51 protein-coding genes and 2 riboswitches (2 of these 53 cut by a window edge) are annotated in these 57671 nt (G+C 68.1%); of the genes, 24 read left to right on the top strand and 27 right to left on the bottom strand.

All coding sequences use genetic code 11. The features are described from left to right. Positions 1 to 497, top strand: partial view of a protein kinase domain-containing protein gene (locus tag GOAMI_RS03360; RefSeq protein WP_006434980.1) — the 3' end only. Its footprint begins 748 nt before the window's first position; only the last 497 of its 1245 coding nucleotides appear in the window; its start codon lies off the left edge, out of view; its stop codon occupies positions 495 to 497. A 213-nt stretch (positions 498 to 710) separates the two neighbouring features. Here the strand turns inward: GOAMI_RS03360 and GOAMI_RS03355 are convergent, their stop codons facing one another. Then, on the bottom strand, positions 711 to 2114 hold the full coding sequence (locus GOAMI_RS03355; protein ID WP_006434979.1) for a class II 3-deoxy-7-phosphoheptulonate synthase: 1404 nt from the start codon (positions 2112 to 2114) through the stop codon (positions 711 to 713). Between the two features lie 41 nt (positions 2115 to 2155). Beyond that, positions 2156 to 2650 (bottom strand): polyadenylate-specific 3'-exoribonuclease AS, encoded by a 495-nt coding sequence (locus GOAMI_RS03350; protein ID WP_006434978.1) that lies wholly within the window; start codon positions 2648 to 2650, stop codon positions 2156 to 2158. Positions 2651 to 2785: 135 nt separating this feature from the next. Between GOAMI_RS03350 and GOAMI_RS03345 the strand changes: the two genes are divergently transcribed. After that, entirely contained in the window at positions 2786 to 4378 is a 1593-nt protein-coding gene (locus GOAMI_RS03345; RefSeq protein ID WP_040004535.1) for a glycosyltransferase 87 family protein, read from the top strand. Between the two features lie 142 nt (positions 4379 to 4520). On the opposite strand, the gene GOAMI_RS03340 is transcribed toward GOAMI_RS03345, so the two are convergent. The 6 genes from GOAMI_RS03340 to GOAMI_RS03315 form a co-directional block, all read right to left on the bottom strand. Further along, entirely contained in the window at positions 4521 to 5231 is a 711-nt protein-coding gene (locus tag GOAMI_RS03340; RefSeq protein WP_040004541.1) for a lysophospholipid acyltransferase family protein, read from the bottom strand. A 136-nt stretch (positions 5232 to 5367) separates the two neighbouring features. Continuing rightward, positions 5368 to 6357 (bottom strand): ROK family protein, encoded by a 990-nt coding sequence (locus tag GOAMI_RS03335; protein WP_006434975.1) that lies wholly within the window; start codon positions 6355 to 6357, stop codon positions 5368 to 5370. Next, a complete protein-coding gene (locus tag GOAMI_RS03330) occupies positions 6357 to 6791 on the bottom strand; it encodes a hypothetical protein (RefSeq protein ID WP_006434974.1) in 435 nt (144 codons plus the stop codon). The genes GOAMI_RS03335 and GOAMI_RS03330 overlap by 1 nt, the downstream gene beginning before the upstream one ends. Before the next feature lie 169 nt (positions 6792 to 6960). Further along, the gene (locus GOAMI_RS03325) at positions 6961 to 8145 is read right to left on the bottom strand and encodes an ArsA family ATPase (protein ID WP_006434973.1); all 1185 of its coding nucleotides are present in this window, start codon (positions 8143 to 8145) and stop codon (positions 6961 to 6963) included. A gap of 20 nt (positions 8146 to 8165) precedes the next feature. Continuing rightward, complete coding sequence (locus GOAMI_RS03320) at positions 8166 to 8603, bottom strand: SRPBCC family protein (protein ID WP_006434972.1); 438 nt, start codon at positions 8601 to 8603, stop codon at positions 8166 to 8168. Then, complete coding sequence (locus GOAMI_RS03315; protein ID WP_006434971.1) at positions 8603 to 9046, bottom strand: hypothetical protein; 444 nt, start codon at positions 9044 to 9046, stop codon at positions 8603 to 8605. The genes GOAMI_RS03320 and GOAMI_RS03315 overlap by 1 nt, the downstream gene beginning before the upstream one ends. A gap of 108 nt (positions 9047 to 9154) precedes the next feature. Between GOAMI_RS03315 and GOAMI_RS03310 the strand changes: the two genes are divergently transcribed. Then, positions 9155 to 10963: an AMP-dependent synthetase/ligase gene (locus GOAMI_RS03310; protein ID WP_006434970.1), complete on the top strand. Its 1809-nt coding sequence runs from the start codon at positions 9155 to 9157 to the stop codon at positions 10961 to 10963. Between the two features lie 65 nt (positions 10964 to 11028). Continuing rightward, entirely contained in the window at positions 11029 to 11976 is a 948-nt protein-coding gene (locus tag GOAMI_RS03305) for an NADP-dependent oxidoreductase (RefSeq protein ID WP_006434969.1), read from the top strand. Between the two features lie 7 nt (positions 11977 to 11983). Here the strand turns inward: GOAMI_RS03305 and GOAMI_RS03300 are convergent, their stop codons facing one another. The 4 genes from GOAMI_RS03300 to GOAMI_RS03285 all read right to left on the bottom strand — a co-directional run bounded on the left by GOAMI_RS03300 (position 11984) and on the right by GOAMI_RS03285 (position 16418). Beyond that, positions 11984 to 13108, bottom strand: a complete 1125-nt coding sequence (locus GOAMI_RS03300; protein ID WP_006434968.1) for a glycosyltransferase family 4 protein — start codon at positions 13106 to 13108, stop codon at positions 11984 to 11986. After that, positions 13108 to 14511 carry a gluzincin family metallopeptidase gene (locus tag GOAMI_RS03295; RefSeq protein WP_006434967.1) on the bottom strand — a complete coding sequence of 468 codons (1404 nt, stop codon included), beginning with the start codon at positions 14509 to 14511 and terminating at the stop codon, positions 13108 to 13110. Before GOAMI_RS03295 ends, GOAMI_RS03300 begins: the two co-directional genes overlap by 1 nt. A gap of 9 nt (positions 14512 to 14520) precedes the next feature. Then, positions 14521 to 15540 carry a C40 family peptidase gene (locus GOAMI_RS03290; protein WP_051995358.1) on the bottom strand — a complete coding sequence of 340 codons (1020 nt, stop codon included), beginning with the start codon at positions 15538 to 15540 and terminating at the stop codon, positions 14521 to 14523. A gap of 197 nt (positions 15541 to 15737) precedes the next feature. Next, positions 15738 to 16418 carry a C40 family peptidase gene (locus GOAMI_RS03285; protein ID WP_006434965.1) on the bottom strand — a complete coding sequence of 227 codons (681 nt, stop codon included), beginning with the start codon at positions 16416 to 16418 and terminating at the stop codon, positions 15738 to 15740. Between the two features lie 17 nt (positions 16419 to 16435). Next, positions 16436 to 16668: riboswitch (cyclic di-AMP (ydaO/yuaA leader) on the bottom strand. A 681-nt stretch (positions 16669 to 17349) separates the two neighbouring features. Between GOAMI_RS03285 and GOAMI_RS03280 the strand changes: the two genes are divergently transcribed. Both GOAMI_RS03280 and GOAMI_RS03275 read left to right on the top strand, forming a co-directional pair. Further along, entirely contained in the window at positions 17350 to 19206 is a 1857-nt protein-coding gene (locus tag GOAMI_RS03280) for a DEDD exonuclease domain-containing protein (protein WP_174324703.1), read from the top strand. After that, a complete protein-coding gene (locus GOAMI_RS03275; RefSeq protein WP_006434963.1) occupies positions 19203 to 19481 on the top strand; it encodes an Lrp/AsnC family transcriptional regulator in 279 nt (92 codons plus the stop codon). Before GOAMI_RS03280 ends, GOAMI_RS03275 begins: the two co-directional genes overlap by 4 nt. Here GOAMI_RS03275 and trpD read toward each other — a convergent pair. Both trpD and GOAMI_RS03265 read right to left on the bottom strand, forming a co-directional pair. Then, complete coding sequence (gene trpD / locus GOAMI_RS03270; RefSeq protein WP_006434962.1) at positions 19478 to 20554, bottom strand: anthranilate phosphoribosyltransferase; 1077 nt, start codon at positions 20552 to 20554, stop codon at positions 19478 to 19480. The genes GOAMI_RS03275 and trpD overlap by 4 nt on opposite strands. An 11-nt stretch (positions 20555 to 20565) precedes the next feature. Next, positions 20566 to 21063 carry a hypothetical protein gene (locus GOAMI_RS03265; protein WP_040004540.1) on the bottom strand — a complete coding sequence of 166 codons (498 nt, stop codon included), beginning with the start codon at positions 21061 to 21063 and terminating at the stop codon, positions 20566 to 20568. Positions 21064 to 21254: 191 nt separating this feature from the next. Here GOAMI_RS03265 and ctaE point away from each other — a divergent pair, with 191 nt between their 5' ends. From ctaE to GOAMI_RS03240, 5 genes are all read left to right on the top strand, one after another. Continuing rightward, positions 21255 to 21866: an aa3-type cytochrome oxidase subunit III gene (ctaE, locus tag GOAMI_RS03260; protein WP_006434960.1), complete on the top strand. Its 612-nt coding sequence runs from the start codon at positions 21255 to 21257 to the stop codon at positions 21864 to 21866. A gap of 91 nt (positions 21867 to 21957) precedes the next feature. Next, the gene (gene qcrC / locus GOAMI_RS03255; RefSeq protein WP_006434959.1) at positions 21958 to 22809 is read left to right on the top strand and encodes a cytochrome bc1 complex diheme cytochrome c subunit; all 852 of its coding nucleotides are present in this window, start codon (positions 21958 to 21960) and stop codon (positions 22807 to 22809) included. After that, positions 22806 to 23963, top strand: coding sequence for a cytochrome bc1 complex Rieske iron-sulfur subunit (gene qcrA / locus GOAMI_RS03250; protein ID WP_006434958.1), 1158 nt, complete (start codon positions 22806 to 22808; stop codon positions 23961 to 23963). Before qcrC ends, qcrA begins: the two co-directional genes overlap by 4 nt. Continuing rightward, entirely contained in the window at positions 23960 to 25582 is a 1623-nt protein-coding gene (qcrB, locus tag GOAMI_RS03245; protein WP_006434957.1) for a cytochrome bc1 complex cytochrome b subunit, read from the top strand. Before qcrA ends, qcrB begins: the two co-directional genes overlap by 4 nt. Positions 25583 to 25783: 201 nt before the next feature. Then, positions 25784 to 27283, top strand: coding sequence for a bifunctional phosphatase PAP2/diacylglycerol kinase family protein (locus GOAMI_RS03240; RefSeq protein ID WP_374978497.1), 1500 nt, complete (start codon positions 25784 to 25786; stop codon positions 27281 to 27283). An 83-nt stretch (positions 27284 to 27366) separates the two neighbouring features. Here the strand turns inward: GOAMI_RS03240 and GOAMI_RS03235 are convergent, their stop codons facing one another. Together GOAMI_RS03235 and ctaC are read right to left on the bottom strand one after the other, a co-directional pair. Then, positions 27367 to 27783, bottom strand: a complete 417-nt coding sequence (locus GOAMI_RS03235) for a cytochrome c oxidase subunit 4 (RefSeq protein ID WP_006434955.1) — start codon at positions 27781 to 27783, stop codon at positions 27367 to 27369. Positions 27784 to 27785: 2 nt separating this feature from the next. After that, positions 27786 to 28877 (bottom strand): aa3-type cytochrome oxidase subunit II, encoded by a 1092-nt coding sequence (gene ctaC, locus GOAMI_RS03230; protein ID WP_006434954.1) that lies wholly within the window; start codon positions 28875 to 28877, stop codon positions 27786 to 27788. Positions 28878 to 29208: 331 nt separating this feature from the next. On the opposite strand from ctaC, the gene asnB reads away from it, so the two are divergent. Then, entirely contained in the window at positions 29209 to 31134 is a 1926-nt protein-coding gene (asnB, locus tag GOAMI_RS03225; protein WP_006434953.1) for an asparagine synthase (glutamine-hydrolyzing), read from the top strand. Between the two features lie 131 nt (positions 31135 to 31265). Here asnB and GOAMI_RS03220 read toward each other — a convergent pair whose 3' ends face one another. The 4 genes from GOAMI_RS03220 to GOAMI_RS03205 all read right to left on the bottom strand — a co-directional run bounded on the left by GOAMI_RS03220 (position 31266) and on the right by GOAMI_RS03205 (position 34471). Continuing rightward, positions 31266 to 31580 (bottom strand): DMT family transporter, encoded by a 315-nt coding sequence (locus tag GOAMI_RS03220; protein ID WP_006434952.1) that lies wholly within the window; start codon positions 31578 to 31580, stop codon positions 31266 to 31268. Between the two features lie 10 nt (positions 31581 to 31590). Then, a riboswitch (guanidine-III (ykkC-III) riboswitch) is annotated at positions 31591 to 31658 on the bottom strand. A 117-nt stretch (positions 31659 to 31775) separates the two neighbouring features. After that, positions 31776 to 32747, bottom strand: coding sequence for a carbohydrate kinase family protein (locus GOAMI_RS03215; RefSeq protein WP_006434951.1), 972 nt, complete (start codon positions 32745 to 32747; stop codon positions 31776 to 31778). Between the two features lie 121 nt (positions 32748 to 32868). Then, positions 32869 to 33222 (bottom strand): HesB/IscA family protein, encoded by a 354-nt coding sequence (locus GOAMI_RS03210; protein ID WP_006434950.1) that lies wholly within the window; start codon positions 33220 to 33222, stop codon positions 32869 to 32871. A 154-nt stretch (positions 33223 to 33376) separates the two neighbouring features. Then, positions 33377 to 34471 carry a glycerate kinase family protein gene (locus GOAMI_RS03205; protein ID WP_006434949.1) on the bottom strand — a complete coding sequence of 365 codons (1095 nt, stop codon included), beginning with the start codon at positions 34469 to 34471 and terminating at the stop codon, positions 33377 to 33379. A 149-nt stretch (positions 34472 to 34620) separates the two neighbouring features. Here GOAMI_RS03205 and GOAMI_RS03200 point away from each other — a divergent pair, with 149 nt between their 5' ends. From GOAMI_RS03200 to GOAMI_RS03190, 3 genes are read left to right on the top strand one after another with little or no spacing between them, the layout of a single operon-like run. Beyond that, positions 34621 to 35307, top strand: coding sequence for a DUF3043 domain-containing protein (locus GOAMI_RS03200; RefSeq protein WP_006434948.1), 687 nt, complete (start codon positions 34621 to 34623; stop codon positions 35305 to 35307). A 3-nt stretch (positions 35308 to 35310) separates the two neighbouring features. Continuing rightward, positions 35311 to 37089 (top strand): nicotinate-nucleotide--dimethylbenzimidazole phosphoribosyltransferase, encoded by a 1779-nt coding sequence (gene cobT / locus GOAMI_RS03195; protein ID WP_006434947.1) that lies wholly within the window; start codon positions 35311 to 35313, stop codon positions 37087 to 37089. Between the two features lie 48 nt (positions 37090 to 37137). Beyond that, entirely contained in the window at positions 37138 to 37935 is a 798-nt protein-coding gene (locus GOAMI_RS03190) for an adenosylcobinamide-GDP ribazoletransferase (RefSeq protein WP_006434946.1), read from the top strand. Between the two features lie 79 nt (positions 37936 to 38014). On the opposite strand, the gene GOAMI_RS03185 is transcribed toward GOAMI_RS03190, so the two are convergent. After that, positions 38015 to 39121: a branched-chain amino acid aminotransferase gene (locus GOAMI_RS03185; protein ID WP_024500421.1), complete on the bottom strand. Its 1107-nt coding sequence runs from the start codon at positions 39119 to 39121 to the stop codon at positions 38015 to 38017. A gap of 90 nt (positions 39122 to 39211) precedes the next feature. Beyond that, positions 39212 to 40315 (bottom strand): glycine cleavage system aminomethyltransferase GcvT, encoded by a 1104-nt coding sequence (gene gcvT / locus GOAMI_RS03180; protein WP_006434944.1) that lies wholly within the window; start codon positions 40313 to 40315, stop codon positions 39212 to 39214. Positions 40316 to 40403: 88 nt separating this feature from the next. Here gcvT and GOAMI_RS03175 point away from each other — a divergent pair, with 88 nt between their 5' ends. The 6 genes from GOAMI_RS03175 (at position 40404) to GOAMI_RS03150 (ending at position 47497) form a co-directional block, all read left to right on the top strand. Next, positions 40404 to 41957 (top strand): leucyl aminopeptidase, encoded by a 1554-nt coding sequence (locus GOAMI_RS03175; protein WP_006434943.1) that lies wholly within the window; start codon positions 40404 to 40406, stop codon positions 41955 to 41957. A 217-nt stretch (positions 41958 to 42174) separates the two neighbouring features. Continuing rightward, on the top strand, positions 42175 to 43953 hold the full coding sequence (gene sucB / locus GOAMI_RS03170) for a 2-oxoglutarate dehydrogenase, E2 component, dihydrolipoamide succinyltransferase (protein ID WP_006434942.1): 1779 nt from the start codon (positions 42175 to 42177) through the stop codon (positions 43951 to 43953). Between the two features lie 30 nt (positions 43954 to 43983). Then, the gene (locus tag GOAMI_RS03165) at positions 43984 to 44880 is read left to right on the top strand and encodes a TIGR01777 family oxidoreductase (protein ID WP_006434941.1); all 897 of its coding nucleotides are present in this window, start codon (positions 43984 to 43986) and stop codon (positions 44878 to 44880) included. Continuing rightward, the gene (gene lipB / locus GOAMI_RS03160) at positions 44877 to 45593 is read left to right on the top strand and encodes a lipoyl(octanoyl) transferase LipB (RefSeq protein WP_006434940.1); all 717 of its coding nucleotides are present in this window, start codon (positions 44877 to 44879) and stop codon (positions 45591 to 45593) included. Before GOAMI_RS03165 ends, lipB begins: the two co-directional genes overlap by 4 nt. Next, complete coding sequence (gene lipA / locus GOAMI_RS03155; RefSeq protein ID WP_006434939.1) at positions 45590 to 46687, top strand: lipoyl synthase; 1098 nt, start codon at positions 45590 to 45592, stop codon at positions 46685 to 46687. The genes lipB and lipA overlap by 4 nt, the downstream gene beginning before the upstream one ends. Before the next feature lie 66 nt (positions 46688 to 46753). Beyond that, a complete protein-coding gene (locus GOAMI_RS03150) occupies positions 46754 to 47497 on the top strand; it encodes a DUF4191 domain-containing protein (protein WP_006434938.1) in 744 nt (247 codons plus the stop codon). Positions 47498 to 47587: 90 nt separating this feature from the next. On the opposite strand, the gene GOAMI_RS03145 is transcribed toward GOAMI_RS03150, so the two are convergent. Further along, complete coding sequence (locus GOAMI_RS03145) at positions 47588 to 48091, bottom strand: RDD family protein (RefSeq protein ID WP_006434937.1); 504 nt, start codon at positions 48089 to 48091, stop codon at positions 47588 to 47590. Between the two features lie 325 nt (positions 48092 to 48416). Between GOAMI_RS03145 and glnA (GOAMI_RS03140) the strand changes: the two genes are divergently transcribed. Further along, positions 48417 to 49850, top strand: a complete 1434-nt coding sequence (gene glnA, locus GOAMI_RS03140; RefSeq protein WP_006434936.1) for a type I glutamate--ammonia ligase — start codon at positions 48417 to 48419, stop codon at positions 49848 to 49850. 424 nt (positions 49851 to 50274) lie between these two features. Continuing rightward, positions 50275 to 50460 (top strand): hypothetical protein, encoded by a 186-nt coding sequence (locus GOAMI_RS03135; RefSeq protein WP_006434935.1) that lies wholly within the window; start codon positions 50275 to 50277, stop codon positions 50458 to 50460. Between the two features lie 27 nt (positions 50461 to 50487). On the opposite strand, the gene GOAMI_RS03130 is transcribed toward GOAMI_RS03135, so the two are convergent. The 4 genes from GOAMI_RS03130 to glnA (GOAMI_RS03115) all read right to left on the bottom strand — a co-directional run bounded on the left by GOAMI_RS03130 (position 50488) and on the right by glnA (GOAMI_RS03115) (position 56540). Next, positions 50488 to 51147 carry a biliverdin-producing heme oxygenase gene (locus GOAMI_RS03130; RefSeq protein ID WP_006434934.1) on the bottom strand — a complete coding sequence of 220 codons (660 nt, stop codon included), beginning with the start codon at positions 51145 to 51147 and terminating at the stop codon, positions 50488 to 50490. Continuing rightward, positions 51144 to 52094, bottom strand: coding sequence for an endonuclease/exonuclease/phosphatase family protein (locus GOAMI_RS03125; protein ID WP_040004532.1), 951 nt, complete (start codon positions 52092 to 52094; stop codon positions 51144 to 51146). Before GOAMI_RS03125 ends, GOAMI_RS03130 begins: the two co-directional genes overlap by 4 nt. Positions 52095 to 52120: 26 nt before the next feature. Next, positions 52121 to 55132 carry a bifunctional [glutamine synthetase] adenylyltransferase/[glutamine synthetase]-adenylyl-L-tyrosine phosphorylase gene (locus GOAMI_RS03120; protein WP_006434932.1) on the bottom strand — a complete coding sequence of 1004 codons (3012 nt, stop codon included), beginning with the start codon at positions 55130 to 55132 and terminating at the stop codon, positions 52121 to 52123. Positions 55133 to 55199: 67 nt separating this feature from the next. Then, on the bottom strand, positions 55200 to 56540 hold the full coding sequence (glnA, locus tag GOAMI_RS03115; RefSeq protein ID WP_040004539.1) for a type I glutamate--ammonia ligase: 1341 nt from the start codon (positions 56538 to 56540) through the stop codon (positions 55200 to 55202). A gap of 328 nt (positions 56541 to 56868) precedes the next feature. On the opposite strand from glnA (GOAMI_RS03115), the gene panB reads away from it, so the two are divergent. Continuing rightward, positions 56869 to 57671, top strand: the 5' portion of a protein-coding gene (panB, locus tag GOAMI_RS03110; RefSeq protein ID WP_006434930.1) for a 3-methyl-2-oxobutanoate hydroxymethyltransferase. Its footprint extends 52 nt past the window's final position; only the first 803 of its 855 coding nucleotides appear in the window; its start codon is at positions 56869 to 56871; its stop codon lies beyond the right edge, outside the window.

Here is a 57671-nt window from a genome sequence, read left to right as displayed (position 1 = left end):
TCGTGCTGCGGGCGACCGAGCGCAACCCCGCCGACCGGTACGCCGACGGTTTCGAGATGCAGCGCGCCCTGCTCACGGTCGCCGACGACCTCGATCTGCCGCCGTTCACCGTGCCCGCGCCGAAGCGGTCGCGCGAGCGCGAGATGAAATCGCGCTATCGCGCGGCCGGACCGGGCGGTCACGGAACCCGGATCCAGTCGGCACCAGGCCCGTATGAACCGGGCGCCTCGTCGCCGGAAGCCCCCGCGGCACCGGTCCGACCGGTCGCCGAACCCGCCGACGATCGGCCCGTCACACCTGCCCGTGAGCGGAACGACCGACCGGGATCGCGCGGGCGGGACGCCGCCGACACGCGCGACCAGGCCCCGCTCGAACCCGAACTCGTCGGGGGCGGACGCCTGGGCGCGCTGCTGTGGATTCTCCTGGTGCTGGCGATCGCCGTCGGTCTGGGTGCTGCCGGGTTCTGGGTCGGCAGCACCTATCTCACGATCGGCTGACCTCGATACGGTCCTCGGCCGGCGCCTCGGACCTACTCGGCCGGCGGAGAGCGTCGCCGGTTGAGTAGCCGAGAAGCCTGCGACGAGGCACACCCCCACCGCCGGTTGAGTAGCCGAGGAGCCTGCGACGAGGCACACCCCCACCGCCGGTTGAGTAGCCGAGGAGCCTGCGACGAGGCGTATCGAAACCACCCGCCCCGTCGCCGGGAAGTGTCAGCCGCGCAGCATCTCCGCGACGAGGAACGCCAGCTCGAGCGACTGCTGGGTGTTGAGGCGCGGGTCGCAGGCGGTCTCGTAGCGGCCGGCGAGGTCGAGGTCCGAGATCTCCTGTGCGCCACCGAGACACTCGGTGACGTTCTCACCGGTCAGCTCGACGTGCACGCCGCCCGGATGGCTGCCGAGCGCGCGGTGGACCTCGAAGAAGCCCTGCACCTCGTCGACGATGCGGTCGAAGTGCCGCGTCTTGAAGCCGGTCGAGGCCTCATGGGTGTTGCCGTGCATGGGGTCGCACTGCCAGATGACCTTGTGACCGGTCGCCTCGACGGCGGCGACGATCGCCGGGAGCACCTCGCGCACCTTTCCGTTGCCCATCCGGGCGACGAGGGTCAGGCGGCCCGGAACGTTGTGCGGGTCGAGTCGTTCGACGTACTCGACGGCCTGCTCGGGCGTCGTCGTCGGTCCGATCTTCACGCCGATCGGGTTGTTGATCAGCTCGGCGAACGCGATGTGCGCGCCGTCGAGCTGACGGGTGCGCTCACCGATCCACAGGAAGTGCGCCGAGAGGTCGTAGAGGACCTTGTCCCCGCTCTTCGCGTCGGCCGCGGGGTCGTCGGCCAGTCGCAGCATGGCGCGTTCGTAGTCGAGGACGAGCGCTTCGTGCGAGGCGAAGATCGACGCCGAGTGGAGGCTCGAATCGGTGACGCCGCAGGCGTCCATGAACCGCAGACCGCGGTCGATCTCGGCTGCGAGGGCCTCGTACCGGGCGCCGGCGGGCGACGTCCGTACGAATTCGCGGTTCCAGTCGTGGACCCGGTGCAGATCGGCCTCGGCCTGGGTGAGCGCGCGGACCAGGTTCATGGCCGCGGCGGCGTTCGCGTAGGCGCGCACCAGGCGCGACGGATCGTGGGCACGCACGGCCTCGTCGGCCGGGAAGCCGTTGACCATGTCGCCGCGGTACGACGGCAGGCCGAGGGCGTCGACGTTCGACGACCGCGGCTTGGCGTACTGGCCGGCGATGCGCGCGACCTTCACCACCGGAAGGCTCGCACCGTAGGTGAGCACGACGGCCATCTGCAGCAGCGTGCGGATGTTCGCCTTGATGTGGGGTTCAGTGTTGTCGGCGAAGGTCTCCGCGCAGTCTCCGCCCTGCAACAGGAAGGCCCGTCCCTCGGCGACGTCGGCAAGCTGCGACGACAGCGACTGGACCTCGGCGGGCATGCAGATCGGCGGCACCGACTCCAGGACGGTGCGGATCTTGCGTGCTTCCTCGGCGGGCCAGCTCGGCTGCTGCAGCGCGGGGCGGCTCATCGCGTCGTCGAAGCGCTCCTGGAGGCCACCGGGCAACGGCGGCAGCTCGGGGAGTTCGTCGATCGGAACGTCTACGGTCCAGTTCACCACTGGTCCAGCGTAAAGCAGACGCGCCCGGGATTTACGCCGGGTCAGCCGGCCATCTTCCGACGGGCCTCCTCGATCGCCTCCCAGCGGCGCAGGTTGTGGCGCGCATCGCTCAGTGCGTCGTGGGCGTCGGAGGGCGCCGGCGGGAGTGCGGGACGGCCGGCGGCGTCCCAGTGCTGCCGGAGTTCCCGGGTGAAACGCGGGATGGGACGCGGCAGCGCGGTCATCGGACCCCACATCTGACACAGGACGACGTGGTCGTAGGCACCCACCCACGCCCACAGTTCGATGTCGGTCCCGTCGGCGGTGAGGAACTCGAGGAGGTCCTCACGGATCCGGCGGCGGTCCTTCCACACCGGCGACGACGGGGACGGCAGTTTGGGCAACACGTTCGCCCGCACCCAGTCACCGGCGCGGCCGGGATCGAACTCGGTGGACACCGCATAGAACTCACGGCCGTCCTCGCCGACGACCCCGATCGAGACCAGCTCGATGGTGTTTCCGTCCTCGATGAACTCCGAGTCGTAGAAGAACCGCATGGGGACAGTTTCACACGCCGTTTTTCCACGTCCCGGGACACCCTCGGACGGGACCCGCACACGCGCCCGGGCGATGTACGTTTCGCCATTGCCGTCGTTTGCTGGCTACCCTGGTAATTCGTGCGCTCCAGGTCTGTGCTGGCGACCGCTCTCCTGGCGGCGTCGATCATCGCGCGGCTCGTCTGGGACACGCTGACCGTGAACGGCAGGAACTTCGTCGACCTGCATGTTTACCGCGACGGTTCGGCGGGTCTCGCCGACGGGTCGCTCTATTTGTTCACCTATTCCGGTGAGACGGACTTCGCGCTGCCCTTCACCTACCCACCGTTCGCCGCGGTGGTGCTCTATCCCCTGTCGCTGATCCCGTGGGACATCGTGGCGATCGGCTGGCAGCTCGCGACCTTCGCCGCCCTCTACGCCTGTGTGGTGCTCGCGCTCCGACTGTGCGGCCGGTCCACCGACGTCCACGCACTCGCGGCGCTGTGGACCGCACCGGCCATCTGGTGTGAGCCGGTCCGGGTGACCCTGGACTACGGCCAGATCAACGTCTTCCTGATGCTCGGCACCCTGATGGCGATCTCCTGGGCGCGTCGCGCCGACGGGACCCCGAGCGAGCGCGGTGTGCTCGCGGGCGGCGCACTGATCGGCCTCATGGCCGGCATCAAGCTCACCCCGGCCATCAGCGGCCTCTGGTACCTCGCCGTCCGCAAGCCGTCGGGTGCGCTGTCGGCGGCGTTCGCCTTCGTGCTCACGGTCCTCGGCTGCCTGCTGCTCTTCCCGGAGGTCACCCGGACCTACTACGGCACCCTGTTCGGGGACGCCGAACGCATCGGCCCCGTCCAGGCGGTCATCAACCAGAGCCTGCGCGGGACCCTCTCGCGGTTCGTCGGTTTCGACGTCGGCACCGGCTGGATCTGGTTCCTCGGCGTCCTGGTCGCCACCGTCGTGGCCGTGTTCACCTGGCGGTCGGTGTCCGACGCCCTCGGCGTCCTGCTCGTCGTGCAGTTCTTCGGCCTGCTGATCTCACCGATCTCCTGGGTCCACCACTGGGTGTGGGTGGTGCCGCTCGGCGTCTGGCTCGTACACGGCGCGGGCGCTCGACGCCCCGGCGCCCGCGCGATCCTGGGCATGTGGGTGGTCGTCGCCGGGCTCGGCATCCCGTGGATCCTGCGCGTCCTCATCGAATACGGACCCGAGCCCCAGGCTGCCGTCGAGGCCGTGTTCGGAGCGGCCTGGTCGATCGCCACCTTCGTCACGATGGGCTGGCTGATCGCCACCCGTGCGGCGCGCGGCGCCCACCGGACCGACGACCGCCCGCAGGATGTGGTGGCAGCGGCCATCGTCGACGACGGTCGGGTTCTGCTCGCCCAGCGCGCACATCCGGCCGAGCTCGCCGGCAAGTGGGAACTGCCCGGTGGCCGAGTCGAATCCGGCGAGACCCACGCGACCGCTCTCACCCGCGAGATCCGCGAGGAACTCGGGGCCGAGATCGAGGTGGCTGGGCGTATCGGGGCGGAGGTCACCCTCCCCAACGGCCTGATGCTGTACGCCTACCGCGCTCGCCTACGTTCCGGAACCCCGGCCGCCCTGGAACATCTGGACATGCAGTGGTTCTCGGCCGACGAACTGCGCCGGCTCGACCTCGACGACGTCGTACCCGCCGACCGTGACTGGATTCCCGAGCTGTGCGCCGTCCTCGACGACGCGCGGGTGGGCGAAGCGGGTTAGTCATCACTTCGATCGTCAACGCTTTACATGCGTGAGTTGGGCCGCCGCTCGGCGCACAGCTCGGTCGACGTCGTTCACCCCTGGTTGATGTCGCACGCGACCTCGATCAGGGTGCCGTGCACCGGGCTGCGGGTCGCACTGCTCAGGCGACCGCGTCGGCGGCCTGCGACTCGGTGGACGGGGCCTTGTTCTTGAGGCTCGCGGCGTAGACGTCGACGTACTGCTGGCCGGAGAGCTGCATGAGTTCGTACATGATCTCGTCGGTGACGGCGCGCTCGATGTAGCGGTTGCCCTCCATTCCCTCGAAGCGGGAGAAGTCGAGCGGCTTGCCGATGCGGACGGTCACCTTCGTGGGGCGCGGCAGGATCGACCCGGGCGGGTTGAACTTGTGGGTGTCGATCATGGCGACCGGGATGACCGGCACTCCGGTGTCCATCGCCAGACGCGCGAGTCCGGTCTTGCCCTTGTACAGGCGGCCATCGGGTGAGCGGGTGCCTTCCGGGTACATGCCCATCAGCTTGCCCTTGTCGAGTTGGCGGCGTGCGCCGGTGAAGGCACCTTCGGCGGCGGCCGCACCCGACCGGTCGATGGGGATCTGACCGACCGCGGTGAAGAACCACCGCTGGAACGCGCCCTTGAGACCCGTGCCGGTGAAGTACTCGCTCTTGGCGAGGAAGTAGATCCGGCGGTCGACCATCAGCGGGAGGAAGAAGCTGTCCATCACCGCGAGGTGATTGCTCGCCAGGATGGCGGGCCCGTCGACCGGGATGTTCTCGTGCCCCTCGATCGTCGGGCGACCCAGGACGCGGAGGAACGGTCCCAGGAAGATGTACTTGAACGCCCAGTACCACATGAGACTCTCCTCGCCGCGCACTACTCCTGACCCGATGCCGGTGTCGACAGCGGACCCCCACCGCCGGAACCCGCACCCCGTGGTCCCGACATCAAGACCTTACCTGCGTCGACTCTACCGACCGGCCCCGGTTTCCTCAGCGGGCGGCAGACGGCGGCGCCGACCGGCTCGCCGCCGCCCGAAGTGCTTGGCGCGCAACCTCGGCCGCGCCGACGACACCGGCCGTCTCACCGAGCTGGGTGCCACGAATCCGGGCGAGCTGACGGTGGCCGGCACCGGTGACCTGCCGTGCGTAGTGCTCGCGCGCCTCGTCGAGGAACAAGCCCGAGGCCGCGCCGACGCCGCCGGCCAGCACGATCAGGTCCGGGTCGAAGATGTCTGCGATCATCGCCAGACCCTGTCCCAGGGAGGTCGCGAACCGGGCGAAGGCCGCCAGGGCCACGGCATCGCCGTCGGCGGCCGCACCGGCGACCCGCCGGCCGGTCAGGGAACCGGGGTCGGCGGCGACGTCGGCGGCGAGCTGGCTGCGCCCCCAGTCGCCGTCGGCCAGCAACTCGACCACGGTGTCAACCAAAGCGGTTCCGCTGCAATACCTTTCCCAGCATCCGCGTTTGCCACAGGCACAGGCACGACCGTCGGGGACGATCGCGAGGTGTCCGAGTTCCGGTGCGACGCCGTAACTCCCGCGGTAGATCTCGCCGTCGATGACGAGACCGGCACCGATGCCGGTACCGATCGCGAGCACCACGGTGTTGTGTCCACGCGCGGCCGCACCGAACCGCACCTCGGCCACCGCCGCCGCGTTGGCGTCGTGTTCGGCGAACACCGGGATGCCGACGCGTCGGGTCATGTCCTCGGCCACCGGGGCCTCACGCCACGGCAGATGGGGCGCGAACCGGACAATGCTGCGGTCGGTGGTCAGGAACCCGGCGATCGCGAGCCCGACGGCCTTCGCGTCCCACCTCGAGGTCAGCTCGCCGACGAGACGGTCCAGGCAGTGTTCGAGGGCCTGAGCGGTGGGCGGCGTCTGCGCGCGGAGGGTGTCGAGCATCGTGCCGCGGTCGTCGACCACCGACGCACGCACACTCGTGCCGCCGATGTCGATCCCGATCGTCAGCTCACCCATCACTGCTCCTGTTCGGGTCCGGTGGGCGCGTCCGGACGACGCGGGCTGCCGATCCGAACCGCGATCGGCTCGTAGTTCCGCGGTTCGGACACCGAACTGGGAGCCGACCGCAGAGCCTCCGCGATGGCCTCGAGGACGGCGATGACCGTCGCGAGAAGCCGGGCGATGAGGTCGCCGATCTCGCGCAGCAACGAGGTGATCTCCCCCGACGCACCGGCGAGTGTCTGGCCGACCGGGCCGTCGGCACCGAACGCGGCGGCATACCCGGCGGCAGCCGCACCCGCGTCGTGCGTGCCACCTGCGAAGAGACCCGCCAGCGCGTCGATCTGATTGGCCACACCGAGCAACAGGTCCCGGACCGGATCGCCGTGCGAACCACCGCGGTCGTCACGATCGGGCCCGTCACCCCGTGACGTCCCCTCGTCCGTGCCCATTCGCGTAGTCTCCCCTCACCGCTCGTACCCGGAGGCCTGGTGCCGCTCGCTCTCGCCACCATAAATGGACGGGCGTCCCAGCACCGTACCGTGTGGTCGCCGAACGTGCGTTCTCGCACACGACTGCGCGGGCGGTCTTCGAACGTACCCGGTGTCCGTGCGGCGTCGACTACCGGCGCGGCCAGACGGCGGGGTCGGGGACGAAACAGACGGTCAGCCGGCCGTCGTCCCAGGCCGCGTCGACCACCATGCACCGGCGTAACACCGATGGCAGACGCACCGGGTGACGGAACCCGGAGACGGTCACGAGCAGGTCGTCGCCGCTGCGGCCGAGGGCCAGCGAATCGGGTTCGGGCAGGCGCTGTGACCACGACAGCCGGAAGGCGACCGGCTCCTCGGAGGCGGTCTCGACGACCGCGGCAGCCGATCCGCGCGGGATGCCGTACGGATCGGGCAACCGGACCGCGAGTTTGCGCAGCCGCGCCATCCGGTCGATCGTCTCCGTGGACCGGTCCACCAGTGCGACCCGCACATCGCCGCTTCCGGCGAGAAGCCCCTTGACGTGCGCGGCGAGGTCTTCCGGCGACTCCGCGCCCACACCGCGGTTCACCTGAACCGAGGTCAGCGGTAGTCCCATGACGTCCGCCCCCGCGACATAGTGCTCAGCGAGGCGGCGTGCCCGATCCTCCGCGCCGAGAACCAGGTGGACGGCCACCGCATGCGCGTCGGCGAACAACTCGGCGACGTCCGCGCAGTCACGGTCGATGGCGTCGACCGCGGCGGTCAACTGTGCCATCACCGGCCGTTCGGCCGCCATCGCGAGCCGCCGGTGCCGCGGCCAGAACCGGTTGAGGGCCTGACTCAGCACCGCTCCCCCACGCAGGAACTGCAAGGGATCGCCACACCCCGAGCAGTCGACGACGATCCGTTGCCACCGGCCGCTCGTCGCCTCGTCGCGGATCCGCCGGAGCAACAGGAAGTCGTCGATACCCGGCAACGAGGTCAGCTCCGCGGCGTCGATGCCCGCGAGGGTCCCCACCCCCGGCATGACCGCCTTGCTGCGCCCGACCGTGTGCTCGAGGACGTCGACGAAGCCCGACCACGTGCGTTCGGTGAGATCGAGCCGGTCGAGTGTCAACAGGTGGAGGAACTTCGAGACCGCCACCGGCTCACCGGGTTGCCGGTAGACCCGAGCCCAGTCGTGCACCGGCGACCAACGGTCGACCGTGATGAGCAGAGTGTGCTGCTCCGGCCGGGTGACGGCACGACGCGAATCCCTGGGCGTGCTGGGCCGTTGGGACGCCGCCGCGGCGGCGACAGCGGAGACACCGGAGCCTCCGGGACCGAGCACCACATGAATGGGTGTGAGATCGATCAGCCTTCGACCCTCTTCTTCAGCTCGTGCAGGGCGGCATCGGTGATCGCCTTCTCCGCACGACGTTTCAGCTGTCCGATCATCGGCACCTGCAGGTCGACCATCAGCTCATAGGTGACCTTCGTCGAACCGGGAACCTGCTGGGTCAGGATGTAGCGGCCCCGCTGGTCCTTCTGCAGATCGCTGGAGACCAGCCGCCACGACACCGATGACCCGTCCGGATCCCACTCGTAGGCAAGCACATACGTGTCCTCCAGGACCCCGGCGTCGAGCACGAACCGCACCTCGAGCGCGCGCCCGGCGGGGTCGGCGCGCAGCACCTCGACCTCACGCGCCGCGGTGACCCAGTCGGGGTAGTGATCGAAATCGGAGATCACGGCCAGGATGTCCTCGGCGTCCGCGCCGATGACGATGTCGCGTTCGGTGTGATCGGCCATCACACGGCCTCCGCGGTCTCGGCACCGGCGGCCGGACCGCCCACGTGCCGGCCGCCCTCGAGGAGCTTCTTCACCTCGAAGGACATGTCCTTTCCGGCCACACGACGACGCTTGTTCTCCTCCGCCAGCGCGTCGGCGCGTGCGCGCGGATCGTCTCCCCGCTCGCCGGCCAGCGGCTCCGTCGGTTCCGCATGGAGGAAGTAGTGCAGTACGAAGCCGTCGAGAATCGCTTCGTTCCAGATCTCCATCGTTCCGGCCACCGGTCCGTCGACACGCCACCGGACCCCCTGCTCGGCACGGTCTTCGGTGACCGCCAGACGCAGGTCGGGCCACCATCGCCGCCAGTTCGCGGGGTCGCCGATCACGGCAGCGGCCAGGCGGGGTGCCGCGGCGACGAAGACCTCGTCGGCCACCTGGATGCTCGTCACGCCCACTAGCTTCACATACTCGTGTCGGCGCAGGGTAGTGCACCCGACGGGCGATGCCGTGAACGTCCCGGTTCCCAACAGAGTTACGATCTGCACAACGGCATCTATTGGAGGGTAACCACGATGAGTGAGTACAGCGTGCCTGCGAAATTCTCGATCGCCGACGACGAGAACTGCACGAACATCATCTTCGATCTGGCACAGCGATCACCTCAGCACGTCGTGTTCCGCCACAAACAGGGCGACACCTGGGCGCCGATCACGGCCGCTGATGCCGCAGCACGCATCTCGTCGATCGCCAAGGGCCTGATCGCCTCCGGCGTGAACCCGGGCGACCGCGTCGCACTTCTCTCGCGCACCCGCCTCGAGTGGAACCTCTTCGACTTCGCGATCTGGTCGGCGGGCGCGATCACCGTGCCGATCTACGACTCGTCGTCGGCCAGCCAGATCGAGTGGATCATGCGTGATTCCGGCGCCGTCGCGATCGTCCTCGAAGACGACGGCCATCGTGCCGCCTTCGAGTCCATCGACTCGCTGACCGAGTCGGTCAAGGTGTTCCAGATCGATCGCGCCGACGGACCGGGTGCCGTCGACGAACTCGTGTCCGCCGGCACCGATGTCCACGACGACGAGGTCGCCAAGCGCCGCGCGAACGTCGGTGCCGCCGACCCGGCGACCCTCATCTACACCTCGGGCACCACCGGGCGCCCGAAGGGGTGCGAGCTGACCCATTCGAACATGCTCTCCGAGGTGCGCGCGGTCCTCGCCGGCGACATCCTCGACGACCTCATCACGCGCGACGAGAAGCGTCTCCTGATGTTCCTGCCGCTCGCTCACGTCCTGGCCCGCGCCATCACCCTGGTCGCGATCGAGGCCGGTGCCGAGGTCGGGCACACCAGTGACATCACGACCCTCGTCGACGAGTTCGCGGTCTTCAAGCCGTCGCTCATCCTCTCGGTGCCGCGCGTGTTCGAAAAGGTCTACAACTCCGCGCGCCAGAAGGCCCACGACGGCGGCAAGGGCAAGATCTTCGACGCCGCGGCAGAGACCGCCATCGCCTACTCCGAGGCGCGCGAGAAGGGTCGGATCGGGCTGGTCCTCAAGCTCAAGCACGCCCTGTTCGACGCGCTCGTCTACAAGAAGCTCCGCGACGCCCTCGGCGGCGAGTGCGGGATGGCGATCTCCGGTGGCGGCCCCCTCGGTGCACGCCTGGGCCACTTCTTCTCCGGCGTCGGCATCCCGGTGTTCGAGGGTTACGGCCTGACCGAGTCGACCGCCGCGTTCAGTGTGAACACCCCCTCCGCCTGGAAGATCGGCACCGTCGGCAAGCCCTTGTCGGGCAACGCCGTTCGCCTCGCCGAGGACGGCGAGATCCTACTCAAGGGCGGCGTCGTGTTCAAGGAGTACTGGCAGAACCCCGAGGCGACGGCCACCGCGATCGTCGACGGCTGGTTCCACACCGGCGACCTCGGCACCGTCGACGCCGACGGCTTCATCACGATCACCGGACGCAAGAAGGAACTCATCGTGACCGCGGGCGGCAAGAACGTCTCCCCCGCCGGACTCGAGGACGTCATCCGCGCCAACGCCCTGATCTCCCAGGCGATGGTCGTCGGCGACGCGAAGCCGTTCATCGGCGTGCTGATCACGATCGACTCCGAAGCGTTCCCCGCATGGAAGGAACGCAACAACAAGCCGGAGTCGGCCTCGGTCGCCGATCTCTCCGACGACGCCGACCTCCGGGCCGAGATCCAGTCGGCCATCGACGCCGCGAACAAGACGGTGTCGAGCGCGGAGGCGATCAAGAAGTTCCGCATCCTGCCGTCGGACTTCACCGAGGAGACCGGCGAGATGACCCCGACCCTCAAGGTCAAGCGCAACGTGGTCGTGGAGAAGTTCTCCGACGACATCGAGGCGATCTACCAGAAGTGATCTTCCAGAGCTGATCCGTTCGCCGGATCAGGAATCAATCCGCCCGAGCACCCGTTGGTGCCACCATGCGTGCAGTCACCTACCGCCGCTTCGGTGGCCCTGATGTCCTGGAGGTCACCGATCTCCCCACACCCAAGGTCGGTCCGGACTCCGTACTGATCCGAGTGCGCGCCTCGAGTGTCAACCCCGTGGACTGGAAGGTCCGCGAGGGTCACCTCGCCGAGGTGATGGACACCGTGTTCCCGGTGATCCCGGGTTGGGATGTCGCGGGCGTGGTCGAGCAGGTCGGCCTGGACACGCCCGAGTTCCGGGTGGGCGACGAGGTGTTCGGTTACGTGCGGAAGGACGTCGTCGGCGGTGAAGTCGCCGGCGGCACGTTCGCCGACCTGGTCGCCGCACCGGTCCGCACACTCGCGCACAAGCCGTCCAGCTTGTCGTTCGAGGAGGCTGCGGCCGTACCGCTCGCCGGACTGACGGCGTACCAGACGATTCGACGGGCGGGCGTGCAGTCGGGTCACACTGTGCTGGTCCATGCCGCCGCGGGCGGCGTCGGGTCGTTCGCGGTTCAGATCGCGCGATCTCTGGGCGCACGGGTGATCGGCACCGCCTCGGAGTCCAATCACGACTACCTCCGAACCCTCGGCGCCGAGCCGACCATGTACGGGGATGGTCTGGCAGACCGGGTACGTGCGCTGGAGCCCGCCGGTGTCGACGTCGTCCTCGACTATGTCGGTGGAGACGCACTCGACTCGGTGCCAGAGGTATTGCGCGACGGCGGCACTGTCGCCTCCGTCATCGACGCACGGGCGCGAGATGAGTTCGGGGGCCAGTACGCATGGGTGCGTCCCGACTCCGCGGACCTCGCCGAGCTCGCCCGGCTCGCCGACGCGGGCGACCTCAAGCCGGAGATCGCCGAGGTCTTCGACCTAGCCGACGCTGCCGGCGCTCACGAGCGCAGCCAGTCCGGTCATGTGCGAGGAAAGATCGTGGTACGAGTCTCTACCGAGGCGTAGGGACGACTCAGAGCAATTGGCGCAGCCGGGCCGCCATCTGACTCCACTGCCAGTTCTCCACGACGAAACGCCTTCCGGCAGCCCCCATATCGGCCGCCGCCGCCCGGTCGCCGAGGATCGCCAGGATCGCCAGGGCGACGGCGTCGACGTCGGTGCCGTCGACCGTCGTCCCCGTCACCCCCTCCACCACCGTCTCCGGCGCACCACCCGAGAGTCCGGCGACCACCGGTACGCCGGTCGCCGAGGCCTCGAGATAGACGATTCCGAGCCCTTCGACGTCGAGTCCGCCCCCGCGGGTGCGGGACGGCATCGCGAAGACGTCGGCGACGTTGTGATATGCCGAGAGTTCTTCGGCCGGAACCGATCCGGTGAAGATCACGTGATCGCTGACATCCGCCTCGGCAGCGAGTGCGTGCAGCTTCTCCGCATACGGACCGCCGCCGACGACCACCAGCACGGCATCGGGCATCCGGCGACGGATCAGCGGCAGCGCCCGGATCAGCACGTCCTGCCCCTTGCGCGGCACCAGTCGCGAGAGACACAGGATGGTCGGCCGGTCCCCCAGTTCGTGACGGTCGCGGAACTTCTGCCGCAGAATCGGATCGGGCGCGAACCGGTCGACATCGACACCGGGCGGCAGATATTCGAGTGCGGCGTGCGGACCGAAGGCGGAGGCGAATCGGCCGCGCGTGTACCGACTGACGAAGGTGATCACGTCGGTGTGGCGGCCGATGTGTCCGAGCACCTGACGCGCCACCGGGAGCATCGACCAGCCGACCTCGTGCCCGTGCGTACTGGCGAGGACGCGCTGGGCACCGGCACGCCTCATCGCGGGGGCCAGGACGGCCAGCGGTGCGGCCGCACCGAACCAGACCGTCGAGATCTCTTCGCGCCGAACGATCTCCGCGGCACGTCGGGCGACGAACGGCGTCGGCAGCATCAGCGTCGTGCGATGGCGGTACACCCGGTACGGCGCTGCCGCGTCGAAGTCGATGTGCGACCGGCCGCGCCAGCGCGGCGCATAGACGACGATGTCCTCCGGCGGTAGCAGATCCACCAGATTCTGCAGATAGGACTGGATCCCGCCCGGCCGCGGCGGAAAGTCGTTCGTGATCAACAGGGTTCGTGACATCAGCGGACCTGCCCCTCGAGCCATCGGCCCCACCCCGCCACCAGTTCGTCACGACCGACGCCGAGCGCGGCCCGGATGGCGGCTTCCTGGCGAGCCGGGTCGGAGGTTGCCGCGACCCCGAGGTAGAGCCTCTTCAGACGCGCCTCGTCGTAGCGGTCGGCGACATAGGCAGCCATCGACCACGCACTCTGATAGGCGATCTGAGAGTTCTGCCCGTTCATGGCGAAGGCAGCGTCGTCGGGCAACGCAGTGGGGGTGTTGCCCGCACGGACCGCCTCGGTCAGGTCGGGTGCGGCGTCGGGGAATCGGGTGTAGGTGCCCTTGCGGCCAACGTACTCGGCCACGCCCTCGGTGATCCAGAGGGGAGCGTCGAGGGCGGTCTGGGCCCGGGCCGCGACGTGGGTGAGTTCGTGGCGCAGCACGACGGCGAGCGTCGGCGCGGCCAGGTCGTCGGCGGCTGGGGTGAAGACGATGCGCTGGCCGGAGGCGGTGCGCCGGGGGAAGTCCACTCGGCTGTACACGGTCGCGGCGGCTGCGGTGCCGGTCACCCCGCGTCCCGGCGCCACGAGCTCGTCGAACTCCTTCGGTGTCGAGGTCGCGACGAGCACTGCGCGTCGATCCCAGGAGTTGCCCCAGAAGGCGGTCACCGCGTCGACGGCATCGGGCAGCAGCCGGCGCAGGTTCGCCAGCGCCGGGTTGGTGCGCAGGTACCAGGCGATCACCGACGTCCCACCCGCGGTCTCCACATCGGAGACCGAGAGTCCGGGGAGCTCCCACAGCTGGGTCGGGGACGGTTCGCCGCCGAGCGCCTCGGCGTCGCCGACGAGCTTCCACTCGTCGCCGTACCTGGCGACCACGAACTGGTTGGTCACCACCACCTCGGGTTCGTCGACCCCGGGCGCACGCTCGCCTCCGAGGGCGTATCGCAGTTCCACCGGCGCGACCCAGGAGTCGGAACTCCCCTTCACGTCGAGAAGCCCCTGGACATCGGCGGGCACCAGCGTCTCGGCTTCCTCGGTGGGTGCGAGCTGATAGCGGAAACGGGCGAACTGCAATCGACCGTCGGACTCGTCGCCGGAGAACGGCCGGGGACGGAAGTTCTCCGCGGCGGTCACCCATCGATTCTCGAAGGCCGGGATCGCCGTGTCGTCCACGAGGCGGCCGATCGCCCGCAGGTCCCCCGCGGACACGGCGGTGGTGAGGTCGTCGAGCAGGCGCGTCACACCCTCGGCACGCTGCTGCTCATACACATTCGCCGGGGTCGTCGACGTCGTGGTGGACCCGGTGGAGACCGATGCGACGTTCGAGGACGGACCCGGACCCCCACATCCGGTGGTCACACCGATCAGCAGCACCACCGCGGAGGCGAGCGTCGGGCGCCAACGCCCGCGGAGTGAGACCACCAGAGGAGTCTAGAACCGACGGCCGGAGTTGAAGGGACCGGCCTCGTCGAGCGGGACGACCTTGACCGGGACACCGAAGGTCGAGGCGTGGATGACGTATCCGTCGCCGACGTACATCCCCACGTGGTGGGCGTCCGGGTAGTAGATGACCAGGTCGCCGGGCTTGAGGTCCTCGCGGGACACCGGCTGTCCGCCGGCCATCTGCGCCTCACTCGACCGCGGGAGGGTCTTGCCGGCCTGCTTGTAGGCCCACACCATCAGACCAGAGCAGTCGAAGGAACTCGGACCGGTGGCACCCCACACATAGGGATCGCCGATTCGCGTCAACGCTGCCTGAACGGCGACGAGCGCGGCGGCGGTGCCCCTCGGGACGATCCGCGGGTCGAAGTCGAAGGTCGGGCCGCGCAGCGCGGCGAGCTGCTTGCCGGTCATCGACTGGTAGATCGTGCGGATCTGGATCGCCTGCATCTGCAGGTCGGCCTGCTTGGTCTGGAGGTCTCCGCGGACGCGTTCGGCGCGCGAGACCGCCTCCGACGCGGCGAGCGCGGTCTGGTCGGCGTCCTTCTTGGCGGCCGCGGTCTGGGCGCGGACCTTCTTGATGGCGGTCAGGTCCGATGCGGCCTGCCGCGAGATCATGTCGAGCCCCGACATCTGGTCGAGCAGGGCCTGCGGCGAGTCGCTGACCATCACCGCATAGAGGCCGCTGACGCGGGCTCCCTGGTAGCTGGCGCGCACGATGGCGTCGACCCTGGCCTGGTAAGCCGCGAGCTGCTCACGGCTGATGTCGAGCTTGCGCTGGGCGTCGGCCGCGGCCTTCTTGGCCTGCACGACGATCGAGCGCTGCTTGTCGTACTCGATCTTGGCGTTGTGCATCGCCTCGGTGGTCTTCTCGGCCTCGGTGCCGAGCTGCTTGTACCGATCGAGAAGCTGATCGGCTGATCGCGCGGGCACGGCCCGCGCCTGCCCGGTTCCGCCGGTCGTCAGTGGGACGACGGTCACGATGGCCGCCAGCAGACACATGACGAGCATCATCGGGCCCGATCGTGCACGGATACGAGTCGCGTTCACTCGCCCCTCCCCGGAAAGCACGGTGCCAGTCACTTCCTTACCGCTTCGTTACCGTCCGCGGACCACCGTAGGTTCCCCCGATGGCCCCAAGGACCGGATCGGGCGGATCGCACCAAACCGCGACCCGCCCTTTCCCTGATGCTCTTGTTCAGTTGATGTCAGTAGCGGCGGATACCGGTGAGCTGCCACTCCTTGACCGCGTCACGCTTGACCGGGGTGCCGTAGGTCGAGGAATGGACGAACTGTCCGTTTCCGGCGTAGATGCCGGCATGGCCGCCACCGTTGAAGATCATCACGTCGCCGGGCTTGGCCTCGTTGTACGAGACCGGGCGACCGCCACCGAGCTGGCCGTAGCTGTCACGCGGGATGGTCTTGCCGGCCTGCTTGTAGGACCAGTAGACGAGACCCGAGCAGTCGAAGGCGTTCGGGCCGGCCGAGCCGTAGGAGTAGGGCGAGCCGATCTTGCTCTCCGCGGCCTTGACGGCCTTCTCGCCCGCGGTCAGCTGGGGCTGCCCGAGCGGGGCGCCACCGTGCGGACGGAACTGGTCCGGGATCTGGTTCTGGCCGATGCCCGGGATGGTGAACTGGCCGACGTTCGGGATCTCGACCGTTGCGGCCGGCGACTTCGCGACGGGCTTGGGCGCGGGCGCAGCCTCGGGAGCCTTCTGCTCGCCGGGCAGAGCCGGGATCTCGAAGGTTCCGAGCGGGGTGTGGACCGGGGCCGCGAGAGCAGGGCCGGCCGCAGCAGCGAGCGAACCGAGCGTGATCGATCCAGCGATCACCGCCTTCTTGGCTACCTTGCTCCCACGATTGGGCTGTTCCAAACGATGTTTGGCCACGAAGCGAGTTCTCCTTCAGTTTCTCCCTGTACCGCCGACCGAGTTAGCTGTCGGGTTCGGGCCGGAAGAGTGGCCCTACGCGTTTTCGGCACAGCCGTATCCCGAGAGGACACGCTTGCGCGTTGACGCGATTCACCCCGATTCGGGACAGTCTCACCAGGTCATGTCAGGACTGACATCGACTGGCCGCGCTGCCCGAAGTGTGTGGTTCCCCGGTTCGCCCCCAAGGGCGATTGAGCGGTGACTTGTGCGGACCACTTCTGTTGAAGCGGGACGCTCCGCAAAGGTCTCAGAAAGGTTACGAAATCGACGGCCCTGTGTCCACTACGCAACGGACACGCAGATCGCACCCGACTTTCAGCCCGCGCGGAGATCAGTCCCGGCGACGACTCGAAATGCCCGATGACGTGCAGTTTTCGAGGTTCTTGCAGATCGTGCAGCACTGCTGGTGACCATTGCAGCAGACTGGAACACATCGATCGCGAGGTCCAGTTCAGCATCGTCGTCGAGGGCCTGCGCCGTTACCGTAACTCCACCTTCAGTGGGCCCATCGTCCCAGTTCGGGCCGCCGAAAAGCACCGTCATCATGCACCCGTCACAGGCGACGGGGCGGGCCGGGCAGGTCGCGCAGTCAACGTGCATGGTGTGATCTCCATCTCATCTTGGCGCCGGAGGCGTTTGACCTCCGAATCGGGTGGTTCGTGGGGGGTGTGGTTCGCCGCCGCCGGCGACGATCTCTCACTTCGAGGTGGAGACTAGGGGGCACCACCGACAAACTCGTTCGCACAGTGTTCGACACATGCGTCACAGGAGTAACAGGCGACATCGGCGAACGTCCCTCGCGCCGACCGCCGCCGAAAACAGAACGATCGATCGGGGTGTCACATCCGGCCTGTCGGTGCGTCGAACTAATGTTCGGCCCGTGACGCGCATGGATGGTGGCGGTGCAGCCGCGGGACAGACGACCTCAGGCCAACTGACCTTCGCCGACCTCGAAGCCGCCGATCAGGCCACCGGTGGCGACGCGACATCGAACGAGTTCAGCGACCGGGCACTCTTCGACACCACCCTCGTCGTCGTCGACCTCGAGACCACCGGGTCCGATCCCGCAGGCGACCGCATCACCGAGATCGGCGCCGTGAAGATCCGGGGCGGCGAGGTGATCGGCGAGTTCGCCACCCTCGTCGATCCCGGTCGCCCCATCCCGCCCCAGATCGTCACCCTCACCGGGATCACGACCGCGATGGTCACCGACGCGCCCCGTATCGAGTCGGTACTACCTGCGTTCCTCGAGTTCGCCCGCGGGGCGATCCTGGTCGCGCACAACGCTCGCTTCGACATGGGGTTCCTCCGGCAGAACGCACTCCGGCTCCACCTCGACTGGCCGTTCAGCCTGAGTCTGTGCACGGTGACCATGGCCCGGCGCATCCTGTCGCGCGACGAGGCCCCGACGGTCAAACTGAGCGCCCTCGCCGACCTGTTCGACGTCTCGGTCCGTCCCACCCACCGGGCGCTGGACGACGCCCGCGCCACCGTCGAGGTCTTCCACCGTCTGCTCGAGCGCGTCGGGAACCAGGGCATCGCGACGGTCGGGGAACTCACCTCCTACCTGCCGCGCACGGATCCCCGTCTGCGCGGCAAACGTCACCTCGCCGACCGGGTACCGGCCCGGCCCGGCGTCTACCTCTTCCGCGGGCCCTCGAACGAGGTCCTCTATGTCGGCACCGCGGTGGATCTACGACGCCGGGTCCGTTCCTATTTCTCCGGCAGCGATCCCCGGCGACGCATCACCGAGATGGTCCTGCTCGCCGAGCGCGTCGACGTCGTCGAGTGTTCCCACGCCCTGGAGGCGGCCGTCCGCGAGTTGCGACTGCTGGCGGCGCACGCGCCCGCCTACAACCGACGTTCGACACAGCCCCACAAGGGATGGTGGGTGACCCTGACCGAGGAACGTTTCCCGCGTCTCAAGGTCAGCCGCACCCCCACCGACGAATCCATCGGTCCGGTGGGCAACCGCAACAACGCGTCGACGGTTGCAGACGTGATCGCCGCAGCCGCCGGACTGCGCACGTGCACCAAACGCCTCGGGGCCACCGGCTACCACTGGTGCCCGACGCCCGACGGCGTCCGGCAGCCCGGCGGATGTCATGCCGCCGCCGCAGCGCCCCAGACCGTCCCGGACTATCTGCCGCGCGTGACCGCGGCCCGCCGGCTGATGCGTGGGGAGACCGACGACCTCCTCGACGACCTCACCGCGCGCCTCGCGGATCTCTCCGAGGCGCAGATGTTCGAGACCGCCGCCCGCCACCGAGACCGGCTCGCCCTCACCATCGACGCCCTGGCGCGTTGTCAGCGGCTGGCCGCGCTGTGTGCGATCGCCGAGATCGTCGTCGCCCGTCCCGACGACGACCGCGGGTGGCATTTCGCCGTCGTCCGCCACGGACGCCTCGCGGGGGCGGGACGTGCGCGTCGGGGCGTCTCCCCCATGCCGGTGGTCGACGCGCTCGTCGCCGCAGCCGAGACGGTCATCGCCGGAACAGGTCCCCTACGCGGGGCACCCGCGGAAGAAGTGGCGCTGATCTACCGGTGGATGACCGAGCCGGGGGCCCGGATCGTGTCCACGACCGATCCGGTGGCGCTGCCGGCCGGATGCGCCGAGCGCCGGCGCGACTGGTCGCAGTCGGCGCGAGAGGCACGCTCGGACGCCCACTCGGTGGTGCACCGGACACCACGGCCCGCACAGCGCTCGCCGGTCCACCGGCTCGCGGCCACTAGGCTTGCGCCATGATCACTGCCATCGTCCTCATCCAGGCCGACATCCACCAGATCCCGGAGACCGCTCAGTCCGTGGCCGACATCGCCGGCGTCGAAGAGGTGTACTCCTGCGCGGGTGACGTCGACCTCATCGCGAAGATCCGCGTCCGCGACCACGAGCAGATCGCGACAGTGGTGACCGGAGAGATCAACCGGCTGCCCGGGGTGCTCAAGAGTGCCACCCACATCGCGTTCCGCAGCTACTCGAGCTCGGACGTCGAGGGTGGTTTCTCCATCGGCGAGAACTAGTTTCGCGCGGCCGACCCCAACCGGGTGCTGAGCGAGGCCCAGCGGTCGAGCAGGGACGCCGCCGCCCCGGAGTCGATGGCGTCGGCCGCACGGTCCTTCGCGGCACCGAGCGCCTCGGTGAGTTCGGCGGAGGTCATCGGCGCCCGCTGTTCGAACGCCACGATCGCGCCGGCCGAGTTCAGCAGCACCGCGTCACGTACGGGACCGGTTGTGCCCGCGAACAATTCCCGCGCGATCGCGGCGTTGGCGACCGCATCGCCGCCCTGCAGCGCGGACAGCTCGACGCGCGGGATGCCGAGATCGGCCGGGTCGACGCCGAGCTGGGTGACGCTGCCGCCGACGACCTGCCACACCGTCGAGGTGGTGGTCGTGGTGAGTTCGTCGAGGCCGTCGTCGCCGCGCACCACCAGTGCCGATCCACCGCGATCGGCAAAAGCGCCGGCGAGAACCGGCGCAAGGTCGGCGAAGGCGCACCCGATGAGGCCCGCGGTGGGACGTGCCGGGTTCGTCAGCGGCCCGAGCACGTTGAACACGGTCGGGATGCCGATCTCCTTGCGCGGCGGACCGGTGAAACGGAAGGCCGGGTGGAACACCGGCGCGAAGCAGAACCCGATACCGAGTTCCTCCACACAGCGCGCGACCGCGTCGGCGGACAGGGTGATGTCCACCCCGAGCGCCTCCAGCACGTCGGCACCGCCGCTCTTCGACGACGCCGCCCGGTTCCCGTGCTTCACGACCGCCACGCCGGCGGCCGCGATGACGATCGACGTCATCGTGGAGATGTTCACGGTGTGCGACCGGTCGCCGCCCGTACCGACCACGTCGACCGCCGGACGGCTCACCTCGACGAGCGTCGCATGGTCGAGCATCGCCTGCGCCAGGCCGACGAGCTCGCCGGGCGCCGCGCCCTTCATCTTCACGCCGACACCGAAGGCGGCGATCTGTGCGCCGCTGGCACTGTCGGTCATGATCTCGTTCATCGCCCAGGCGGCCTCTTCGGCGGTGAGGTCGATGCGGTCGGTGATCTTGCCGAGGATCTGCGGCCAGCTGAAGGCAGACTTTGCGGTACTCACAGGCAGAGAGCCTAGTGCCCCGCCCCGCCGGCCGGACGCTGCAGTACAGACCACCGTCGTGCGATTCCGCCGTGACGGGAACCCAGACTGGCCATGCGGGACCGTTCCTGGGACAGATGCATCGCGTCGAGCAACTGGACACGTGCGAGGACGAGCACCTCGAGCCGGTCGTCGCCGGCCTCCGGCCGCGGCCCCCAGCGGTCGTCGACGACCACCTCGTAACCGTCGAGTGCCGCCACCGCCGCGGCGTCGCTCACGCGATCTGCCGGCAGCTCGAGATCGTGACGGAGGATCACCTCTTCCTCCCCGCGCCAGGACGACTCGTCGAGGGCGACCGAACTCGCGATCGCATCGTCGTCCGAACCGGCGACGACAACCACCTCGTCCCGTAGTCCGAGGGGAGCGGTGCCGCCACCGCCCCGGAGCCGGGATCGCAGGCGCGCCAGGCGACCCCGGGCGACGACCCGCCCGTTCAGGTCGCGGGGACCGGAGGAATCCGAACTCGACATGAACTCACCGTAGCCACCGTGCCAACGCCCCGGACACGGTGCCGGGGACGCCCCGGACACGCCGCCGAACACGCCGCCGAACACGCCGGAGACGCCGTCATCGGCCCGCCCGACCTGCAGCGGGAGAAAAACCTGCCCCCAATATCCGACCCGGGTGGCCACCGCTTACTACGAACCGTCATACTTCACTTGTGACAAGCGCTGTAGGTACCTCAGGAACAGCCATCACCTCGCGCGTGCACTCGCTGAACCGGCCCAACATGGTCAGCGTCGGCACGATTGTGTGGCTGTCCAGTGAGCTCATGTTCTTCGCTGGCCTCTTCGCGATGTACTTCGTCGCCCGAGCCAACTCCGCCATCGGCTGGCCACCAGAGCCGACCGAGCTGAATCTCGCCCTCGCCATACCGGTGACGACGGTGCTGATCCTCTCGTCGGTCACGTGCCAGATGGGTGTGTTCGCCGCCGAACGAGGTGACGTCTTCGGCCTCCGCCGCTGGTACGTACTCACCTTGGCCATGGGCACGTTCTTCGTGTGCGGCCAGGCATACGAGTACTACCACCTGGTGCACGAGGGCACGACGCTGTCGTCGAGTGCATACGGTTCCGTCTTCTACATGACGACCGGCTTCCACGGCCTGCACGTCATCGGCGGTCTGATCGCATTCGTCTACCTCCTCATCCGCACCAAGCTGTCAAAGTTCACCCCGGCGCAGGCAACCGCCGCAATCGTTGTCTCCTACTACTGGCACTTCGTCGACATCGTCTGGATCGGACTGTTCGTCACGATCTACTTCATCCGATGACCCCGGCGACACCGCGCCACGCGCGATCCGCCAACCCAGAGCGCAGCTCGCTCTAGAACACCAGTCCGTCCCGCTTAGTAGAGAGTCACAGATGAGTTCATCTCCACCGCGACCGTCGGATAGCGGCACCGACGCCCGCCGCGCCAAGGCACGGCGCAAGCTCCGTCGACGCGCCAGCGGCACCATCGTGCTCCTGGCCGGTCTGGTCATGGCCGGTGTGCTCGCTTCGGTTCTGACCCCCGACCCTCAGGTCGCGGTGGCCGACGAGAGCAACGCCGCGATGATCAACGACGGCCGCAAGCTCTACGAGACCTCGTGCATCACCTGCCACGGCGCAAACCTGCAGGGTGTGCCCGACCGTGGTCCCGCCCTGCTCGGCGTCGGCGACGCCGCCGTGTACTTCCAGGTGTCGACCGGCCGCATGCCGGCCGCACGTGGTGAGGCACAGGCGCAGCGAAAGCCCGCGAAGTTCACGACCGAGCAGATCGACCAGCTCGGCGCCTTCATCCAGGCCGAGGGCGGCGGACCGCAGGTCCCCCGCGACGCCAACGGCGAGGTCGCCCAGGGTTCGCTCCGTGGCGACAGCATCGGACGCGGCAGCGAGCTGTTCCGCCTGAACTGCGCCTCGTGCCACAACTTCACCGGTCGTGGCGGCGCCCTGTCGTCGGGTAAGTACGCCCCGAACCTCGACGGCGTCAGTGAGGCACAGATCTACACCGCGATGCTGACCGGTCCGCAGAACATGCCCAAGTTCTCGAACCGTCAACTGAATCCGGAAGAAAAGAAAGACATCATCGCCTACGTCAAGTACGCGACCGAGGCCAAGCCCAGCGGCGGACTCGGACTGGGCGGCTTCGGGCCGGTCAGTGAGGGCATGGTGATGTGGTTCGTCGGCGTCATCGCCATCGTCGCAGGCGCCATGTGGATGGGATCTCGAGCATGAGCGGCAGTGACAAGGACGTCCCGTCGCGGGACGAACTGGAGCAGATGAGCACGGATGAGCTCGTCAAACTCGGCACCAATCTCGACGGTGTCGAGATCATCCACCGGGCCGAGCGGTACACCGAGGCCGGTACCAAGGTCGAGAAGCGCGCCGAGCGCCAGGTCGCGGTCTGGTTCACGATCGCAGGTATCTCCGCACTCGCCTGCCTGGGCATCTTCCTGTTCAACCACTGGGAATTCGCCCTCCCCGACGATCCGAACTACTGGTGGTACACCTTCAACACGCCGCTCCTCGGTGCGACGTTCGGACTCTCGGTGCTGTCCATCGGCATCGCGATGATCCTGATCACCAAGAAGTTCATCCCGTCGGAGATCTCCGTGCAGGATCGCCACGACGGCGGTTCGGCCGAGGTCGACAAGAAGACGATCGTCGGACTCCTCCAGGACACCGGCACCACCTCGACCCTGGGTCGTCGCAAGATGATCATCGGTTCGGCCGGGTTCGGTCTGGGCGCCTTCGCGCTGACCGGCCTCGTCGCCTTCCTCGGTGGCTTCATCAAGAACCCGTGGGCCGAGCGCGAGAACGCCCCGCTGTGGCACTCGGGCTGGTCGCCGATCTACAACTCCGAGGAAGACCCCAACGAGACGATCTACCTGCGTCGCGACACGGGCAACCCGTACCAGGTCGCCCTGGTCCGTCCGGAGGATCTCGACGCCGGCGGCATGGAAACCGTCTTCCCGTGGCGTCGTTCCAACGGGTTCGGCGAGACCGAGCACTCCCGTCACGCGCTGATGGAGAGCCTCCACGAGGTCCGCAACCCCGTCATGCTCATCCGTCTTCGCCCCGAGGACACGGCCCGCGCCATCAAGCGCACGGGCCAGGAGAGCTTCAACTACGGTGACTACTTCGCCTACACCAAGGTCTGCAGCCACCTCGGTTGCCCCGCCTCGCTGTACGAACAGCGGAGCAACCGCATCCTGTGTCCCTGCCACCAGTCGCAGTTCGACGCGCTCGAGTACGCCAAGCCGATCTTCGGACCGGCGGCCCGTGCTCTCGCACAGCTGCCGATCACGGTGAACAATGAGGGTTACCTCGTTGCGGCAGGTGACTTCATCGAGCCCGTCGGACCGGCATTCTGGGAGCGTAAGTCATGACCATCGCCGACCGTCTCGGCGCACAAGCCGAAGAAATGGACTCGCGGTATCACCTCGCCGCGGGTATGCGTCGCCAGATCAACAAGGTATTCCCCACCCACTGGTCGTTCATGCTGGGTGAGATCGCGCTCTACAGCTTCATCATCCTGCTGATCTCGGGCGTCTACCTCTCGCTGTTCTTCGATCCGTCGATGACGCACGTCGTCTACGACGGCGCGTACCAGCCCCTCAACGGCGTCATGATGACCAAGGCGTACGAGACCACGCTGGACCTCTCCTTCGAGGTTCGCGGCGGCCTGTTCGTCCGTCAGATCCATCACTGGGCAGCTCTGCTGTTCGCGGCGTCGATCATCATCCACATGGCGCGCATCTTCTTCACCGGTGCGTTCCGCCGTCCGCGTGAGGCCAACTGGATCATCGGCTCCCTGCTGCTGGTACTGGCGATGTTCGAGGGCTTCTTCGGCTACTCGCTTCCCGACGACCTGCTCTCGGGCACCGGCGTCCGCGCCGCCATGAGTGGCATCGTCCTCGGCATCCCCGTCGTGGGCACCTGGATCCACTGGGCGCTGTTCGGTGGGGACTTCCCCGGCGACATCATCATCCCGCGCCTGTACGTGCTGCACATCCTGCTGTTCCCCGGCATCATCCTGGCCTTGATCGGTGCTCACCTGGCGCTCGTCTGGTACCAGAAGCACACCCAGTTCCCCGGCCCCGGCCGCACCGAGAAGAACGTCGTCGGTGTCCGGATCATGCCGGTGTTCGCCGCCAAGGCCGGCGCGATGTTCGCCTTCGTCACCGGTGTGCTGGCCGTCATGGCGGGCATCTTCCAGATCAACCCGGTCTGGAACATCGGCCCGTACAACCCGGCGCAGGTGTCGGCAGGTTCGCAGCCGGACATCTACATGATGTGGACCGACGGTCTGATACGTCTGTTCCCCGCGTGGGAGCTCTACCTGGGCAACTACACCGTCGTGATGTCCAACTGGGTCGTCCTGATCATCACCATCATGTTCGGCGTGATGTTCGCCTACCCGTGGATCGAGAAGAAGCTCACCGGAGACGACGCTCACCACAACCTGCTGCAGCGTCCGCGTGACACCCCGGTCCGTACCGCGATCGGTGCGATGGCGTTCTCGTTCTACATCCTGCTGACGCTGGCCTGCATGAACGACATCATCGCGTTCAAGTTCCACATCTCGCTCAACGCGACGACGTGGATCGGCCGGATCGGTCTGATCATCCTGCCGCCGCTGGTGTACTTCATCGCCTATCGCTGGGCGATCTCGTTGCAGCGCAGCGACCGTGAGGTTCTTGCACACGGCATCGAGACCGGCATCATCAAGCGTCTGCCGCAGGGCGAGTACATCGAGCTGCACCAGCCGCTCGGACCGGTCGACGACCACGGTCACCCGATCCCGCTCCCCTACCAGGGCGCTGCACTGCCGAAGCGGATGAACAAGCTCGGTTCCGCCGGCGCACCGGGTACGGGTTCGATCCTGACCGCCGACCCGGTCGAGGAGCAGCTGCGCAACGTCGAACTCGAGCACGAACTCGAGGCCGCCGAACGCAAGGCTCTACGCGAGCTCCAGGCCAAGGGTGGCAACCCCTTCGGCGAGTAGCTTCCGACACCAGAAAGCGGGCCGTCACGCACCATCCGGTGCATGACGGCCCGCTTTTTGGTGTCACCCGCCGGATGAGCCGCTCCGCCGGTTGAGCGTTCCTCCGCCGGTTGAGCTTGTCGAAACCCCCTCTCCCCTCCCCCGCCGGGCCTTCTGGCCTCGCCCCCACGGCCACTGCCCGGATGTGGCACGGTGGACACCATGCGCCGGTTACGTCATCGTGGTTCCGGCCTGTCCCAGATCACCCGTGGGATGGGCACTCTCGACGCCGAGATCTATGACACGATCGCCCGCTCGCCGAGTCCGCTGCTCGACTCCACGATGCCGGTACTGACCCACGCGGCTGATCACTCGAAGCTGTGGATGGCGATCGCCGCCGGGTTGGCCGTCTCCGGCCGGCCGTCACTTCAGCGCGGAGCGGCCCGGGGTATCGCCTCGCTGGCCGTCACCAGTCTCGTGACCAATCAGGCGGCCAAGCGGATTCGACGTCGCACACGCCCGCATCCGGGACTCATCCCCGACCCACGACGCGGCCGCAGACAGCCGACGTCGAACTCCCTGCCCTCCGGGCACTCCGCGAGCGCTGCGGCCTTCGCGATCGGTGTCGCAGTCGAGAACCCACCCGCCGGCCTCGTGCTGTCCGGGCTGGCCGCCCTCGTCGGGCTCTCCCGGGTCGCCACCGGCGCCCACTACCCCGGCGACGTGGTCGCCGGGCTGAGCATCGGGGCCGCCGTCGCGACACTGGGTACCCGGGTCGTGCCGCCGATCGCCCGGCCATCCCTGTCGCTCGCCGATCCGACGCTCGTCGAGGCCGAACCTCGACCCGACGGTGCCGGTCTCGTCGTAGTGGTGAACCCGGCTTCCTCGGACGGGCGCGGACGTCGTGTGCTGGGAGACATCCAGACGGCGCTCCCCGCCGCCGAGATCGTCGAACTCGACGACAACGACGATGTCGCCGCGGTGTTCGCCGATGTCGCGGCGCGCGCCTCGATCATCGGCGTCGCGGGCGGGGACGGCACGGTGGCGTGCGCCGCAGGCGCGGCGATCGACGCGGAGCTTCCGCTCGCGGTGTTCCCGGCGGGCACCTTCAATCACTTCGCGCGTGACATCGGTTGCGGGACAGTCCAGGACACCGTCCACGCCATTGCCTCCGGGTCGGTGTCCAAGGTCGACGCGGTGTGGCTCAACGATTCTCGTCTGATCCTGAACACCGCCAGCATCGGTGCCTATCCGCATTTCGTCCGCATCCGGGAACGTCTCCGGCGCCGCATCAGCCGACCACTCGCCACCGCCACCGCGATCATCCGGGTGCTCCGCGAGGACGCCAACGTACGGATCGAGGTCGACGGCCAGGTGCTCGACGTCTCCCTGTTCCTCCTCGGGAACTCGATCTATCAACCCACGGGATTCCTGCCCACGCGACGCCTACGGCTCGACGACGGGCTCCTCGATGTCCGGATACTCGAGATGGGACATCGCTGGGCGACCCTGCGGCTGTTGGGATCTCTCGCCGCCGGCCGCCTGGAACGATCCCGGCTGTACCACGAGATGCAGGTACCCGAGTTCCGGTTCACGGCCGTCGACGGTCCGGTGGCGGTGTCCCACGACGGCGAGGTCGAGGAAAGCTACTCGAACGCGCACTTCCGCGCCGACTACCGCCGGCTGAAGGTGTACGGCCCGGTTCGCTCCAGGCGGATCTGAAGGGCTCGCCCGGACACGAGACAAGAAAAGACGACGCCCCACCTATGCGGTGGGGCGTCGTCTCTTGTGGTTCTACCGAAGGCTCAGTGCTTCTCGGGTCCGACGTGGTACTCGAAGACGAGTCCGGCAGCGGTACCCAGGATCACCGCCACGGCGAAGATCGCGAGCCAGAAGTTGCCAGAGGCGAACCCGACCGCGAAGATCGAGGCGCCCAGGGCGATCAGGATCGGCCACCACGAGTGCGGGCTGAAGAAGCCCAACTCGCCGGCGCCGTCCTCGATCTCGGCATCCTCGTAGTCCTCGGGGCGGATCTCGACGCGCCGCGACACGAACCGGAAGAACGTGCCCGCGATCAGCGTCAGACCCCCGGCGAAGAACAGGCCGACGACGCCGACCCACTCGATGCCCTTGCTGGTGAACGCGGTGAACAGCGTGTACGCGACGCCGGTCAGCACGAAGAAGGCTGTCAACATCTCGAAGAGGCGTGCTTCGATCTTCATCGTCAGCTCTCCTTCTTGGTGCAGTTGGCGAGGGTCGGGTCATCCGGGTTGCCGGTGGCACCCACCGAACCGTCGGTCTTGCGACGGGTGTCGAACGGAACCGTGGTGACGGCTTCCGGTGCCTGGCAGATCGACGCGAGCGCCTCGGCGTTGGTGGCCTCCGGATTCGACTGGCGGAAGCGGATGTAGCTGTCGAAGTCCTCCGGTGTCACCGCGCGGACCTCGAAGTTCATCATCGAGTGGTAGGTGCCGCACATCTCGGCACAGCGCCCGACGAAGGCTCCGGTCCGGTCGAGCGAGCCGATCTGGAAGATCGGGTCGGTCGAGTTCTCCTTCGGGAACGGCATCACGTCGCGCTTGTACAGGAACTCCGGCACCCAGAACGAGTGGACGACGTCGCCCGAGGCGAGATTGAACTCGATGCGCTTGTCGGTCGGCAGGACCAGGACCGGGATCTCGCTCGACGAGCCGACGGTCTCGATCTTGTCGAACCGCAGGTAATCGCGGATGTCGTCGTCGCGCCCACCGGCCGGACCGGGCAGCTCGCCGCCGTGCTCACCCTCGACAGCCGGCTCGGGCTCGACCTCGCCGTCCTTCTGCTGCTGCAGTTCGAACGGGTTGCCGTCGGCCTCGAAGCCGTCGTAGGTCGAACCGTCGCTGAAGACGACCTTGTTGTAGCCGAACTTCCAGTTCCACTGGAACGCGGTCACGTCGACGACGACCTTGGAGTCGTCGTTCTTGCCCTCGACGTCGTTCTGCACGATCACGGTGAAGTAGAACAGCACCGCGATGATGACGAACGGAATCGCCGTGTACGTGAGCTCCAGCGGCACGTTGTATGCGGTCTGCCGCGGGAACACGCCCTTCTTGGCGTCGTTCGCACGATGGAACGTGATCGTCCAGAAGATCAGGGCCCAGACCAGAATGCCCATGACGAGTGCGGCGATGACGGACCAGGTCCAGAGATCGACCATCTTCTTACCCTGGGGCGTGACGCCCTCGGGCCAACCGAAACGCATCGCCTCATTGGCGTCGCATCCCGACATCAGCAGTGCGCCGAGTCCGAGAGCGACGACGATTCCCAGTCGCTTCATCGTCTGCGACGCGGATGAGACACGCCGCGCTCGGGGCCGTCCACCGTGTGCCAATTTCACGCCTTCCTGCTCGCTCACCGGCGCCCTTGCGCCGCAGTGAGTGCATGCCACATGACCTGCACAGGGCAAGTACCCGTCGTGGACACACAACGAGTCTTGCACCTAGTACTACGCAGCGTAGACCAACCCGGCGAAGCTTTCGTGATCGGGGTTTGATCCGGCCGTGTCCGAGCACTCCAGGTCGGAATCCCGCTGGTGGCTCAGGCATACTCGGACCCGACCCGACGCCCGTCGGGGCCTGTGCTCGCGACGAGATTGGGGAGAAGCCAACGTGTGTGGTCTGCTCGGCCTTCTGACATCCGACCGGACGGCCACCGAGGTCGTCGACGCGGTGGCGGTGGCCTCGCACTGCATGCGGCATCGTGGTCCCGACGAGCCCGGCACCTGGCACGACGAGAACATCGTCTTCGGCTTCAACCGACTCTCCATCATCGACATCGAGCACTCTCACCAGCCGCTCCGCTGGGGCCCGCCGGAGAACCCCGACCGCTACGCACTGGTCTTCAACGGCGAGATCTACAACTACCTGGAGATCCGCGCCGAGCTGGCCGAGGACGAGGGTGCGACCTTCCGTACCGAGGGGGACGGGGAGGCCATCGTCGCCGCGTTCCACCACTGGGGCCCCGACGCGGTGCGCCGCCTCCGCGGCATGTTCGCCTTCGCCATCTGGGACACCGAGAACCGGTCGCTGTTCCTGGCCCGTGACCCGTTCGGCATCAAGCCGCTGTTCGTGGCATCTGGGCCCGGTGGCCTGATCTTCGGCAGCGAGAAGAAGTCCCTCCTCGACCTGATCGAGCGCGTCGGCCTGTCCAAGGACCTGGACCCGCGGGCGGTCGAGCACTACACGGTGTTGCAGTACGTCCCGGAGCCCGAGACCATCCACGCCTCGATCCGCCGGCTCGAGTCGGGCTGCCACGCCACCGCCTCCCCTGGCAGTCCGCTCTCGGTCCGCCGCTACTTCACGCCGCAGTTCGGGGTGCGTCCCGTCACCGACGCCACGCGCCAGAAACGCTATGACGAGATCGCCGACGTTCTCGCGGACTCGGTCGCCAAGCACATGCGTGCCGACGTCACCGTCGGCTCGTTCCTGTCCGGCGGCATCGACTCGACGGCCATCGCCGCGCTGGCGATCCGCCACAACCCCGACCTGATCACCTTCACCACCGGGTTCGAGCGCGAGGGGTATTCGGAGGTCGATGTGGCCGCCGAGTCGGCCGAGGCGATCGGCGCGAAGCACGTCGTCAAGGTCGTCGGACCGTCGGAGTTCATCGAGGCGTTGCCGTCGATCGTCTGGTATCTCGACGACCCGGTCGCCGACCCGGCCCTCGTCCCCCTCTACTTCGTCGCCGCCGAGGCACGCAAGCACGTCAAGGTCGTGCTGTCCGGGGAAGGCGCCGACGAACTCTTCGGTGGTTACACCATCTACAAGGAACCGCTGTCGCTCGCGGCCTTCGACCGTCTCCCCCGCCCGCTGCGTCGGGCGGCCGGCAAACTGTCCGACCGCATCCCGGAGGGCACTCGCGGCAAGAGCCTGCTGCACCGCGGCTCGCTCACGCTCGAGGAGCGCTACTACGGCAACGCCCGCAGCTTCGACGACGCCAGGCTGCGTGCGGTACTGCGCGACTATCGCCCGGAGTGGACCCACACCGACGTCACCGCGCCGATCTACGCGATGAGCGAGGGCTGGGATCCGGTGGCCCGCATGCAGCATCTCGATCTGTTCACGTGGCTGCGCGGCGACATCCTGGTGAAGGCCGACAAGATCACGATGGCCAACTCGCTCGAGCTGCGCGTGCCGTTCCTCGACCCGGAGGTCTTCGCGATCGCCGAGCAGCTGCCGCACGACGAGAAGATCTCGCACGGCACCACCAAGTACGCGCTGCGCAAGGCGCTCGAGCAGATCGTCCCGGCGCATGTCCTGCACCGCAAGAAGCTCGGCTTCCCGGTCCCGATCCGCCACTGGCTGGCCGGCACCGAGATGTACGACTGGGCGCACGACACGATCACCGAGAGCCAGACCGACCACATCTTCGACAAGAACGCCGTGATCGCGATGCTGAACGAGCACCGGGAAGGCGTGGTGGACAACAGCCGTCGCCTCTGGACGGTGCTGATCTTCATGATCTGGCACGGCATCTTCGTCGAGGGCTCGATCGTGCCGGAGATCGTCGACCACACCTACCCGGTCCGCCTCTAGCCCCTGTCGCTGCCCGGCCCCGAAAACCGCCCCTGGAAACGACCCTCACCAGGCGAACCGACGACACATTGTCGTCGGCGAGCCTCTGAAGGGCGCTTGCCAGGGGCGGTTTTCAGTGGTCAGGCGCGCGCTCAGTGGGCCAGTTTGAGGCCGATGACACCGCCGACGATCATCACCAGGCACAACGCCTGGACCAGCGACACCGGCTGCTCCCCGGTGACCATCGCGAAGACGACGGTCAGCACCGCACCGATACCGACCCAGACGGCATAGGCAGTGCCCACCGGGAGGTCACGCATCGCGAAGGCCAGACCGCCCATGCTGGCGGCGAGGGCCACGAAGAAGACCACGGACGGCGCCACCTTGGTGAAACCGTCGGACTTGCCGAGCGCGGTGGCCCACACCGCCTCGAGAACACCGGACAGCACGAGTATCAACCACGACATGACAGCCTCCCGCGGGCCGTCTTGTCGCACACCGGGTACAGCACCCCTCGTCCGGGAGTCCAGGAGAGCGGACTCTGCCTCCACGTTGTCACATCACCGATCGCGACGGCAATGTCAGACCGGTCACCGACCACTGCTGAGCGAAAACGGGTGGCGCAGGCCATTGCCCGCACCACCCGTCAGCGAAAGACGTTGTCAGAAAGCCGCTTTGATCTCCGCGGCGGCATCGGCGCCGTACGCACCCTCGATGCGTGCGAGTGCCGACTCGACGTCCCAGGTCCAGTCCTGCGTCGACACGGTCTCGAGGACGAGGACGGCGACCATCGAACCGACCTGCGCGGCGCGTTCGAAACCGAGCCCCTTGGAGAGCGCCGACAGGAAGCCGGCCCGGAAGCCGTCGCCGACGCCGGTCGGGTCGACCTTCTCGGTCTCCGGGACGACCGGGACATGGAGACGGGTCCCGTCGCGCTCGACGATCTCGACGCCGTCCTTGCCGAGGGTCGTGACGCGCACGCCGACCATCTCCGCGACCTGCGTCTCGGACAGGCCGGTCTTCTGGCGCAGCAGGCCCCACTCGTACTCGTTGGTGAACAGGTAGGCGGCGCCGTCGATCAGCGTGCGGACCTGCTCGCCGTCGAGACGGGCGAGCTGCTGGCTCGGGTCGGCGGCGAACGGGATTCCCGCGGCGCGGCAGGCCTCGGTGTGGCTGAGCATGCCGGCCGGGTCGTCGGCGCCGATCAGCACGAGTTCCGGCGTACCGGTCTCGGCGATGACGTCGGCGAGCGAGATGTCGCGGCTCTCGCTCATGGCGCCCGCGTAGAAGGTGGCGAGCTGCGCCATCGTCTCGTCGGTCGTGCACATGAAGCGGGCGGTGTGATGGGTCTCGGAGACCCGTACTCCCCGGCAGTCGACGCCGTTGGACTCGAGCCACTTGCGGTAGTCGTGGAAGTCCGAGCCGACCGCCCCGACGAGCACCGGGTTGCCGCCGAGCTGTCCCATGGCGTAGCAGATGTTGCCCCCGACGCCGCCGCGGCGGACGACGAGGTCCTCCACCAGGAAGCTGAGAGAGATGTGTTCGAGGTGGTCGCCGAGCAGCTGCTCGGAGAACTTGCCGGGGAACTTCATCAGATGGTCGGTTGCGATGGAGCCGCATACAACGATTGCCACTGGCGCTCTCAGCCCTTCAGTTGTTTGGTCGGACAGCTGTCCACGCTACCCACTGCCCCGACATACGACACCGGCCGCATCCCGAAAAGGGATACGGCCGGTGCCGGAAGACGTGTTCGACTCAGTTGAACGAGTCACCGCAGGCGCAGCTGCCGGTCGCGTTCGGGTTGTCGATGGTGAAACCCTGCTTCTCGATGGTGTCGACGAAGTCGATCGTGGCGCCCTGGACGTAGGGAGCGCTCATCCGGTCCACGGCCAGCGTGACGCCGCCGAAGTCCGAGGTGATGTCGCCGTCGAGGGTGCGGTCGTCGAAGAAGAGCTGGTAGCGCAGACCAGCGCATCCACCCGGCTGCACGGCGATGCGCAACGCGAGGTCGTCGCGACCTTCCTGGTCGAGCAGTGCCTTGGCCTTGCTGGCTGCTGCGTCGCTCAGGATGACGCCGGTGGCAGTGCCCGTTTCGTTCTGCACGGTCATTGATGCTCCTGTAGTGGTGTGGTCCCGGTGTGACGTGGCCCGATCGCGTCGCGAGACCTGCTGCCCGCGCATGATCGGGAAACACCCCGCTCGCCGGGAGGTCGACCGGTTGTGCCCGTGCGTACAACCGTACTCCTTCGCGCTGTATTCCCGCCTACTCGGACGTGCGTTTCCCCCAGTGCGCGGGGTAGGAGCCGGCGACCGTCTCCGCGAGCTTCACGAGTTGGTTCTCGGCGTCGCTCATGGCGACCTCGACCGACCCGGCCACGTCGACGATGGCATGCGCTTCCGCGATGCCGGCCTCCTCGATCTCAGCCGCCGACAGCGCGACCTGTCCGGCGAGGACCAGGGTCGGCGCGCCGGCACCGGATGCGCCCGCGGTCGACGCCTCATGGTGCAGGGCCGAGACCACTTTTCCGCGGAGTGTCTGGGAGTCGAACTTCCCCTCGCCGGTGATGACGAGGTCGGCGGCCGCGACGTCGGCCGTCAGGTCGGTTGCCTCCGCGACGACCGTCGCCCCGGACACGCGACGGCCACCGAGGGCGAGCAGCGCGGCGCCGAGCCCACCGGCGGCGCCGGCACCGGCGTCGGCGGTGATGTCCCGGCACGCGAGCCCGTTCAGGGTCGCCGACCATTCGGTGAGGCGCTCCTCGAGCAGTTCGACGGTGTCGGGGTCGGCACCCTTCTGCGGCCCGAACACCGTCGCGGCACCGAGCGGGCCGAGCAGCGGGTTCTCCACGTCCGACGCCACGACGATCTCGATGCCGGCCAGCCTCTCTCGCGCCCGCTCCGGCCCGCCCAGGGCGTCGACGAGTCCCGCACCGCCATCTGTCGTCGAGCTGCCGCCGAGCCCGACGACGAGCCGCCGGACCCCGCGTGCCAGAGCCGCCGCCACGAGCTCACCGACACCGTGCGTGGTGGCCGCGACCGCGGTCCGCGGGGTCGGCCGTCCGCCCAGCTGATGGAGACCACACGCCTGCGCACATTCGACGTAGGCCGTCGACGAGGCGTCGTCGAAGAGCCAGCGCGCGGTGACACCCGCGCCGAGCGGACCGTGCACGTCCGCGGTGACGAGAGTGCCGAACCGCGCGGCCAGGACGTCGACGAAGCCGGGTCCGCCGTCGGACTGCGGGGCGAGGACGAGGGTGTCGCCGGGTCGGGCGGCCGCCCATCCGCGGGCGATCGCGGTCGCGGCCACCACGGCCGACATCGTGTCGCCGAAGGAATCCGGCGCGATCAGAACGTGCAAACGCCGACTTCCGTCCCGGGTCATGGGCACGAAGTATAGGGACGCGGTGGCCACCCGGCAGCGTGACCGATTTGGGCGACCGCAAGGGTCCACCGAAAAGCGACGACCACGCGTTTCGACCGCAATCACGATCACCTACGCTCGTAGGCGTGAAGCTGCCATGGAAGAAGGACGAAACGTCGGAGGATTCCGGCGAGAGCTCGGTGACCACGTACGCCGCCGACGACGCGGCCACCGAGGACTCCGCGCCGGCCAAGGGCAGCAAGACCACCCCCGGCAAGGGCCGTCCGACGCCCAAGCGTCGTGAGGCCGAGAACCGTCGCCGTGGTCCCGTCGCGCCGCCGCCGACCACCCGGTCCGAAGCGCGCGCACGCAAGAAGGAACTGAAGAACACTCTTTCCAAGGAAGAGAAGAAGCAGCTCTCCGCGGAGCGGCGCGCCAAGCGCCTCGAGCAGCGTGAGCGGATGATGGAGGGCGACGAGGCCTACCTCATGCCTCGCGACAAGGGCCCGGTCCGCCGTTACACCCGCGACCTCGTCGACGCGCGCCGCAATTTCGCCGGGCTGTTCATGCCGTTCGCGATCGTGCTGATCGTGCTGATGTTCATGGTGCCGCGGGCGGCCGCGCTCACCAACCTGATCCTCGTCGCCTTCGTCGTCCTGATGGCCGTCGACGGCGTCATCCTCGGTCGTCTCGTGAACCGCCGTGTCGCCGAACGCTATCCCGATTCACAGGACGGCGGCTTCAAGCTCGGTTGGTACGCGTTCACCCGAGCCATGCAGCTCCGGAAGATGCGTGCGCCCAAGCCGTCGGTGTCGCGCGGCGACGAAGTCTGATCAATGGCCGATCGCGCTACGCGCACACTCGTCCTGGGTGGTGTGCGTTCGGGAAAATCCGCATACGGCGAGTCGCTGCTCCGCGCGCATCGGCAGATCCGGTACCTGGCCACCGGCCCGGTCACGACGTCGGACGCCGAGTGGACGGCGCGGGTCAACACCCACCGGCAGCGTCGCGATGATCGCTACACGACCATCGAGACCACCGAGCTCGCCGACGCCTTGCGCGCGGCACCGGACATCCCGGCACTCGTCGACGACCTCGGGAGCTGGCTCACCGCCCGGATCGACGCCGTCGACGGCTGGGACTCGGGTTCGGAGATCGATCTCGACGCCGACGTGGCGGACCTCTGCGACGCGCTGCAGACGATGAACGCCGACGTGGTGCTGATCAGTTCCGAGGTGGGGCTCTCCCTGGTTCCCCCGACCCCGGCCGGCCGGCTGTTCCAGGATCTGCTGGGCACACTCAACTCCGCGGTGGCTCAGGCGTGCGACCGGGTGTCGCTCGTCGTGGCGGGCCGGGTGCTCGACCTACCGCGCGACGCGGTCGCCGACGACACCTCCGGCGCAACGGTGGCGGCAACCGCACCGGCCCCCCACCACGCCATGACTGCTCCGGTGGTCACACCAGCCCCCGTCACGCACGGACACGTTGTCGAGCCCACCCCCGTCACGACCGCCGGCGAGCTCCCCGATCCCACCGACGCCGAGGTCTTCGAACCGGTCACCCCGCCGAGCGAGGCGATCGCCTTCGAGGCCCGCGAGCGCCAGGCGACGCTCACCAAGCCGCCGGGTTCACTGGGACGCCTCGAGGAGATCGGCGTCTGGATCTCGGCGTGCCAGGGCCAGTGCCCACCCGCACCGATCACGTCGCCGAGCGTCGTCGTCTTCGCCGGCGACCACGGCGTCGCCCGCGGCGGCGTCTCGGCGTTCCCGCCCGAGGTGACCGCGCAGATGGTCGCGAACATCTCCGCCGGCGGCGCCGCGGTCAACGTGATGGCCGCACGTGTCGGCGCCTCGGTGACGGTCGTCGACATGTCCGTCGACGCCGACACCGCTCCCCACCTGTCGACGTTCAAGGTCCGTCGCAGCAGCGAGGACCTGCGTACCACCGACGCGATCACCCTCGCCGAGGCCCGCGCCGCGCTGGCCGCCGGTCGGGCCATCGCCGATCGGCTCATCGACTCGGGTAGCGACCTGCTGATCGCCGGCGAGATGGGGATCGGAAACACCACCCCGGCGACCGTCCTCATCGGTGCGCTCACCCGCCGCGAGCCGGTCGAGATCGTCGGGCGCGGAACGGGTGTCGACGACCATGGCTGGATGCGGAAAACCGCCGCGATCCGGGACGGCATGCGCCGCGCCCGCAAGGTGGTCCACGACCCGCTCGCCCTGCTCGCCGCGGTCGGCGGCGCGGACCTGACGGCCACCGCGGGATTCCTTGCCCAGGCCGCACTCCGTCGCACGCCGGTGATCCTCGACGGCGTCGTGATCACCGCGGCCGCGATGGTCGCCAACGAACTCGCGCCCGGCGCCATGCGCTGGTGGATCGCCGGACATCGCTCGGTCGAGCCCGCACACCGGATCGCGCTCGACCATCTCGACCTCGAGCCGGTCCTCGACCTCTCGATGCGACTCGGTGAGGGCAGCGGTGCGGTCCTGGCGTTGCCGGTCGTTCAGTCGGCCGCCGACATCCTCATCTCGATGGCGACCTTCGCCGAAGCCGGGGTGACCGACCGCGACGACTCAGCCGTACCCGAACCCGCCCCCGAGTCATCCTGACCGCATGACACGGCGTCGACCTGAACGCATGACACGGCCGGTTCACCGTTGATCTCGCCGTCTCGGGCGGTCCGGACCGCGCTGTGCTGGATGACCGTCCTTCCCGTCGGCACGGACACCGACCCGGACGAGACGCCGGATCGCGCGCTGGGCGGTGCGGTGATGGCCGCACTCCCCGTCGTCGGCATCGTGGTGGGTGCCGCGGCGGCTGCCCTGGCCGCCGGACTGTCGTTCACCGCCCTCCCGGCCACGCTCACCGGCATCCTCGTCGTCGTCCTGACATCGGCGCTCACCCGGGGAATGCACCTCGACGGCCTGGCCGACACCGCCGACGGGCTCGGGTGTTACGGACCGCCGGAGCGCGTCGCCGAAGTGATGCGGAGCGGGACCGTCGGCCCGTTCGGGGTGGCGACCCTCGTCCTCACACTGGGTCTGCAGACCGCCGGATTCACCGGCCTCGTGGGCGAATCCCGCTGGTATGAAATCGCTTTCGCGGTCGCGCTGGGCCGACTCGGGGCAGTCGTCGGCACCCGGACGTCGATCTCGCCCGCTCATCCGAACGGTTTCGGCGCCCTCGTCGCCGGCACCCAGCGGCTCTCGATCCCGGTGTGGTGTCTGGTCGCCGCGGTGGCGACGATCCCGATCGGACTGCGCGACAACGGGTCCGGCATCGACCTCGACCTCGTCGCGGTGGTGCAGGGACTCGTCGTCGTCCTCGTGATCGTGGTGTTCGCATGGGTTTTCACCCGGCACTGTGCGCGTCGCATGGGCGGACTGAACGGCGACGTCCTGGGCGCGACCATCGAACTCGGTGTCGCGCTCGCCGTGGTCGGTCTGCTCGTCTAGACCCGCACACAACAGTTCTGGCGCCACGATCCGCCGATCGTGACGCCAGAATGTCTGTGCCGCAGGAGATCCCTGGGACTCAGGCCCGGTACAACTCCGTCATCCACCCGTGGGTGTCGGCGAAGGTGCCACGCTGGATACCCGTGAGGGTGTCGCGCAGGGCCTGGGTGACCTCACCGGTCTCACCGTTGTTGATCGTGTAGTCCTCGCCCACGCCCTTGACGCGGCCCACCGGGGTGATCACCGCGGCGGTGCCACAGGCGAAGACCTCGGTGATGTCACCCGAGGCGACGCCCTTGCGGAGTTCCTCGGTGGTGATCTTGCGCTCCTCGACCGCGAAGCCGGCGTCGGTGGCCAGCGTCAGCAGCGACGACCGGGTGATGCCCGGCAGCAGCGAACCCGACAGTTCCGGGGTCACGAGGCGTGCATCGGCACCGGAGCCGAACACGAAGAACAGGTTCATTCCGCCCATCTCCTCGATGTAGCGGCGCTCGATGGCGTCGAGCCAGACGACCTGATCGCAGCCCTGCTCGGAGGCCTGACGCTGCGCGAGGAAGGCCGCGGCGTAGTTGCCGCCGCACTTGGCGAAGCCGGTGCCACCGGGAGCTGCGCGCACGTATTCGGCGGACAGCCACACGCTGACGGGCTTGATGCCGCCCGAGAAGTACGCACCGGCCGGCGAGGCGATGACGGAGTAGATGTACTGCGACGAGGGCGCGTTGACACCCAGGCCTGCCTGCGAGGCGAACATGAACGGACGCAGGTAGAGCGCCTCCTCGCCACCTGACGGGGGAACCCACTCGTGGTCGGCGGCGAGCAGCGCCTCGAGCGAGGCGATGAAGTCCTCGACGGGCAGCGCCGGCATCGCCAGACGCTCGGCGCTGAGCTGCAGTCGCGCCGCGTTGGCCTCCGGGCGGAACGCGGCGATCGAACCGTCGGGCTGCCGGTAGGCCTTGAGACCCTCGAAGACCTCTTGACCGTAGTGCAGGACCATCGCCGAGGGATCGAGCGCGATCGGACCGTACGGACGTACCTGCGCGTTGTGCCAGCCCTTGTCCGCGTCGTAGTCGACCATCACCATGTTGTCGGTGAAGTAGCGGCCGAATCCCGGGGCGGAGAGGATCTCCGCGCGACGGCTGTCCGACACCGGATGGGGATGCTCGGTACGGTTGAACTCCAAGGTCATGCGGCCCATGGTACCGCTGGCCGCAAAAGCATTATCGAGCCCGTCCGCGAGGCGTGAGACGGCCCACGGAGCAGCGTCACACCGCCGGGGTCACACGTGGGAGGGCACGAACGGCGGGATGACGACCTCGCACGTGAGATCACGCCCCCGCACGTCGACGATCACCTGATCGCCCTTGGCGACGCCCGACGCGGTGTCCAGCAAGGCCAGCGCGATGCCCTGCTTGAGGGTCGGCGAGAACGTCCCGGACGTGCACACGCCGATCGCGTTGTCCCCCAACCGGACCGCGCAGTCGGCGCGCGGCACGCCGCGGCCGGTGGCCTTGAGTCCGTAGAGCCGACGCGCCGGGCCGGCCTCCTTCTCGGCGACCAGGGCATCGCGCCCGAAGAACGACGGCTTGTCCCAGCCGACCGCCCAGCTCGAACGCGCCTGCACCGGGGTGATCTCCGGGCTCAGTTCGTGACCGTGGAGGGCGTAACCCATCTCGGTGCGCAGGGTGTCACGGGCACCGAGGCCGGCGGGCTGTCCACCGGCCTCGGTGATCGCCTCGAGCAACACGTCGAAGACGGCGCCGGCGTCGTCCCACCGCGGCAGTAGCTCGTAACCGCGTTCCCCGGTGTACCCGGTGCGGCACACGCGGACCGGCTTGTTCCCGTCCGCCGTCGACAGCTCGGCGTCGACGAAGGCCATGTACTCCATGTCGGCGGGCAGGCCCAGTGCGGTGAGGACCTCCGGCGAGCGCGGACCCTGCACCGCGAACACCGCGAGGTCGCGGTGCTGGTCGGTGATCGAGATCTGTTCGGGCGCAACGGCGGACATCTGTGCCACGACGGCCGCAGTGTTCGCGGCGTTGGGGACCAGGAACACCTCGTCGTCGCTCACGAGGTAGGCGATCAGGTCGTCGACGACGCCACCGGAGGAGTTGCAGCACAACGTGTACTGCGCCTTGCCGGGAACGATCTTGCCGAGATCGTTGGTGAGGGTGGAGTTCACGAACTCGGCGGCGCCGGGTCCCGCCACCAGCGCCTTGCCGAGATGGCTGACGTCGAAGATCGCCACGGCCTCACGCACCGCGGTGTGTTCGGCGACGGTGCCCGCGTAGGACACCGGCATGTTCCAGCCGCCGAACTCGGCGAAACTCGCACCGAGTGCGGCATGACGGTCGGCGATGGGTCCGGCGAGGAGTTCACTCATGGGCCATACGCTATCGGGCCACGCACGCCGACCGGAGCGGTCCCGCGGTCGCCGCCGACATGCGGCGCGCTGTGGCAGAGTTGAGCGGGTGAGCAAGAACGACACCGTCGACCGCGTGCGCGGCCCCGAATTCGACCTGTCCACCTCGATCGGCAAGGGCGACACCGCCCTGGTCATCGGCCTGATCAGTGCGCCGGAGGGCGACGAGAAGGCCGGCGGCAAGGAGGAGTCCACCGCCGAACCGACGCTCGCCATCGGTGACGGCGTCCTCGACGACGCGCAGGCAGTCGCGATCACCGCGGCCCTGACCGCACTCGGGGCCACCGGTTCGCACGGCGAGGTGACCCGCCTGGCGGCACCCGAGTCGCTGCCGGTCGACCTCGTCGTCGCGGTCGGTCTCGGGGACGCCGACGATCTCGACGACGCCGACCAGGTCCGTCAGGCCGCGGGCATCGTCGCCCGCGAACTCGACGGCCTCGAGTCGGTCGCGACCACCCTGTCGTCGGTGGACCTCGCCGCCGCCGCCGAAGGCCTGTTCCTCGGCGCCTACCGGTTCGACGAGTTCCGCTCCGAGTCGTCGAAGCCGAAGAAGACTCCGCCGCAACGCATCACATTGCTGGTCGAGTCGAAGTCCAAGGAGGCCAGGGCGGAGCTCGACCGCGCGATCGCGGTCGCCGACTCCGTGGCCATCGCCCGCGACTTCGTCAACACCCCGCCCAGCCACCTCTTCCCCGAGGAGTTCGCGGCCCGCGCCCGCACCCTCGGCAGCAAAGCCGGCCTGAAGGTTGAGATCCTCGACGACAAGGAACTCGAGGCGCAGGGTTACGGCGGGATCATCGGTGTCGGCAAGGGCTCCGCGCGCCTTCCGCGCCTGGTGCGGCTGACCCACACCGGCAAGAAGCCGGCCAAGAAGGTCGCCCTCGTCGGCAAGGGCATCACCTTCGACACCGGCGGCATCTCCATCAAGCCCGCCGCGAACATGGACCAGATGACCTCGGACATGGGCGGGGCCGCCGCGGTCATCGCCGCCACCATCCTGGCCGCCCGCCTCGACCTCGACGTCTCGGTCACCGCGACCGTGCCGATGGCCGAGAACATGCCGTCGGCCACCGCCCAGCGTCCCGGTGACGTGCTGACCCAGTACGGCGGTCGCACGGTCGAGGTCCTCAACACCGACGCCGAGGGCCGGCTGATCCTGGCCGACGCGATCGTGCGCGCGGCCGAGGACGACCCCGATTACCTCATCGACACCGCGACGCTGACCGGGGCGCAGATGGTCGCGCTCGGCACCCGCACCCCGGGCGTCATGGGCACCGACGAGTTCCGCGATCGGGTGGCCGCACGGTCGGCCGAGGTCGGCGAGAACGCCTGGGCGATGCCGTTGCCCGCCGAACTGCGTGCCGACCTCAAATCCCGTGTCGCCGATCTGGCCAACATCACCCCGCACCGCTGGGGCGGGATGCTCGCCGCGGGCATCTTCCTCAAGGAGTTCGTGCCGGAGGATGTCCAGTGGGCCCACATCGACATCGCGGGACCGGCGTTCAACACCGGCAGCCCGTGGGGCTACACCACCAAGGGCGGCACGGGCGTACCCGTCCGGACCATCGCCGCCGTACTCGAGGACATCGCGGCCAACGGCTGACATGACCGGCATCCCACGCTTGAGAATCGTTACCGCCGAGTACGAGCCGAATCCAGTCGGCGACGCGGCGTACGGGTAGGGTGATCCGCGGGGATGAGTGGCTGACCCGCCCCTCATCTCGGCGGTCCCCTGACCGCTTCCCACCCCCGTGCCCACGGAGCACACACCGACGGGCCACATCTACAGACCACCACGTCGAGTTCAGGAGTTCACAACGATGGCCTTCTCCGTCCAGATGCCCGCCCTTGGTGAAAGTGTCACCGAGGGGACAGTCACCCGGTGGCTGAAGGAGGAAGGCGACACCGTCGAGGCCGACGAGCCCTTGCTGGAGGTGTCGACCGACAAGGTCGACACCGAGATCCCGGCTCCGACCGCGGGCGTGCTGACGAAGATCATCGCCCAGGAGGACGACGTCGTCGAGGTCGGTGGTGAACTCGCACTGATCGGCGACGCCGACGAGGCCGGCTCCGGCGACTCCGGTTCCGACGATTCCGCAGGGGGCGACGAGCCCACCGACGCTGCCCCCGAGCCCGAGCCCGAGCAGGCCGCCGAGGAGCCCTCCACCGAAGAAGAGGCGCCGGCCGAGAAGCCCACCGCCGACACCGGTTCGGGTTCGACCGAGGGCACCGACGTGCTGATGCCCGAACTCGGCGAGTCCGTCACCGAGGGCACGGTGACCAACTGGCTGAAGGCCGTCGGTGACGAGGTCGCCGCCGACGAACCACTGCTGGAGGTCTCCACCGACAAGGTCGACACCGAGATCCCCTCCCCGGTTGCCGGCACCCTGCTCGAGATCCTCGCCCAGGAGGACGACGTCGTCGAGGTCGGCGGCAAGCTGGCCGTCATCGGTGACGCCTCGGCGGCCCCGGCGAAGAAGGAGCCCGAGCCGGAACCCGAGCCCGAACCGGAGCCGGAACCGGAACCCGAGGCCAAGGCGGAGCCGAAGGAAGAACCCAAGGCGGAGCCGAAGCAAGAGCCCAAGGCGGAGCCGAAGCAAGAGCCCAAGGCGGAGGCCCCCGCGAAGTCGACCCCGCCGACCGTCGAGTCGACCCCGTACGTGACCCCGCTGGTGCGCAAGCTGGCCGCGGAGAACAACATCGACCTGAACTCGATCAAGGGCACCGGGGTCGGTGGCCGCATCCGCAAGCAGGACGTGCTGGCCGCCGCCGAGGCCGCCAAGAAGCCGGCCGCCGCGCCGGAGAAGAAGGCCGAGCCGGCCGCCGCCTCGGCTGCGCCGTCGGCATCGCCGGAGATCCGACCCGAGCTCGCCGAGCTGCGCGGGACCACCCAGAAGATCAACCGCATCCGTCAGATCACCGCCAAGAAGACCCGCGAGTCGCTGCAGCAGAGCGCTCAGCTCACTCAGGTCTTCGAGGTCGACATGAGCAAGATCGTCGGCCTGCGCAAGGCGGCCAAGGACAACTTCAAGGCATCCGAGGGTGTCAACCTCACCTTCCTGCCGTTCATCGCCAAGGCCGTCGTCGAGGCGCTGAAGGTCCACCCGAACGTCAACGCGTCGATCGACGAGGACGCCAAGGAGATCACCTACTACGACAAGGTGCACCTCGGCATCGCCGTCGACACCCCGCAGGGTCTGCTGTCGCCGGTCATCCACAACGCCGATGACCTGTCGGTGGCCGGTCTCGCCCGCGCCATCGCCGACATCGCGGCCCGTGCACGCTCCAACGGCCTCAAGCCCGACGAGCTCGCCGGCGGCACCTTCACCATCACCAACATCGGCAGCCAAGGCGCCCTGTTCGACACCCCGATCCTGGTCCCGCCGCAGGCGGCGATGCTGGGCACCGGCGCGATCGTCAAGCGTCCGGTCGTCATCACCGGGGAGGACGGCTCGGAGTCGATCGCGGTGCGGTCGATGTCATACCTGCCGCTGACCTACGACCACCGTCTCATCGACGGCGCCGACGCGGGCCGTTTCCTCACCACGGTGAAGAAGCGCCTCGAAGAGGCCTCGTTCGCCGCGGACCTCGGTCTCTAGGTACACAACGAGACGACGTCGAGGCGATCGATGCGCATAGCCGTCGCAGGTTCACAGGGGCTCATCGGAAACGCCCTGGTCAACTCGCTGCGCGCGGCGGGCCACACGGTCATCCGTCTGGTCCGCCGCGAGGCACTCGCCGATGACGAGTTCAGTTGGGATCCCGAGACCATCGGGATGCCCGCCGAGAGTCTCGACGGCGTCGACGCGGTGGTCTCGCTCGGCGGGGTCGGCGTCGGTAACGGTCGATGGACCGGACGGTTCAAGCAGGAGTTGCGCAACTCCCGTATCACGCCGACCGAAGTACTCGCCGAGGCCGTGCGCGACCTGGGCATCCCGACGTTCATCAGCGCCAGCGCCACCGGTTTCTACGGTGACACCGGGACCCGGGCGGCGGTCGAAACCGATGGTCCCGGTGAGGGATTCCTCGCCGAGCTGGTCGTCGACTGGGAGCGCGCCGCCACCGCCAACGCGGGCCCCGACACCCGGGTCGTCCTGCTGCGGACCGCCCCGGTCCTCAGCGCGCAGGGTGGTCTGCTCGGCAAGTTGCGGCCGCTGTTCAAGCTCGGGTTGGGCGGTCCGATCGGCAACGGCAAACAGTACTTCTCCTGGATCAGCCTCATCGACGAGGTCAGGGCGATCGAGTTCCTCCTCGACTCCCCCGGCATCGCCGGCCCGGTCAACCTGAGTGCTCCGGGATCCCTGCCGTTCGGCGAGTTCTGCAAGGCCCTCGGCAAGGCCGTGCACCGTCCCGCGGTACTGCAGGTGCCCGAATTCGTGGCACGCCGCGTCGGTGGTGAGATGGCCGAGGAAATGATTCTGTTCAGTCAACGCGTTGAACCCCGCGTGCTCACCGAACACGGATTCACGTTCAACCATCCCGAGATCCGCCAGGCCCTGACCTACGCGATGAAGCCGGCGACATGACCCAGCATTCCGTCCGCGCCGACTCGGCTCCGATCGAGGTCCGGCGCCTGGGCATCGTCGACTACCGTGCGGCCTACGAGATGCAGCACCGTCTGGCGACCGAGCGCGCCGACGGCACGCTCGACCACGACGTGCTCCTGCTGCTCGAACACCCGTCGACCTACACGGCCGGCAAACGCACCGAGGACGCCGACCGGCCCACGAACGGCGCGCCGGTCATCGACGTCGACCGCGGTGGGCGCATCACCTGGCACGGACCGGGACAGCTCGTCGGCTACCCGATCGTGAAGCTGGCCGAGCCGCTCGACGTCGTCGAATACGTGCGGCGCCTCGAGACTGCCCTCATCTCCGTGTGCGCCGACCTCGGAGTCACCACCGGGCGCGTCGAGGGACGATCCGGAGTCTGGATCGACGACGACGCGGGTGAACGCAAGCTCGGTCAGATCGGCATCCGCGTGGCGCGCGGGGTCGCGCTGCACGGGTTCGCCCTCAACGTCGATCCCGACATGTCCGCCTTCGAGGCCATCGTGCCGTGCGGGATCGCCGATGCCGGCGTCACCTCGCTGGCCCGTGAACTGGCACAACCGATCTCGGTGACATCCCTCCTCGACGCCACCGCGGCCGCGGTTCTCGCCGCGATGGACACCCCGCGGGAGCCCGCCCCGACGGCAACCGAAGCCGCCACGACCGCGAGCGTAGGATCGGTCCGGTGACCGCGTCCCCCCTCACCCCCGGACCCGGTGCCCCCGACGCCACACCCCCGGCCTCGGCCACCGCACCGAAGACCACTGCTCCCACCTCACCGGCTCCCGAAGGCCGCAAACTGCTGCGACTCGAGGTGCGCAACGCGCAGACCCCGATCGAGCGCAAGCCCAGCTGGATCAAGACCCGCGCGACGATGGGCCCGGAGTTCACCGAACTCAAGGGACTCGTGAAGCGCGAGGGCCTGCACACGGTCTGCGAAGAGGCCGGTTGCCCCAACATCTACGAATGCTGGGAAGACCGCGAGGCAACCTTCCTCATCGGCGGTGAGCAGTGCACCCGACGCTGCGACTTCTGCCAGATCGACACCGGCAAGCCCGCCGAACTCGACCGCGACGAGCCGCGTCGCGTCGCCGAGAGCGTGCAGGCCATGGGCCTGCGCTACTCGACGATCACCGGCGTCGCCCGCGACGACCTGCCCGACGAGGGCGCCTGGCTCTACGCCGAGACCGTCCGCGCCATCCACCGGCTCAACCCGGGCACCGGCGTCGAGAACCTGATCCCGGATTTCCACGCCAAGCCCGATCTGCTGGCGGAGGTCTTCGAGGCCCGGCCGGAAGTGTTGGCGCACAACCTCGAGACGGTGCCCCGCATCTTCAAGCGCATCCGTCCGGCGTTCCGGTACGAACGGTCCCTCGAGGTCATCACCGCCGCGCGGGATTTCGGCCTGGTGACCAAGTCGAACCTGATCCTCGGCATGGGCGAGACGCCGCAGGAGGTGCAGTCGGCCATCGTCGACCTGCACGAGGCCGGTTGCGACATCCTGACGATCACCCAGTATCTGCGTCCCTCGCCGCGACACCATCCCGTCGAGCGGTGGGTCAAGCCGGAGGAATTCGTCGACCACTCCGAGTTCGCCCAGGAGGTCGGGTTCGCCGGGGTCATGGCCGGTCCGCTGGTGCGGTCGTCCTACCGTGCCGGTCGGCTGTACGCGCAGGCCATGGCTCACCACGGCCGCGAGATCTCGCCCGCCCTGGCGCACCTCGCCGCCGAGGGTTCGGCCAGCCAGGAGGCGTCGAGCCTGATGGCACGGCTCGCCCGCTGACGCATTCGTAGCCGCGCCCGCCGACCATGCGGCAGGTCGCCCGACGACCGGACGTAAACTGGCCATATGGCAAAGGCGCAGTCCGTGAGCAAGGAAGCAAAGGCCGCGAAGAAGCAGGCCCGCAAGGCTGCATCGAAGGAACGGCGCCAGCAGTTGTGGCAGGCGTTCCAGATGCAGCGCAAGGAAGACAAGCGACTCATCCCCTACATGGTGGGTGTGATCGTGCTGTCCATCGCGGTGTTCACGGCACTCGGCTTCCTGCTGGGCTCGCCGTGGCTGCTCATCCCGCTCGGCGTCGTGCTGGGCGTGCTGGGTGCGTTCATCCTGTTCGGCCGTCGTGTGCAGAAGAACGTCTACACCAAGGCCGAGGGCCAGCCCGGTGCCGCCGGATGGGCGCTGAGCAACATGCGCGGTCAGTGGCGCGTGGCCCAGGCCGTGTCGGGTACCTCGCACCTCGACGCCGTGCACCGCGTGATCGGCAAGCCGGGCGTGATCCTCGTCGGCGAGGGCTCCCCGACTCGCGTGAAGACGCTGTTGAACCAGGAGAAGAAGAAGGCCGCGCGCGTCGTCGGCGACACCCCGATCTACGAGATCATGGTCGGCAACGACGACCATCAGGTCCCGCTGTCGAAGCTGGAACGCCACCTCAACAAGCTGCCCAGCAACATCGACCGCAAGCGCATGGAGACCCTGGAGGGTCGTCTCGCCGCACTCAGCAGCAAGGCTCCCGGTCCCGGCATGCCGAAGGGCCCGCTGCCGGGCAACGCCAAGATGCGGAGCATGCAGCGCACCGCGCGTCGTCGCGGCTGAGCAACTGCGCAAACCCACCCTTTATGGAGAGATCCACCACCCGATCGGGTGGTGGATCTCTCCATTAGTGGTGGGTTTGCGGGGGCGGGCTCAGCGGGTGCGGAGGATCGCCGTCCCGGTCGCGCGATCGTGCAGAGCGCGACCGTTGTAGTCGTTGATCAGGGCCGGCACGAGGAACACCATCAGCAGCTGCCGGAAGAAGGCGCGCACGATGCCGACGGCGGCGGGGCTCTCCTTGCCGGTGGCCTCGGCGGTGTTCCGTTCGGGCCCGTAGTCGACGCGGGCCACGCGCATGCCGAGGACGTACTGGCCGGGGGTGAATCCGAAGAGTGACACCGCGAAGATGCCCATCACGAACCAGATGCCGAGCTGCGTGGTGCCCAGGATCGACGAATCGAAGCCGACGAACAGGATCGCGAGCCCGCCGGCGATCAGCCAGTCGACGAGCAACCCGGCGACCCGCGGCCATCCGGTGGCCAGCGACCCGGGTCCGCACGCGGGCAGACCGAGGTCCTGACCGCGGAAATCATTGTCGACGCCTTCGCCGGGACCGATCTGCGGTCCCGACAGCCAGGAACCGGTGACTCGTCCCATCGTGATGACTCCTCTCGCAACCGCGGCGTCATCGTCGACGACCGCGGCGTTCACTGGTGTCCATCGTAGTCGTGGGCGTCACCCCTTCGGTCTTCCCCGGTCGCCCCCGCGGGCTAGGGTGGGATTCGCCGAGTGCGTTCTCCGAGGTATGAGCCGTGTGTCGCCAAGAACACCGGGTGTGTAACACGGGGGAAACACGGACTTGACGCCTGGGCAACTTCGCCTCCATACGGTTGCCGCTGAGATCCGCTGCTGTTTCTCGGCGGCGGATGTGTGTGGCGTGTCAGTACCACTGACCACCCGATCACGAAGGAGTCACCGCACGGTGTACAGCAGTAAAGAAGAACTACTCGAGGGCATCAAGAAGGAAGGTGTCGAGTACGTCGACATCCGATTCTGCGACCTGCCCGGTGTCATGCAGCACTTCTCGATCCCCGCTTCGGCGTTCGACGAGGACGTGTTCGAGGACGGTCTGGCATTCGACGGTTCGTCGGTGCGCGGCTTCCAGTCGATCAACGAGTCGGACATGATGCTGCTGCCCGACCCGGCCACCGCGCGGATCGACCCGTTCCGCAAGGCGAAGACGATGAACGTCAGCTTCTTCGTCCACGACCCGTTCACCCGCGAGGCCTACAGCCGCGACCCGCGTAACGTCGCGCGCAAGGCCGAGGACTACCTTGCCTCGACCGGCATCGCCGACACCTGCTTCTTCGGTGCCGAAGCCGAGTTCTACATCTTCGATTCGGTGTCCTTCGGTTCGGAGATGAACGGCACCTTCTACGAGATCGAGTCGGAGTCGGGCTGGTGGAACACCGCCTCGCCGAGCGATCCGGACGGCAGCCCCAACCTGGGCTACAAGGTCCGCCCCAAGGGTGGTTACTTCCCGGTTGCTCCGTACGACCACTACGTCGATCTGCGCGACGAGATGTCGACCAACCTGCAGAACTCGGGCTTCGAGCTCGAGCGCGGCCATCACGAGGTCGGTACCGCGGGCCAGGCGGAGATCAACTACAAGTTCAACACGCTGCTCCACGCGGCCGATGACGTGCAGCTGTTCAAGTACATCATCAAGAACACCGCATGGCAGAACGGCAAGTCGGTCACCTTCATGCCGAAGCCGCTCTTCGGTGACAACGGCTCGGGCATGCACGCCCACCAGTCGCTGTGGAAGGACGGCAAGCCGCTGTTCCACGACGAGGCCGGCTACGCTGGCCTGTCGGATCTGGCTCGCTACTACATCGGCGGCATCCTGCACCACGCGCCGTCGCTGCTGGCGTTCACCAACCCGACGGTCAACTCCTACAAGCGTCTGGTCCCGGGCTACGAGGCTCCGATCAACCTGGTCTACAGCCAGCGCAACCGTTCGGCCTGTGTGCGTATTCCGATCACCGGCAACAACCCGAAGGCCAAGCGCCTCGAGTTCCGTTGCCCGGACAGCTCGGGCAACCCGTACCTGGCGTTCGCGGCGATGATGATGGCCGGCCTGGACGGCATCAAGAACAAGATCGAGCCGCACGAGCCGGTCGACAAGGACCTCTACGAGCTCCCGCCGGAGGAAGCCAAGTCGATCCCGCAGGCCCCGACCTCGCTGTCTGCCGTCATCGACCGCCTCGAGGAGGACCACGAGTACCTCACCGCCGGTGGCGTCTTCACCGAGGACCTCATCGAGACCTGGATCGCGCTCAAGCGTGAGAACGAGATCGAGCCGGTGCAGATCCGTCCGCACCCGTACGAGTTCTCCCTGTACTACGACTGCTGAGCACTGCGACTGCTGAGTCGCTTCTTTCAGCACGACGCCCCGTCCGCGTTCTCGCGGGCGGGGCGTTCGTCGTTGATGAGCACGCCTCTGGCGACGACGCACCGGTCACGTCGCCAGAGATCTCGTCTCCGTGAGCACCGCTCAAGGGCAATGTGCCCTCCGAGGCCCCTCAGATGGACGAGATCTGCGCCCGGTCGGCGCCGAGAGGTTCCACCCACCCCGACGCCGAGGTTGCGCACCACCGGCCCGAGGAAGCGCCGGAGACGCCATCTCGTGTTTCGGGGACACAGACGTAGGGCAGACGATGACACGCGACCGCGTGAACGGCCTATTGCGAGCGCCTGAACAGCCGTAGATGTGATCTGTCACACAATTGGGACTTCTTGCTCTGCCAAGCCACACGGTCCGGCCTTAATTTGGTCGTATGACCAGAGATGTGTATGTCGAAGATCTTGTCCCCGGGGATCGCATCAGCCTCGAAGGCACCCCGCGCGTGGTTCGCACCACCAGCCGCCTCGACGACAATCAGTTGCGCATCGAACTGGTCAAGGGCCGCGACGACCTCCATGAGGTCGTGCTGGATCGCACCGTCAAGCTCCAGGTGAACTAGAACCCCGACCGAGCTGTCCTGTCACTCTCAGGCGGCGTCGGCCCCGTCGAGATCGCCGAAGACCGCCTGATTGTGGTCGAATGCCGCGATGGCCTCCTCGACGAGTCGTTCGGTGGCCGCGGCGTCGAGCGGCAGGGCGTCGAGTCGAGCACGGTAGGCATCCTTGTAGCGCTTGAGCTTCTCGATGCCGTCGAAGCTGTAGAAGCTCAGAGCCGAGGCATCGACACCGTAGTGCTCACGCATGCGATGGGCCACGACCTGTCCCCCGCTCAGGTCTCCCAGGTACCGCGTGTAGTGGTGTGCCACGAATCGAGCCGGGTCATCTCGCGTGGCCTCGATGGCCTCGACATACCGCGCGACGGCCGGCAGCGGCGCGCACGACGTCGGGTCGATGCCGAACGACGCCAGATCTGCTCCGAGCCTCGGGAGCCGACGCAACTTGTCGTCGACGACGGCACCCGCGACCGGATCATCGGCGAGACCGTCGCCGACGGCTTCGAGGGCCTCGTAGACGAAGTACAACTGCACGGCCAGCCGCTGATAGTCACCGCTGTCGAGACGACCGGACATGAGGTCGTCGATGAAGGGGGCGTGCTCCGCACGCTGGTGGGCGACGGCGGTGGCCTCGCGAAGGCGTTGGGAAATACTGGGGCCCGCGGTGCCGGGTCCGGAGATGCTGGCGCTCATGATGCAACCAGTGTTACCACCAGCGCCCGATGATCGGAACCGGGCAGGTGATGATTGTCCATCGACGTGGCCACAAATCCGCGCAGGATGACCCGATCTATGGCGACGAGCGGGCGGTTGCCGATCCGCTTGTCGGTCGGATATGTCGGCAGGAAGCCCGCACCCGCCACGTCGGTACCGTCGACGAGCCCGTTGCCCAGCAGTTTGCGATACGTCGCGTGGTTCCAGGTGGAGTTGAAGTCACCGATCGCGAGAACCCGCCCCGTGGGCAGTTTCGCGAAGTGGTCGGCCAGGATGCCCATGTCGTGGAACCAGCCGTCCTTCTCGCCCCACAGCGGTGCGGCCGGGTGGATGGCGAGGACCTGCGTGCCGGGCGCACCCGGTAGATCTGTGCGCGCCTGGAGATTGTGGAGGATGGTGTCGGGGATGTTGAACTGCTCCGACAGCGGCTGCCTGGTGAACAACGCGGTGCCCGCGGCCTGCGGATACGGGATCGCGAACTCGTTCGGCAGCCGGCGCGCGATCTCACTCCCGCGAATGCGTTCCAGCGCTTCGGGAGTCACTTCCTGCAGGGAGACCAGGTCGGGGTCCGCCTCGGCCACGATCTTCTCCAGCACGCCGATGTCGCCACCACCGAACAGCAGATTGGCGGAGACGACGGTGAACTCCTGTCCCTGCGGGGCGCTCGCCGGAATCACCAGCGGGATCTGGGTGTAGGCCAGCACACCGGACACCGCGAGCGCGATCACCAGCATGAACCAGCGACGCAGCGCCGCGAAGATCGCGATGGCCATGAGCGCCGGGATGAGCGCGAACTGCACCACGCTCGTCAGATACAGGGCGGCACTCCCGCGCGAGGGGTAGAAGTGCAGCCACACCCCCAGCAGGACCCCGGCCAGCATCGCCCAGCCGAGGATGTACGCCGACACCCACAGAAACCTCTTCATCTGTCCCCGTACACCAGCGGCGGCGCCTATGCGCCGAAGACCTTGAGCACCACGGCCTTCGCCCGGCGCGTCACCCGCAGGTAGTTCTCCAGGAAGTCCGACGCCTTGTCCTCCGGCCAGCCGGCGGCGAACGCGATCTGTCGTAGCTGCTTGCCCGGGCCGGGCAGCTGGTCGACGGGCTTGCCGCGCACCAGAACCAGGGCGTTGCGCGCCTTGGTCGCGGTGATCCACGCGTTCTTGAGCAACGCGACGTCGTTCTCCGACAACAACTCCGCGGCACCGATCGCATCGAGCGATTCGAGTGTCGACGTGTTGTGGAGACTGCGGTAGCGGTGGGCGTAGCGCAGCTGGAGCAGCTGTACCGTCCACTCGATGTCGGCGAGTCCGCCGCGGCCGAGCTTGGTGTGGGTCGCCGGATCGGCTCCGCGCGGCAGCCTCTCGGCGTCGACGCGGGCCTTGATGCGCCGGATCTCCTTGACCGCCTCGTTGCTGACCCCGCCGACCGGGTAGCGCACGTGATCGATCATGTGCAGGAAGTCGATCCCCAGGGCCTCGTCGCCGGCGACCTGGTGCGCGCGCAGCAGCGCCTGCACCTCCCACGCCTGCGCCCACTGCGCGTAGTAGGCGGAGTAGGCGGCCAGGGTTCGCACGACCGGCCCGTTCCGTCCCTCGGGACGCAGCCCCGTGTCGACCTCGAGCGGGGGGTCGGCGCTGGGACTGCCGAGCGCGGATCGGACGGTCTCGGCGATGGTCTGCGACCACCGGACGGCGTCCGATTCGTCGGCGTCGCGGTTCGGCTGGCACACGAACAGCACGTCGGCGTCCGAGCCGTACCCGAGTTCGCCGCCGCCGAGCCGGCCCATACCGATCACCGCGATGCGTGCGGGCGCGGGCTTGCCGCGGTCTCGTTCGGAGATTCTGATGGCGACGGTGAGTGCGGCGTTGAGGACCGCGGCCCACACACTCGACAGCGCCTTGCACACGGTCGGCACGTCCATCAGGCCGAGCACATCCGCCGAGGCGACCCGGACGAGTTCGGCACGACGATGCGAACGCGCAACGGCGACCGCACGTTTCATGTCCTGCTGACGCACGGTCGAGGCGATGAGCCCCTTGGCCACGTCCTCGGGCCGGATGTCGCACAGCTTCGGACCGTCGGGACCGTCGGAGTACTGATGGATCACCTCCGGCGACCGCATCAGCATGTTGGCGATGAACTCCGAGGTGCCGAGCACCTTCATCAGCCGTTCGGCGACGACCCCGTCGTCGCGGAGCAGACGGAGGAACCAGTCCTTGTCCTCGAGCGCCTCGCACAGCCTCCGGTAGTTGAGCAGGCCGGCGTCGGGATCCGGGGTGTCACCGATGTGTTCGAGCAGCTGCGGCAGGATGAGGAGCTGGATCTGACCCCGGCGTCCGGGTGCGTTCGACAGCGCGCGGATATGGCTGAGCGCACGGTCGGGCATGGCGTAACCCAGTGCGGCCAGACGCCTCTCGGCCGACTCGTCACTCAGGGTCAGCTCGTCGGGCTTGAACCGGGTGACCGCCTCGAGCAGCGGACGGTAGAACAGTTTCTGGTGCAGACGCCGCACGCGGAGGGTCTGGTGGCGGATCTGTTCGCGCAGCACGCCGGTCGCGTCGAGTTCACCCTCGCGCCGGATGTGGGCTGCACGCGCGAGCCAGCGCAGGGCCTCGGTGTCCTCGGCCTTCGGGAGGAGGTGGGTCCGCTTCATCCGCTGCAGCTGCAGCCGGTGCTCGAGCAACCGTAGGAACTGGTATGACGCACTGAGATTCGCGCCGTCGTCACGTCCGACGTATCCCCCGGCGGTCAGTGCCGCGAGCGCGTCGACCGTCGGCATCACCCGGAGGTTCTCGTCGACTCGTCCGTGGACCATCTGCAGCAGCTGCACCGCGAACTCGACGTCGCGCAGACTTCCCTGTCCCAGTTTGAGATTGCGCTCGCGCTCCCCCTCCGGAACCAGCGACTCGACACGGCGTCGCATCTTCTGCACCTCGGGCACGAAGTCGGGACGCTCGGCGGCCTTCCACACCATCGGCTTGACCGCCGCGATGTACTCGTTCGCGAGTTCCATGTCACCGGTCATCGCGCGGGACTTGAGCAGCGCCTGGAACTCCCAGGTCTTGGCCCATCGCTCGTAGTACGCGACATGGGATTCGAGGGTGCGGGTCAGCGCGCCGGACTTGCCCTCCGGCCGCAGCGCGGCGTCGACCTCGAAGAAGGCCAGCGAACCGATCCGCATCATCTCACCCGCGATGCGCGACGCGACCCCGTCGGCGGGATCGCTGACGAAGATGACGTCCACGTCACTCACGTAGTTCAGCTCGCGCGCGCCACATTTGCCCATCGCGATGACCGCGATCCGGACGGGGATCGGATCCTCGCCGCACACCTCGGCGAAGGCGACGGCGAGTGCCGCGGTCAGCGCTGCGTCGGCGAGGTCGGAGAGATAGGCACCGACCTCGGGCAGCCACATCACCGGTTCGTCCTCGACCGTCGAGGCGACGTCGTGCGCGGCGAGCTGCAGGATCAGGTCGCGGTAGGCGCGACGGAGGGCGACGACGGACTTGGGTCCGGTGAGCTTCGCGCGGTAGACGCGATTACCCTTCTCGATCTCCCCGGGCTCGGGCTCGGCGCCGACGGCTTCGAGCATCCGGCGATCGACCTCGTCCCGGTCGAGCAGCTCGTCGGCGAGCAACAGACGCCAGCTCGCCGGCTCGGCGACGAGATGATCGGCGAGAGCGTCGGAGGAACCGATGAGGCCGAACAGACGCCCCCGGAACGACCGGTTGGTGCGCAGGGTCGAGTCGATCTCGGACCACTCGTCCTCGACGGCCCCACGCAGACGGACGAGCGTACGCAGGGCGAGGTCGGCGTCGGGCGCTCGCGACAGCGCCCACAGCACGTCGACGGACTCGGGCGTGTTCCAGCCGAGCTCGGCGAGGTTCTGTGGCGCGGCGGTGTCCAGAAGTCCCAGCCGTCCCGTGCTGGGTACCGCGCTGCGTCCCGATTGTCTTGTCACATCACAAAAGTAGCGGCCCGACCACCGATGATGTCATCGCGGTCGGTGAACGTGACCGGGTTGGTCCCTACAGCGGCAGGTAGTTCTTCAGCTCGTACGGGGTGACCATGCTGCGATAGCCCGTCCACTCGGACCACTTGTTGCGCAGGAAGTAGTCGAACACGTGCTCGCCGAGGGCTTCGGCGACCAGCTCCGAGTTCTCCATCTTGGTGAGTGCTTCCGCGAGGCTTCCGGGGAGCTCCTGGTATCCCATCGCCCGGCGCTCGGCGGACGTGAGGGCCCAGACGTCGTCCTCGGCCTCGTCGGGGAGTTCGTAGTCCTCCTCGATCCCCTTCAGGCCCGCCGCGAGCAGGACGGCAAAGGTGAGGTAGGGGTTGCAGGCCGAGTCGGGGCTGCGCACCTCGATGCGGCGCGACGACGGCTTGTTGGGCGTGTACAGCGGCAGCCGGATGAGCGCGGACCGGTTGGCACCGCCCCAGGTCGCGGCGGTCGGGGCCTCACCGCCGTGGATCAGACGCTTGTAGCTGTTCACCCACTGGTTGGTGACGGCGCTGATCTCCGACGCGTGGTGCAGGATGCCGGCGATGAACTTCTTCCCGGTGGCCGACAGCTGCATCGGGTCGTCGGGATTGTGGAAGGCGTTGATGTCGCCCTCGAACAGACTCATGTGCGTGTGCATCGCCGAACCGGGGTGCTCGCTGTACGGCTTGGGCATGAAGGTGGCCCACACACCCTCGTTGATCGCGACCTCCTTGATGAGGTAGCGGAAGGTCATCACGTTGTCGGCCATCGACAGGGCGTCGGCGTAGCGGAGGTCGATCTCCTGCTGGCCGGGTGCGCCCTCGTGGTGGGAGAACTCGACCGAGATGCCCATCGACTCCAGCGCCTCGATGGCGTGGCGGCGGAAGTTGGGAGCGGCGTCGTGCACGGCCTGGTCGAAGTAGCCGCCGGAGTCGGCCGGGGTCGGCACCGATCCGTCGAGCGGCGCGTCCTTGAGGAGGAAGAACTCGATCTCGGGGTGCACGTAGCAGCTGAAGCCGAGGTCGGCCGCCTTGTTCAGCTGGCGACGCAGCACGTGGCGCGAGTCGGCCCAGCTCGGGGTGCCGTCGGGCATAGCGATGTCGCAGAACATGCGGGCCGAGTGGTGCCGACCCGCGGAGGTGGTCCACGGCAGGATCTGGAAGGTGGACGGATCGGGCTTGGCGACCGTGTCCGCCTCGGACACGCGGGAGAAGCCCTCGATGGCCGAGCCGTCGAAGCCGATGCCCTCGGAGAAGGCGCCTTCGAGCTCGGCCGGCGCGATCGCCACGGACTTCAGATAACCGAGTACGTCGGTGAACCACAGCCGAACGAAACGGATGTCGCGCTCTTCGAGGGTCCGCAGCACGAATTCCTTTTGGCGATCCATGGTCGCCGACATTAGAAGTCGGCTGTTAAATCTGTGTTACACGCGCAAGACCAACTCGCTGTCCAGCGAGTTTGTCGGCGCCATCCCATCATCTGGGCCAACAACCCGTAGGGCTGGGAAGCCCCCGAACAGCCCGGATGCCGAAGGACCGCGACGGCCGCTGCACAACGGTCCCTGCCCACCCCCAGCGGGGTGTGACCAATTGCATAACTCACGGCGGTTACACCACAAATCCGCGGTGACACAATGGCGCTTGTCCGTGTTCAACCCGGGTACCCGCCGCGCCTCTTCTGGCCAGCCGGGACTCGAGGCAGGAAAAGAGACGACGATGTCCGAAACCTCGGTCTATGGTGCTTCCACCGCAACCCCGGCCACCGACGCGCCCAAACGTCGTGTGACCCGCGTCCATCACCTCGCCCAGATGAAGTCCGAGGGCGAGAAGTGGTCGATGCTCACCGCCTACGACTACTCGACGGCCCGGATCTTCGACGCCGCCGGAATCCCGGTGCTGCTCGTCGGCGACTCGGCGGCCAACGTCGTCCTCGGCTACGACACCACCATCCCGGTCAGCGTCGACGAGATGATCCCGCTGATCCGCGCGGTCGTGCGCGGTGCGCCCCACGCCCTCGTCGTAGCCGACATGCCCTTCGGCAGCTACGAGATCGGGCCGCAGCACGCCCTCGAGAACGCCTTCCGGATCTTCAAGGAGACCGGCGCCCATGCGGTCAAGCTCGAGGGCGGTGAGCGCGTCGCCCCCCAGATCGCGGCACTGACCGCCGCCGGCATCCCGGTCATGGCGCACATCGGGTTCACCCCGCAGAGCGTCAACGGCCTCGGCGGCTTCCGCGTCCAGGGTCGCGGCGACGGCGCCGACCAGCTCATCGCCGACGCGATCGCGGTCCAGGAGGCCGGTGCCTTCGCCGTCGTGATGGAGATGGTGCCCGCCGAGTTGGCCGGACAGATCTCCCGCAAGCTGACCATCCCGACCGTGGGCATCGGCGCCGGCAACGAGACCGACGCCCAGGTCCTCGTGTGGCAGGACATGGCGGGCCTCACCCACGGCAAGACCGCGAGGTTCGTCAAGCGGTTCGCCGACGTCGGCTCCGAATTACGTTCGGCCGCCGAGCAGTA

The organism is Gordonia amicalis NBRC 100051 = JCM 11271 (assembly GCF_000332995.1).
Taxonomy (GTDB): domain Bacteria; phylum Actinomycetota; class Actinomycetes; order Mycobacteriales; family Mycobacteriaceae; genus Gordonia; species Gordonia amicalis.
The sequence above is the reverse complement of the archived record's forward strand: the minus strand, read 5'-3'. Positions and strand labels throughout refer to the sequence as shown.

Coding starts and splice junctions, on each gene's coding strand:
- GOAMI_RS03350 (WP_006434978.1), bottom strand. CDS start 2,650: ATGCGGTTCTTCTACGACTCGGAGTTCATCGAGGACGGAAACACCATC.
- GOAMI_RS03340 (WP_040004541.1), bottom strand. CDS start 5,231: ATGTGGTACTGGGCGTTCAAGTACATCTTCCTGGGACCGTTCCTCCGC.
- GOAMI_RS03335 (WP_006434975.1), bottom strand. CDS start 6,357: ATGGGTGAGCTGACGATCGGGATCGACATCGGCGGCACGAGTGTGCGT.
- GOAMI_RS03330 (WP_006434974.1), bottom strand. CDS start 6,791: ATGGGCACGGACGAGGGGACGTCACGGGGTGACGGGCCCGATCGTGAC.
- GOAMI_RS03320 (WP_006434972.1), bottom strand. CDS start 8,603: ATGGCCGATCACACCGAACGCGACATCGTCATCGGCGCGGACGCCGAG.
- GOAMI_RS03310 (WP_006434970.1), top strand. CDS start 9,155: ATGAGTGAGTACAGCGTGCCTGCGAAATTCTCGATCGCCGACGACGAG.
- GOAMI_RS03305 (WP_006434969.1), top strand. CDS start 11,029: ATGCGTGCAGTCACCTACCGCCGCTTCGGTGGCCCTGATGTCCTGGAG.
- GOAMI_RS03300 (WP_006434968.1), bottom strand. CDS start 13,108: ATGTCACGAACCCTGTTGATCACGAACGACTTTCCGCCGCGGCCGGGC.
- GOAMI_RS03290 (WP_051995358.1), bottom strand. CDS start 15,540: ATGCTCGTCATGTGTCTGCTGGCGGCCATCGTGACCGTCGTCCCACTG.
- GOAMI_RS03280 (WP_174324703.1), top strand. CDS start 17,350: ATGGATGGTGGCGGTGCAGCCGCGGGACAGACGACCTCAGGCCAACTG.
- GOAMI_RS03275 (WP_006434963.1), top strand. CDS start 19,203: ATGATCACTGCCATCGTCCTCATCCAGGCCGACATCCACCAGATCCCG.
- GOAMI_RS03265 (WP_040004540.1), bottom strand. CDS start 21,063: ATGTCGAGTTCGGATTCCTCCGGTCCCCGCGACCTGAACGGGCGGGTC.
- qcrC (WP_006434959.1), top strand. CDS start 21,958: ATGAGTTCATCTCCACCGCGACCGTCGGATAGCGGCACCGACGCCCGC.
- qcrA (WP_006434958.1), top strand. CDS start 22,806: ATGAGCGGCAGTGACAAGGACGTCCCGTCGCGGGACGAACTGGAGCAG.
- qcrB (WP_006434957.1), top strand. CDS start 23,960: ATGACCATCGCCGACCGTCTCGGCGCACAAGCCGAAGAAATGGACTCG.
- GOAMI_RS03240 (WP_374978497.1), top strand. CDS start 25,784: ATGCGCCGGTTACGTCATCGTGGTTCCGGCCTGTCCCAGATCACCCGT.
- GOAMI_RS03235 (WP_006434955.1), bottom strand. CDS start 27,783: ATGAAGATCGAAGCACGCCTCTTCGAGATGTTGACAGCCTTCTTCGTG.
- ctaC (WP_006434954.1), bottom strand. CDS start 28,877: ATGAAGCGACTGGGAATCGTCGTCGCTCTCGGACTCGGCGCACTGCTG.
- GOAMI_RS03220 (WP_006434952.1), bottom strand. CDS start 31,580: ATGTCGTGGTTGATACTCGTGCTGTCCGGTGTTCTCGAGGCGGTGTGG.
- GOAMI_RS03210 (WP_006434950.1), bottom strand. CDS start 33,222: ATGACCGTGCAGAACGAAACGGGCACTGCCACCGGCGTCATCCTGAGC.
- cobT (WP_006434947.1), top strand. CDS start 35,311: ATGGCCGATCGCGCTACGCGCACACTCGTCCTGGGTGGTGTGCGTTCG.
- GOAMI_RS03185 (WP_024500421.1), bottom strand. CDS start 39,121: ATGACCTTGGAGTTCAACCGTACCGAGCATCCCCATCCGGTGTCGGAC.
- gcvT (WP_006434944.1), bottom strand. CDS start 40,315: ATGAGTGAACTCCTCGCCGGACCCATCGCCGACCGTCATGCCGCACTC.
- sucB (WP_006434942.1), top strand. CDS start 42,175: ATGGCCTTCTCCGTCCAGATGCCCGCCCTTGGTGAAAGTGTCACCGAG.
- GOAMI_RS03165 (WP_006434941.1), top strand. CDS start 43,984: ATGCGCATAGCCGTCGCAGGTTCACAGGGGCTCATCGGAAACGCCCTG.
- lipB (WP_006434940.1), top strand. CDS start 44,877: ATGACCCAGCATTCCGTCCGCGCCGACTCGGCTCCGATCGAGGTCCGG.
- GOAMI_RS03150 (WP_006434938.1), top strand. CDS start 46,754: ATGGCAAAGGCGCAGTCCGTGAGCAAGGAAGCAAAGGCCGCGAAGAAG.
- GOAMI_RS03145 (WP_006434937.1), bottom strand. CDS start 48,091: ATGGGACGAGTCACCGGTTCCTGGCTGTCGGGACCGCAGATCGGTCCC.
- GOAMI_RS03135 (WP_006434935.1), top strand. CDS start 50,275: ATGACCAGAGATGTGTATGTCGAAGATCTTGTCCCCGGGGATCGCATC.
- GOAMI_RS03130 (WP_006434934.1), bottom strand. CDS start 51,147: ATGAGCGCCAGCATCTCCGGACCCGGCACCGCGGGCCCCAGTATTTCC.
- GOAMI_RS03125 (WP_040004532.1), bottom strand. CDS start 52,094: ATGAAGAGGTTTCTGTGGGTGTCGGCGTACATCCTCGGCTGGGCGATG.
- glnA (WP_040004539.1), bottom strand. CDS start 56,540: ATGGATCGCCAAAAGGAATTCGTGCTGCGGACCCTCGAAGAGCGCGAC.